Below are 54306 nucleotides of genomic sequence, written 5' to 3' on the forward strand. Positions count from 1 at the left end.
CCCTCGACGAGTCGCTGGGTCGGGTCGACGAGTGGCTCACCGTCTTCACTATCGACGAGTGCCGGGACAGCGCGTGGCGGACCGCCGTGGCGATGACCTCCCGGTTCCGCACCCGTCGGCGCCTCGCCCAATGGCTCAACGACGTGACCGCCACCGGGGCCGCACATCTCATCCTGAGTTCGCAGGCGAACGGCACCGTCCACGAGACGCTAGTCGACCTCGAACGGTCCCCCGGCGACGAGTGAGCGACGCGCTCGCCACGTACAGAGCGACCACGACCCGCTTAGCCGGCCGATAGGAATGGGTACGGAACCGCTGTGTTCGGACGACTCCGCATGCTCGGTCCCTCGAAACCCGCCTACGCGGCCCTCGCCGTCATCGGCGTAGTCCTCGTGGCCGTCGCTCTCGGCCTGCTACCGTTCGGCACGTCGCTCGCCAGCGGCCTCGCTCCCATGCCGTTCGACGACCCGGGGGCGCAGTCGACCGCGGAGACGCCGACGGCTGGGGCCGAGTCCGTCCACTCGCCGACGCCGACGACCACCCGAACTGACACGCCAACACCTACTCGCACGGTGACCACCCCGACACCCGGTGATGGTCCGCGCCGCTACCAGTACACGCTCCGAGAGGGCGCGAACGCGACGACCGTCCACGTCTACGACTCCGGACGGCCGGGACCGACCGTCGTCGTCGTCGGCGGCCAGCACGGGAACGAACTGGCGGGCGCGGAGGCCGCGAGGGACGTGGCGACGTGGGAAGTCGAACGCGGCACCCTCGTCGTCGTCCCCGAGGCGAACCCCCGCGCGCTCCGTAACCGGACCCGCAAGGTCGACGGCCGCGACCTGAACGCGCAGTTCCCCGTCGGCGACCGGCCGACGAGCAGACAGGCCCGCGTCGTCTGGAGCGTCCTCCGCCGGCACGAGGCCGACGTGGTCCTCGACCTGCACAGTTCCGACGGCATCTACGGCGTCGACGGCGGCGTCGGACAGGCGGTGTTCCCCACCGTGACCGGCGACGCCGTCCCGCACTCCGAGACGGCCATCGCCCGAGTGAACGACGAGTACGGTCTCGAAGGGAACCGGTCGTTCCGCCGGGGCAACGCCATGGGGCGCTCCGGGAAGAGCCTCACCCGGAAGGTCGCCGGCGACCTGAACGAGACGGCCTACATCGTCGAGACGACGAAACAGAACACGACTCGTCGCACCCGGGTCAGGTGGACGAAGTCCCTGACCTGGGAGCTGTTGCGACTCCACGGCGTCGCCTCCAGCGAGCGGCCACGCCCCGAGTGAGCGACGCGTCGACCGTCAGTCCGAACCAGGTCGCTCGCCCTCGAAGGCGTCGAGCCACCCCTCGACGGTCTGCTGGAGCGCCCCGGTCGTGGACCCGAGGTTCAGCATCTGGTAGCCGTCGGCCGCCTTCTCGTTGACGTCGTCCATCCCGAACCCGAGACCGCCGACGGGGACGCCCGCATCGACGGCCGCCGCGCGGACCGTCTCGACGGCGTCCTGCACGTCTGGGTGGTCGAGTTCGCCCGGGTGCCCGAGCGACACCGAGAGGTCGAGCGGTCCGACGAAGACGAACCCGAGTTCGGGGACGGCGAGAATCTCGTCGAGGTTCTCGACGGCGGCGGCCGTCTCGACTGTCGTCCCGACCAGCGTCTCGCTGTCCTCGGTGGCGACGTACTCCTCGGCGAGGCCCCAGCGACGGGCGCGCGGCGCTCCCAACCCCCGCCTTCCCGGGCCGCCGTCGTACCGGAATCGGGCCGAGCGCACCGCTTCGCGGACCTCTGTGGCCGTCTCGACGCGGGGGAGGAAGACGGTTCTGACCCCGAGGTCCAGCGCCTTGCGGACCAGCGTCGGGTCCGTGTTGGGGAGACGGACGAGGAGTTCGATACCCGCCCGCTCGGCCGCCCGGAGGAGGTGTTCGACGGCGTCCGCGTCCCACGGGTCCGGCCCGCCGTGTTCGAAGTCGAGCCAGACGAAGTCCAGCCCCAGACCGCCGCAGAACTCCACGACCGTCGGGCTGTAGGTGTTGTCGAGGATACCCAGCGCGACGCCACCCGCCGCGAGCGTGTCGGCCAGTCGGTTCGTCGGTTGTGACGCTGCCATAGAACGTATTGTCGCCAATGTAACAAGAACGTACCGTCGGAGCCGACTCTGGGGCTCGCCGGGACGCGACGAAGGGTCGTCGCCCGCTACGAGCGCGACGCGTGCGTTTATCGGGCCGCTAATAAGGTGTCGGCGACGCGAAAACCGGCCGGGGAAACGCAATGCCTCAGAACCGAAACGGGCCGAACGACGGCGGTCGTCGAACCACAGAACAGGGTCAGTCAGACGACGCGGACCCGCAGGGAGATGACTCCGTTGACGCAGCCACGCGGTGGTTCGCCACCACGGCTGTCAGGGCCGGTTTGACGGTCATCGGCGTCGTGTTGCTACTGTTCGCGCTCGGGCAGGCCGTCGGCCTCCCGCTCCTCGGGATGGTGACCGACGCCCTCACGTCCCAGACCGGACAGTGGCTCGTGGTCGCGTTCTTCGCTGTCCTCCTCATCGGTGCGGCGCAGAAGGGCATTCCCTCGAACTGAGGTCTCCCCGACTCTCGTCCCATTTTTCGCGCTGTGCGTGGCCGCTGTAGCCACCTGAATCCGTGACTCTGCCGGCCTCCGGTCACACAGACGCGAGTCATACCTAGCTGGCGTCCCTATCGGCGCCCACAGGCGTCTCGTGGGAGGCAGGCACCGCTGGGTGGCCACTCCTCAGCCGCCAGCCGACCCGGACGGTTCCTCGTGGTCGGAGCCCGCTTCCGTATCGGTGTCCGACAGGTCGTACTCCGAGCGGTCGGTCAACGCGACGTGCCCGTAGTTGAGCAACCCGACGAACACCGACCCGCCGACGATGTTGCCGACGGTCGTCCACGCGAGGAAGCGGAGGAAGCCCACCACCGTCACACCTTGGCCGAGGAGCGCCGCCGTCAGTACCTCCGTCGTCCCGAGCAGCGCGTGGTGGAACGGTGCGAACCCGATGCCGCCCGTGACGAACACGACGATGAAGAAGCGACTGACGGTGTCCTCCGTGGCGGCGACCAGCCACGTGACCAGCCCCATCAACCAGCCCGCGACGACGCCGCTGAACACGATGGTTGGCCCCGAAAAGGGGAGCAGATTCTCCGCGAGTGCCCCGTAGGCCGACGGTTCCACGATTTGCAGCGACGGGCCCAGGGTCGCGATGAGCAGCGCGAACCCGCCACAGCCCAGCAGGTTCGCGACGTAGACCGTCGTCCAGAGCTGTCCCATCTCCCCCAGCGACGCCCGCCCGTCCAGCACTGGCAGTATCGCCATCGTGGTGTGGGCGGTGAACAGTTCCGTCTGCCCGAGGATGACGAACAGGAACCCGATGGTCGACGCGCCGGCGAGCGCGACCTGCTGGACCAGTGCCGACTCGAACCCGCCGGAGAAGGACAGGACCATCCCGATGAACAGTGCGCCGAAGCTCACGTTCAGGCCAGCGGCCAGTCCCGAGACGAACACCGCCGACTGTGGACGGTCGATTTCTCGGAGCGCGTCGACCATCTCTCGCTCCAAGATGTCGTGATACGAGAGAAAGCCGGTGGCGTCGTCGCGCCGTGACGAGGACGTCGACATCACCGCGTCGTTTGCCAGCCAGCCTGTTCAATCCCGCGTCCTCACGTCGCCCGTACTCTCGTGGGTGCTCCGGTCCCGAGTGCCAGTGAACCGCCAGACTACGACGACGGGCGAGTGGGAGGATGGCGAACTGTCAGGGCGGATTTCGGTAGCTGAACGCCTGACTGCGACGCTGTCCGGCAAACGAGAACCGCGTAGAATCGGGATGCCGCCTCCCGGATTTGAACCGGGGACAGCTCGATCTTCAGTCGAGTGCTCTCCCAGTCTGAGCTAAGGCGGCGTGCACTCTGTCCGATGAGGAGGGTAGAAAAAAGGATTTCGATACCCCGCCGCCATCGGCCGAATCGCGAGGCGCGTCATCACACCACGCTACGGGAGGAACAGGTCGGCGCTGTCGTACTCAGCGCCGCAGTCGTCACAGGTGTACTCCGTCCCGTTGTCCGTCGAGACGCGCCCGCTACACTTCGGACACGTCGAGCCGTCTATCATGACCTGCGGTAACACAGGTCGTAATAAATGGCTTTCGGCAGGTGTCGCTCGGGCGACAGGCTGTGACGGCGACGTGAGACGCCGACGGCCGCATCGTACACGCGATGCTCGCCGACGAGCGCGGCGAGAAGCGTGGTGGGTCCGGGCGGACGCGAACCAGAGAAAGACCCGCGTCGCTCGTCTTGCAGGGCGCGAATCCGCTATCCCACACAGACGCCGCTGGCACCTCACTACGTTCGTCGCAGTCGCCGCCTGAAGAGACGGTCACCGCTCACGGTTCGTTCGCGGCAGAACGTATGGGTCCGGGCGGATTCGAACCACGCCGAGACGTGCTCGCTTCGCTGTGCGCGTCTCGTCTACTTCGAATCCACATAGTTCATCCGCTCCTCACCTCCGTTCGTCGCAGGATGGGTCCGGGCGGATTCGAACCACCGGCCTCGGCCTTGTAAAGGCCACGTCATAACCAACTAGACCACGGACCCGCACCCCCAAATTTTCCACCGGCAGGAATAACGCTTTCTCTCTCGGTCGGAACCCTTACCCCCGACCTGTGCGTCAGTATCGGGTATGCAACGCCGCCCGCTGGCCGCCGTCCTCGGCGTCGTCGGCCTTCTGGTCGTCGGCGTCCTCGTGCTCCAGAGCGGCGCGTGGGTCGGCGTCCTCGGCGTCGGTGAGTACGAGACGGGGACGGTGACGGTCCGGGACGGCACGAACGCGACGGCCACCGAGACGGCGACAGCCAGCGGGACGGCCACCCGGTCGGCGAACGCCACCACCGTCGCCGTCCGCGACGACGCCGCACGGTTGGCGACGGTCGAAGTCCGCATCGCCGATACTAGACCGAAGCGCTACCTCGGACTCAGCAATACCACCTCGCTCGACTCGGACGAGGGGATGCTGTTCGTCCACGATGAGGAAGGCGAGTACGCCTACGTGATGCGAGACATGGACTTCCCACTGGACATCATCTTTATCGACGCCAACGGCACCATCACCACCGTCCACCACGCCTCGCTCCCGCCCGAAGGGACCAGCGAATCGGACCTGAAGCGCTACGAGGGACGCGGAAAGTACGTCCTCGAAGTGAACCGCGGGTGGGCCAACCGGACCGGCGTCGGCGTCGGCGACCGGGTGGAACTGCCCGCTGGCGTCGCGTAGCCCGACGCTCTTTTGCGTTTCGACCCCTTGAACTCGGTCTATGGACATCGACGCGGCGTCCGACGAGGACGTCTTCGAGGACGCCCGCGACCGCGTCGAGCGGCCGATGTGGCGGCTGTTCACCGAGTACGGGCGCGGGCAACGCGGGGCCTTCCTCGTCGGTCTCGTCAGTTCGGTCTTCGCGCGGATGTTGGACCTCCTCCCGCCGCTCTTGCTGGCGCTGGCCATCGACGCGGTCATCGAGGGCGACTCTGCGTACAGTCTGTTGTTCGTCCCGCAGGCGTGGATTCCCGACGGGACGACCGGCCAACTGTGGGTGACGGCGGGGCTCATCGCCGCCTCCTTCGCCGGCGGCGCCGTCTTCCACTGGAGTCGAAACTGGGGGTGGAACAAGTTCGCGCAGTACGTCCAGCACGCCGTTCGCATCGACACCTACGAGACGATGCAACGGCTGAACATGGACTTCTTCGCCGACAAGCAGACCGGCGAGATGATGTCGGTGCTCTCCAACGACGTGAACCGGCTGGAGAAGTTCCTCAACGACGGCCTGAACTCCACCTCGCGGCTGGTCATCATGGTGGTCGGCATCGCCACCTACCTGTTCTACATGAACTGGCAACTGGCGCTGGTCGCGCTGTTGCCCGTCCCGATAATCGCCGTCTTCACGAAGCGGTTCATCGAGACCATCCAGCCCAAGTACGCCGACGTGCGCTCGTCGGTCGGGCGACTCAACTCGCGGCTGGAGAACAACCTGAGCGGCATCCAGATAATCAAGACGGCCAACACCGAACCGTACGAGGCCGACCGCGTCGAGGACAGTTCACAGGAGTACCTCGACGCCAACTGGGACGCCATCGAGACGCGCATCACCTTCTTCCCGGGCCTGCGACTCGTCTCGGGACTGGGGTTCGTCGTCACGTTCGTCGTCGGCGGTCTGATGGTCATCGGACAGGCCCCGGGACCGCTGTCGCTGGCGCTCTCGCCCGGCGAGTTCGTCGCCTTTATCATCTACACCCAGCGGTTCGTCTGGCCGATGGCCCAGTTCGGGCAGATAATCAACATGTACCAGCGGGCCTACGCCTCCGCAGAACGGGTCTTCGGGCTGATGGAGACGCCCGGCCGACTGGCCGAAGCCGACGACGCGCCGCCGCTGACCGTCACCGAGGGCGCCGTCAAGTACGACGACGTGACCTTCGGCTACGACGGCGACCCCGTCGTCGAAGATATCGACTTCGACGTCGAGGGCGGCGACACCGTCGCGCTCGTCGGCCCGACCGGTGCGGGCAAGTCGACCGTGCTAAAACTCCTCCTCCGGATGTACGACGTCGACGAGGGGGCGGTCCGCATCGACGGACAGGACCTCCGAGACGTACAGATTCCCTCCGTCCGGCAGGCCATCGGCTACGTCAGTCAGGAGACGTTCCTCTTCTACGGCACCGTCAGGGAGAACATCGCCTACGGCACCTTCGACGCCACCGACGAGGAGATTCGCGCCGCCGCGGAGGCCGCCGAGGCCCACAAGTTCGTCGAGAACCTCCCCGACGGCTACGACACGATGGTCGGCGAGCGCGGGGTAAAACTCTCGGGCGGCCAGCGCCAGCGCATCGCCATCGCCCGCGCGATGCTGAAAGACCCGGAGATTCTCGTTCTGGACGAGGCCACCAGCGACGTCGACACGGAGACGGAGATGCTCATCCAGCGCTCGCTGGACGAGTTGACGGCCGACCGGACCACCTTCGCCATCGCCCACCGCCTCTCGACGGTGAAGGACGCAGACACCATCCTCGTCCTCGAAGACGGGCGCATCGTCGAGCGCGGGACCCACGCGGAACTGCTCTCCGAGGAGGGCCTGTACGCCAACCTCTGGGCGGTGCAGGCCGGCGAGATAGACGAACTGCCCGAGGAGTTCGTCGAGCGAGCGATACAGCGGCGGGCGCGGACCGACGCCGACGACTGAGAACGCGGGGTCGGCATTAAGCCACTGGAGCGACATCTAGCGGTATGCGCGTCCTCGTCACCGGAGCCACCGGCTTCGTCGGCAGCCACCTCGTGCCCGCACTGCTGTCACGGGGCCACGAGGTGGTCGCCATGACCCGCGACGCCGACAGCTACGACGCGCCGGCCGGCGTCGAGGTCCTGGAGGGCGACGTGCTCGACCCGGACCTGACCCTGCCGTCCGTCGACGCGGCCTACTACCTCGTCCACTCGATGCAGGCCGGCGAGGACTTCGAGGAACGGGACCGACGGGCCGCCCGGAACTTCCGCGACGCCGTCGACGCGGCCGGCATCGAACGCATCGTCTACCTCGGCGGCCTCGGCAACGAGGACGAGGACCTCTCGGAACACCTCCGGTCCAGACGGGAGGTCGAACACGTCCTCGGGGACGGCGAGGCGCGACTGACGGCGCTCCGGGCGGCTATCGTCATCGGCGAGGGGTCCGCGAGCTTCCAGATAATCCGCCAGTTGGCCGCTCGCCTCCCGGTGATGGTGACCCCGTCGTGGGTCCGCACGGAGTGTCAGCCGATATACATCGACGACGTGGTGGCGTACCTCGTCGGCGTACTGGAGACGCCCGAGACGGCCGGCCAGACCTACGAAATCGGCGGGCCGGACGTGCTCACCTATCAGGAGATACTGACGACCACGGCGCGACTCATGCTGGGACGGCCACCGGTCATCGTCCCGATGCCGGTGCTCTCCCCGGGGCTGTCGGCCCGATGGCTCGGCCTCGTGACGGACGTACCGGTCAGCGTCGCCAAACCGCTGGTCGACGGCCTGCGCAACCGCGTGGTGGTCACCGACCACAGCATCGAGTCGCTGCTAGACGTGGACCTGACGCCCTTCGAGGAGAGCGTCCGCCGGGCGCTGGGCGAGTCGGTGACCGCCGAGGGACGCCCCGTCGAGGCCTAGCCCCGCATCAGGTTCATCACTTCGTCGGCCACCTCGGGTTCGACGGCGACGACGTAACGCTGGCCCGGCGTCAGCGTCGTGTCCGACCGGGCGACGTTGTCCCCGTCCTCGTCGGAGACCACCAGCCCCCCCTCGGGGAACCTGACCTGCGAGAGCGTCTTGCCCGCCGCCGGCGCGCCCTCGGCGACGCGAATCTGCAGGATGTCGAGGCGCCCGGTCGTGTCGGCGAGACTCTGGACGTCGCTCCCGAGAATCTCGTTGGCCGCGACGCGTGCACCCGCCCGTTCCGGGAACAGGACCGCGTCCACGAATCGGGTGTACGACTCCTTGGCGGTGCTGTCGACCCGGGCGACCGTTCGCGCGCCCGTCGACAGTTCGCGGGCCTCCATGCACACGGCGAGGTTGAGGCCGCTCTCACCGGTGAGGCCGGCGACCACGTCCGCCCCGTCGACGTCGGCCTGTTCGAGGACGTCCGGGTTCGAGGCGTCGCCCTCGATGACCGTGGCGACGTAGGCGTCCGCGATGGTCTCACAGCGGTCCGGGTCCCGTTCGACGATGCGGACGTCGTGACCCCTGTCGTCGAGAATCTCCGCTGTCTGGAAGCCGACGCGTCCGCCGCCAGCGACGATGATGTCGAGTTTACCGTTCATTAGTCGTCCTCCGCGGGCACTGTGGACTCCTCGACACCGGTCCCGCTGTCGGTGTCCGGTCCCACGCGGTCGAGTACCAGATAGAAGACGGCGCCGAGCAGAATCCACGCGACGCTGAGTCCGAGCGCCAGCGGGTCCGTCCGGACGAGGTACTCGACGAGAACGCCCGTCAGCACGAGGTTGAGCACGATGCCGACGACGGGCGGAGCAGGGTAGAACGGCATCTCGTAGGGCCGGGTCATGTTCGGGCGCTCCCGCCGCAACTTGATGACCGACCCGTTGACGACGACGAACGAGAGGAGGAAGAACAGACTGGACATGTTGCCGGCGCTCTGGGTCGGCAGGCCGACGGAGGCCAGCATCACGACGGCACTGGCGAGGATGGCGACGAACGGCGTCCCGTAGCGGTGGTGAATCTGGCCGAACCGCGGCAGGAGTTGCCCCTCCCGGCCCATCGAGAACGCCACGCGCGAGGAGGCGATGACGACGGCGTTCAGCGCCGTCAGCGTCGAGAAGACGGCCCCGAAGACGATTATTGCGCCGCCGTTCTGGATGACGGGGATGCCCGTCGGCATGAACTCGGTCGCGGCGGCGGCGATGCCGGCCTCGCCGGCCTCCGCGAGGCCCTGCGCCCCCAGCGTCCCGACGGCGACGGTCACCACCGATAGATACACCACGACGGTCGCCGCCAGCGAGACGAAGATGGCCTTCGGGATGTTCTCGCGGGGGTTCTTCACTTCCTCAGTGACGGTGGTGATGAGGTCGTACCCCTCGAAGGCGATGAACGTCAGTCCCATCGCCGGCAGGACCGCCGCAGCGCCGGCCGCCTCGGGGAAGAGCGGTTGGAACTGGGCCGTCTCGAACATCGGCGAGGTCAGCCCGAAGCCGACGAACACGAGCAATATCGTGACCTTGGTCGCGGTGAATATCGTCTCGACGCTCCCGCTGGCGGCCGTCGAGACGGCGTTCAGCGCCACGAGTCCGAGGACGGCGACGAACGCCAGCGCGAACGACGCCGGGAGCGCCACGTCCACGACCGGCAGTAGAAGCGCGCCCACCTCGTCGGGCGGGGCGACGACGCCGTAGACGTGCAGGAGTTCGAGGAAGTTGGGGGCGAAGCCCAGCGCGTACAGCGCCCCGGCAATCATGTACGCGAACCACAGCATCCACCCCATCAGGAACGAGGGGAGGTCCGCGAACACCTCGCGGACGAACGCGTACCCGCCGCCGCTCTTGGGGATGGAGGCGGCCAGTTCGGCGTACGAGAGGCCGGTGAAGGCCGTGACGACGCCGTTGAGTCCGAAGACGACGATGGCCGCCGGGCCGGCTATTTCGGCCGCCAACCCGGTCAGCACGAAGATACCGGCACCTATCATCGCCCCCATGCCTATCATCGTCGCGTCGAGCAACCCGAGGTTCGCCTCGGGTGCGCGGTCAGCCCGACTCATCGGTGGTGTGCGTGCCCCCGCTGTCGTCGAGTTCGAACCCCATGTGTGCGAACGGACGGACGCCTGCCACTTCTAACTGGGTGCCTATCGCCCACGGACCGCCCGAGGGCACGACCGGCACAAACAGTTATCAATGAGTGTCATGTACTGACATACCATGACGACCGCGTTTCTCGTGAGCACGGCGGTCATGGGGCTGTTCGTGGTCGCGGTACTCGGGTGGGTCGCACTGAATCGCGGCTGGTACCAGTACTCGCCGAGCGTCGACAGCGTGGCGTGGGCGCCTGCCGGCGAGGGCGCGACGCAGTGGGAGGCAATGGCCGACGACCCGCGGGTACTCACGGTGGCGTTCACGCTGCTCGTCGTCGGGTTCGTCGGCGGCGTCGCGCTCTTCGTCTCGGGCACCGGCGAGATGCAGGCGGCGGCGGGACTGGCAGTCGCCGCCGCCGGGGCACTCGTCCTCGTCGGCTACCTCCTGCTGGGCGTGTACCTCTCGGCGACTCGGCGCGGTCACCCGCGGTCGCTGGCCGTCGCGGAGTCCGCGACGGTGGCCGGCGTTCTCTTTCTGGTCGCCGTGACCGCGCAACTGCTGATGGGGTGAAGCCGCGCTAGCCGAGACGCCGCTGTCCCGACCCTAGACACCCCCAAAACGTTCAAATAGCCGTTGGCCGCACGAGTGGGCATGTCGCTGGTCACGGTGTCCGGCTGGCTCGCCGCCGTGCTGGAGGAGACGGCCCTCGGCGGCAGTGCCCTCTTGCTGGTCTGTGGCGGCCTCGCCTGCTACGTCGGTTGGAGCCGGCGTCGGACGGCCGCACTCGTCGAGACGGCCGAGGCCGTCGCCCCGGGAGACGCGGAACCGAACACTCTCGTCCGGGTACGCGGGACGGTCACGACGACGGGCGAGGGGACGCTCGCCTCGCCAGTCGCCGACGAAGACTGCGTGCTGGCCGGCTACGAAATCGACGAGCAGTACGATACGCCGACCGACACCACGTGGGAGCAGGCCGCGTGGGGCGTGACGAGCGTCCCGTTCGCCGTCGAAGCCGACGGCGGCCGCCTGCTGGTCGACGTCGAGGACCGCGTGGTCGGCAACGCGACGAACGACGTGTTCACCCCCGAGAGCGTGCTGGTGTCGGCGGGCGTCTCGATGTCCGAGGTCAGGTGTCGGTTCTCCCGCTTCGACACCCACCTCGAAACCGACTACGGAGAGGACCCGCCGCCGCGACTCGCACGGTTCCTTGACGCGACCGACGGCCTCTCCATCGACCCGATGGCGTCGACGCCGACCGTCGAGGAGAGCCGACGCCGCTACGAGGAGGGGTGGCTCCGACCGGGCGACGAGGTGAGCGTCCTCGGGCGGGTCGCCCGGCGGGCCGACACGGGCACCGTCGCCGGCCACCCCGACGAGATGGTCGTCACCGGCGACGACGAGACACCGCTCCACCTCTCGGCGGAGCCACTCGACGAGGGGGGTGGGGGTACCGGTGCCATCCTGACGGGCCTCGCTCTCGGGGCCGTCGGTCTCGCCCTGCTGGCGGCGGTGCTCGTCTGGTGACGCGGACGACCGGAGAGACGGACGCCCCCGGTCAGACGATGGAGTACGCGGCGGCGGCGGTCAGCGCGAGTGCGGCGACGGTGCCGCCCAACACGAGGTACGTCACCGATCGTGGCTCCCAGCGCAGGTGCTGGTAGTAGGCGGCGACGCCGACCGCTTTGATTATCGACAGCACCATGATGGCCCCGAAGGCGGCCCAGTAGGCGCTGTCGACGAGGCCGACGAACTCGACGACGGCCTGTGCGGTTGCGAAGGCGAACAACACGACGTATATGACGGTGTATCCTTTCCAGTCCATGATTTCACCTCAGAGGATGTAGAACAGCGGGAACAGGAACAGCCAGACGATGTCCACGAAGTGCCAGTAGATGCCGAAGTACTCGATGGCCCTGTCGTCGCCCTGATACGCCCCGTTCCACGCCCGGAACGTCATGTACGCACAGATGACGAGGCCGATGGTGACGTGTGCGCCGTGCAGGCCGGTGGTGAGGTAGAACGTCGACGAGGCGATGTTCGTCGAGAGGTTCCACCCGTTGGGGAACATCTCCGTGCTGATGTGGAACAGGTGGTCCCACTCCAGCCCCTTGTTTATCAGGAACCCGACGCCGAGCGCGAACGTGCCGGCCAGCGCCGCCGTCGTCCCCTTCTTGCTCTCGCGCTCGGCGGCGACCATCGCCAACACGACGAGGAAACTCGACGTGAGCAGGAGGTAGGTGTTGACCAGCCCCGGCATCGTGACGTGTTCGGCCGGGATGAGGTCGTGGTGCCACTCGGTCCAGCCGTAGGCGACCCGGACGAAGGCGTACGACCCGATGAACGCGCCGAAGAGGACGATGTCGCTGGCGAGGAACGTCCACATCCCGAGTTTCATCTTCTCCACCTGCGCGAAGGGCCACCGCTCTGCGATGGGCATCTCCGGCGCGTGGAACGGTTCGCGGGTCATCCCGAACAGCGACCCGAAGGTGACGAGGCCGCCGACGGCCGCCATCGAGACGTAGACGACGCTCCCCGTGCGCACGCCCGAGAGACCGAGGAACGCGACGAACCCGCCCAGACTGACGAGGAACGGCCAGAAACTGGCGTGGCTCGCGTGTTCCTCGCCGGCCGTCTCGTGGGCGGGCGTCGCCGGCGTCGCGGTGGCCGCCGTCGTCACCGAGGCGGTGCCGCCGTCGGTGGCGGTCCCACCGTCGGCGGCCACGCCGCTGCCGGCAGATTTGCTGGTTCGCCGGGCCACCTCCTCGTCGTCCATGAACGAGAGCGACCCGTCGGCGTACGTCGGGACACCGGGGAAGTTCTCCAGCGGCGGGGGCGAGGAGACGGCCCACTCCGCCGTCGTCGCGTAGGCCCACGGGTTGTCGCCCGCGTCCTCGCCGCGCCACAGCGAGACGAACAGGTTGTAGAACATGATGAGGAAACTCGCACCGAGGATGAACCCGCCGACGGTGGCCATCGAGTGCCAAATCTGGAGGTCCTGTGAGTACTCGAACACTCGGCGGGGCGTCTCCCAGGCGACGAACATCGGGAAGTACAGCAGGTTGAACCCGACGAAGTACACCGCGAAGTGTATCTTCCCGAGCGTCTCGTCGTACATCTTCCCGGTTATCTTCGGGTACCAGTAGTAGAGGCCGCCGAACAGGGCCGTCGCCCCGGAGACCATCACGTAGTGGAAGTGCGCGACCACCCAGTAGGTACCGCGGAACTGGTAGTCCAGTACGATGGCCCCGAGGAAGACGCCGGTGATGCCGCCGACGATGAACAGGATGAGCGCCCCCAGCGAGAAGAGGAACGGCGTCGTGAACCGGACCCGTCCCTTCGCCATCGTGTAGATGAGCGAGAAGACCATCAGGTCGAACGGCAGGGAGATGCCGATAGTCGTCGCCATGAAGACGGTCTTGATGGGGAGGTTGATGCCCGTGAGGAACATGTGGTGCATCCAGACGACGAAGCTCTGGATGGCCACCAGCACCATCGCGATGATGAACCACTTGCGGCCGACCAGCCGTCGACCGGTGAACGTCTGGAAGCACTCGGCCATCACGCCCAGCGCCGGGAAGAAGACGATGTACACCTCCGGATGGCCGAAGAACCAGAACAGGTGCGCCCACAGCAGCGACGCACCCGGATTGTCGGCGTCGGTGGCCAGCGTCGACCCGTCGTTGGCGAACTGGAAGTACGTCGTCCCGAGGATGTGGTCGGAGGCCAGAATCATCAGCGCGGCCAGCAGCGCCGCGAACGCGAACAGCATCATCCAGACGGTGAGGTTTATCGAGAGCGAGAAGACGGGGATGTCCCGCATCCGGAGACCCTCGGCGCGCATCCGGTACATCGTCGTCAGGAAGTTCACCGACCCCAGCGTGACGGCGGCGGTGAACATGATGAGCGCGAGGACGACGGAGGTAGCACCGAGACCCTCGCCGGGGATGTACGCCGGGGTGTTGAGCGGCGCGTACATCGTCCACCCGCCCGCGAAGGTGGACCCCTGGAAGAAGGAGACGCCCATCAGGATGCCCGAGAAGAGGTACAGCCAGTACGACAGCGCGTTCAAGCGGGGGAACGCGAGGTCGTCGGCCCCGATTTGTAGGGGGACCACGTAGTTGGCGAACCCGAACGCGAACGGCGAGATGAACCAGAACACCATCAGCAGGCCGTGGGTCGAGACGGCCTGATTGTACCCTAGGGACCCCAGCAAATCCGCGCCGGGCGTGACGAGTTCGAGGCGGAAGAGGAGCGCGAGCATACCGCCGAAGACGAGGAAGAACAGCGCCGTGATGAGGTAGAGGACGCCGATGTCCTTGTGGTTGGTCGTGAGGAACCACCTGCTGACCGAGGATTTGGGCGGCAAGCCGTGTTCGTGGCTCTCGCTCATGCCAGGACACCTCCGAGGCTCGCAGGACCGGCGACCTGGGCCGACGAGTTCGACGACCCGTTCGCGGTGCCGTTAGTCCCCGCGTACCACGACTGGTACTCGTCCTGTGGCATCACTTCGACGGGGGCGACCATCACGGAGTGACCGCTCCCGCAGAGTTCGTAGCACTTGGCCTGATACGTCCCCGTCTCGCTCGCGGTGAACCACGCGTCGGTGGTCTGGCCCGGGATGGCGTCGGTCTTGACCCGTAACTCGGGGATGCCGAAGTTGTGGAACACGTCCCGCGAGGTCACCTCTAATCTGACCACCCGGTTGCGCGGAACCCGGAGCGTCGACGACTCGTGGCCGTTGGGGTAGACGAAGGCCCACCCGAAGCGGAACCCCTCGACCTGAACGGTGATGTCCTCCTCGCCCTCTATCGTGGGGCCGTCCTCGACGTAGGCGAGCGAACTGTACGTCCACGCGATGAGCGAGACGACGATGATGGCGCTGATGCCGAAGGAGTAGAACACCTTCCGCCCGCCAGACCCCCCGGTGGGCATCTCCCCCATCGTCGGTCGTTCGACCTTGCCTGCGTAGGGGTCCTCGCCGGCCGTCTCGCGGTACTTGATGGCGTGGTACAGCGTGTACGTCACCACGAGGACGCCGACGGCCGTCCCCAAGAGCAGGAACACCTCGAAGATGCTGTTGAATACGTCCGCCGGTGCCCTGACGTCCCCGCCGTGAAGCGGCACGCCGGCCACGACGTGTGGTACCAAGTGTCCCATCGTTCCCTCATGATTTTTTGTACCATCTATTAGGTATTGTGGACAGTTATCTTACATATAGGGCCGTTTACCCGAACGTGTGCGCGAACTTTTTTATCCATTGGTATGGTAAAACACGACATGGCAGATACGTCACCGGGGGTCGAAGACCCGATGAACGGCGAGTCCGTGGCCGACAGCGAGGAGTTCGACAACCTGCGGGGCATCCTCGCCGACGGCGTCGTCGGGGCGGCCGGCGGATTGGTCGGGACGGCGATGATGAGCGTCGTCCTCCTCATCGCCCAGTCGCTCGGCGCGTTCAGTTTCTCGGATTTCGCTATCCTGACCGAACTCGTGGGCCTCACGGGGTACGTCCCGGAGGTGCTGTTCGGCTACTTCATCTTCCTCGGCGGCGGGATGTTCCCCTGGCCCCTCCTGTTCGCGTCGCTGAAGGAGTACCTCCCGGGACAGTCCGACCCCGTCTCGGGCGCTTTCTTCGGTGCCGCGATGTGGACCGGGTTCGTCCTCGCGTTCTACACCGACCAGACCGGCCTCACGCTCGCGCTGTACGCCGCGTTGACGCTGGTCGCACACGTCGTCTACGGCATCGGTCTCGGCGCGGTGTTCAACTACTTCGCCACCCGCCCGGACTCCATCGTCTGAGCCCAGTGGGGGGTTCCGGGCTTCCACCCGCCCGACCCGCGGCACCGTCGTCGGTTCGGTAGCGGTGGAAGAAGACGTGTGAACGGACTCGGTGGAACCCGCGCGATGCCCCCGTCGAACCCGGCGAGTGTCGCCGGAGGACGCGAGCGAGACGCTGCTCGGACTACGCGACCCGCCGTGTGGGAACCGCGACTTCAGGCCTCGGCTTCCTCTGCGTCGGCGTCTGCGTCGGCGTCGGCCCCCTCGTCGTCGCTCTCCTCGAACTCCTCGAGCGTGCTTCGGAGTTGCGGGATGGTCGCGGTGAGGTCGCCGACCTGTTCGCGAGCGTCCTCGACGTCGGCGACGAGTTCCTCGACCGTCTCGATGTCCTCGGCGAGGTCGTCGGCGTCCTCGAAGGCGTCGGCGCGTTCGCCCATGGTGTACCATTTCTTTGCGTCGCGCAGGTGGTCCTCGGCGTCGCCGACGTCGAGTGCGGTCTTGAGGGCGTTGAGCACGCCCAACGTGTTGTCGGCCTCGACGTCCCAGACGGAATCGGCGTCGGGCAGGGCCTCGCGGGCCTCGGCGAGCGACGCCTCGACGTCCGAGCGCATCTCGTTCGCGGCCTCGCCGAACAGTTCGTCGTCGTCCAGACTCGTCTGACTCATGGCTAGCAGTTGACGTGGTGTGGGGTTAAAAGCCCGCCTGAAAGTGAAAGTGAAACCGAGGGACGTGAGCGGGCGGTCGCTGGCGAAACCGAAAACGTTCCCACTCAGGTTCGAACGTCCTCGCGGACCGCGGGGATGGGGTCCATCGACTCGTCGATGTCGCCCAGCACCAGCATCGCGTAGTACCGCAAGAACGCCTGCAAGGGCGCTTTAATCAGGTTCGCGACGACCAGCATCGCCAGCGCGAACAGGGCGAGGACGAGGCCGGCCAACACCCCGGCGACGGCCCCCTGTCCGAGCGCGAACCAGATGGCGGCGGCGGCGATGCCGAACGGAATCAGCACGACGACGAACGCGATACCGCCCAGCACGGTGCCGACGATGCCGACGCCGATGCCGAGGACGACGGAGAACGCGAGGTAGGCGAGGTACTGCTTCGGGTGGTCGCCGATGGACGCGAGGAGGCGTCGCCACCCCTCGAGGACGCCGTGGTCGCCCTGCAACATCAGCGGGACGACGAAGACGTTCGTGAACCCGCTGATGGTCCCGACGACGACGGCGGCCACCGCGAACCCGGCGACGAGCACCGTAGACGACGCCGCCACGGCCTCCGGCCCGAGGTTCGCCATCTCGCCGCCGAGGACGAACAGGAAGAACACGAGGAAGACGGCACCGGCGAGCACCGTCGTCACGAGGCTGAAGACGAAGCGAAACGCCAGCAGACGGACGCCGTTGCCCACGTTTTCGCCGAGGTAGCGCCGGACGTGGACTTCCCGTTCGACGAGCGACTGGACGAAGACGAACTCCATGAAGTTGCTCAGCAGGCCGACGACGAGGACGACGACGAGGAGCGCGAGGAGCGCCACGACGAATACCACCCCGAGACTCGCGAGCAGCGCCTCCGCGCCGCCGGGCGGGAGTTCCGGTCCCGGCTGGCCGACCTGCGCCGTCGCGCCCCGGGTGAACGACGGGAGGACGTCCAGCGTCCCCGTGAGTGCGAACTCGCCACCCGGACCGGTGGGCGTCGGCCCCTGGTCGAAGTTGCTGAAACTGTTCAGTCCCCGGACGAAGTTCAGGCCGCCGCCGCCACCCCCGATGAAGAGGACGACGAACGCCAGTCGGAGCCACGTCCGCAGGTCGAACGGCAGGACGAACGACTTCGTGGCGTCGATGGCGTCGTCGATGTCGTCGATTGCGTGGAGGGTCATCACCAGACCTGCACGACCAGCGGGGGTAAAATTTTCGGAGGAGACGGCGAGTTACAAACCGAACGGCGAGGTCACTCGCCGACCGAATCGACCCGCATCAGCGGGTAGCCGTCCTCCATCGCCATGCTCGTCTCGACGACGTGTCCCTCGTAGTCGACGGTCATGGACACGTCGAGAAAGCGCCCCGTCAGTTCCGTGTAGTCGGCACCCGCCGCCTCGATGGCCTCGCGAAGTGCGTCCTCGCGGACGGCGACGGTGACGGACTCGCAGTGGGGCTGGTTCTCGATGGCCTCCTCCATCGCCGTCGCCAGCGAGTCGGCGCTGTCGGGGCTCACGGGCGTCCCGGCGAACTGGTGGTACAGCGAACCGAACTTGATGCCGGCCTCGAAGCAGGCGACCTGTGGGTCTGTCGGGTCCATGCCCGCCTCTTGGCCTAGCCGGCACATAACGGAACCGCAAGCTACCTATTGTGCGCTGTCTATCCCTCGTATACGAATGGACGACCCGGTTCTACTCACAGGCGCGGGCGGCGCGGTCGGGGAAGCCATCCTCGAAGGCATCGGGGACGCCTACGAGTGGCGGCTCATGTTCCACAGTCCGCCGGCCGAGGAGCCAGCCCACGAGTACCTCGTCGGCGACGTCATCGACGACGAGGACGTCGCGGCCGCCGTCGACGGCGTCGGCGCCGTCATCCACCTCGCCGGCGACCCACGCCCCGAAGCCCCGTGGGACTCGGTGCTGGAGAACAACATCGACGGCACCCAGAAGATGTACGAGGCCGCCGTCGAGGCGGGCGTCGAGAAGTTCGTCTACGCCTCCTCGAACCACGCCGTCGGCGCGTTCGAGACCGACCGCCGCACCCCCGAGATGTACCGCGCACACGACGAGTTCCTGCTCGACGGAACGGAGTTCCCCCGCCCCGGCAACCTCTACGGCGTCTCGAAGGCCACCGGCGAAGTGCTCGGGCGCTACTACCACGACGAGTACGGCATCAAGGTCTGTAACATCCGCATCGGTAACCTCACTCGCGGTCACCCGCCCATCGACTACGAGCGCGGACAGGCGATGTGGCTCTCCTACCCCGACTGCGCCCACATCCACGAGTGCGCGCTGGAGGCCGACTACGACTTCGAAATCGTCTACGGCATCTCCGACAACGACCGGAAGTACTACTCCATCGAGCGCGCCAAAGAGGTGCTGGGCTACGACCCACAGGACAACTCCGCGCACTTCGACGGCGAAGACCGGGTCGTCGAACCGGACGCCTGAGCGTCGACACACCAGATTCTGCTTCGTCAGGTCAGTCGAACAGTCCCCGCACGTCCTCGTCCTTCTGCCGTTCGCGCTCGACGTGGTCGCGCAGGTGGTGGTACACCACCGGTCGGTTCTCGCCGTCTCTGACGAACGAAAAGAGGAGGCCGACGAACCGCCCCTCGCCCCGCTGTTCGAGTTCGTCGCGGGCGTACGCGACGGCGTCGGCGACGACGGCCTCGTCGTAGCCGTCGGCCTCTGCCAGCACCTCGGCGGCCACCGCCGTCGCGTCGAAGTCCAGCGATTCGTAGTCCAGCGCCTCGCCGTGGTGGCAAAGCGCCGGCGGTGCGTCCCAGTCGACGGCCGCGGGGTCGTCGGCCACCCGAGCGAGGAACGGACGCACGTCGTCGAGGGTCACGCCGCGGTACTCCGCCGGCAGGCCGGCGAGGTACTCGCCGGCGCTCTCTGCGAGACCCTGTGCCCCCGACCAGTTCTCGGTACGGCCGTGGTAGACGACGGCGGTGAACTGGATGAGGCCGTGGAGGAACCGTTCGTCGGGCCCGTCCTCCAGTTCGAGCCAGCGGTCCTCCCACGCGTCGTGGGCGGCGTGATACCGGCCGGCGTTGTAGACGGCGATGCCGGCCCGGAGGTGAGCGTCCATGCGCGGCGGTAGGTCGTGGGTGGGCAAAAGCACCGGGACGCTGTCGCTCGCCGGTCGTGAACGGAATGAACGTCCGGGCGGAGATTTGAACTCGCCGAGAAATGCTGGCTTCGCTGCGCGTTCCTCGTCTGCTCAAATCTCCTCTGTCCGTCGTCTGTCTTCGCGGTGACGAGCACACGCTACGCGGTGCTCGCCGGTTTGCTTCGAGAGAATGACGTCCGGACGGAGATTTGAACTCCGGTCCCTGGCTCCGCAAGCCAAGAGGATAGTCCACTACCCTATCCGGACTCATATTGACGGAGGGGGGTCGGTATGAAAAGGGTGACGGTTCGCCCACCGCCACGCGACGGGAGGACACACCACGGTCAAAGCCGAGTTTGAACCACCACAAGGGCCTTTCTTTACGGAGTGGTTGGTAGGGTATGCACCGCAGAGCCCTCCTCCGGCGTCTCGGCGCAGTCGGCGCGGCCGCCCTCGCCGGGTGTACGTCTAGCGCCGACCCCGGAGACGGCGGGGACACCGAGACAGATACGGACACTCCGGACCGAGACCCGAGCGTGACCAGCACCGACTTCGCCGTCGTCGACCGCGTGTCGGGCACGCAGACGAGCGACGCCACCGTCACCTTCGCCGAGGGAGCCGTCAACGTCGAAGGGACCATCTGGGGCGCGAACGGCTGTAAGACCGCCGAACTGGCGGACGCGAGCTACGACGCCGCGACCGACGAACTGACCGTGGCCGTCGCGACGACCGACCGCGAGGACAGCGCCGACATGTGTACGCAGGCCATCGTCGAGATTCGCTACGAGGCGACGGTCGAGTTCGAAGGCGGACTCCCCGGCCGAGCGGTCGTCACCCACGACCACGGCGACGGACCGGAGCAGGTGACCGCCGCCGAGCGGTGAGCGGGACGCGGCACCGAGCGGAGATTTAAATCGGATGCCGGACAGAGCGTCGACCATGCGTCCACCGGAGACGAAACCGCCCGACGGCAACGGCCCGCTCGACCAACGACAACGCTTAAGCGCGGGCCATCCCTGCGTCCCATAGATGGGTGCGATAGAGGACATTTACGCGGACCTCGAGACAGACGTCTCCGAAGAGGAGTTCCGCGAGGCCGTCGAAGAGAAGGTCGAACAGATGGGGGGCCTCGCGGACGAGGAGACGGCCGCGATGTTGCTCGCCCACGAACTCAACGAGGGCGAAGTCGAGACCATCGCGGACGTCGAACCCGGGATGGACGAGGTGAAGTTCCTCGCGAAGGTGATGGCCATCGGCGACCTGAAGACGTTCGAGCGGGACGGCGAGGACGAGGACGGCCGCGTCATCAACGTCGAGGCCGCAGACGAGACGGCCACCATCCGACTCGCCTTCTGGGACCAGCAGGCCGCCGACATCGACGACGGCGCGCTGGACGTCGGGGACGTGCTTCGGGTGAAGGGCCGACCGAAGGAGGGGTACAACGGGCTGGAAGTGTCCGTCGACAAGGCCGAACCCGACGAGGACGCCACCATCGACGTCGAACCCGGCGACGGGTCGAGCGTCGAGTCGCTGACGATGGGCCAATCCGACGTGACCCTGCGCGGACTCGTCCTCGATACAGACAGCGTCCGCACCTTCGACCGGGACGACGGGAGCGAGGGCAGAGTGTCGAACCTCACGCTGGGCGACGAGACCGGCCGTGTACGGGTGACGATGTGGGACGACCGCGCCGACCGCGCCGAGGAACTGGCCCCGGGTACCGCCGTCGAGGTGGTCGACGGCTACGTCCGCGAGCGCGACGGGGCGCTGGAACTGCACGTCGGCGACGAGGGGGCCATCGACGAGATAGACGAGGCCGTCGACTTCGAACCCGACGCCGACCCCATCGAGCGCGTCGAAATCGGCGACACGGTGGACATCGCCGGCGTCGTCCGCTCGGCCGACCCCAAACGCACCTTCGACCGGGACGACGGGAGCGAGGGGCAGGTCCGCAACGTCCGGATTCAGGACGCTACCGGGGACATCCGGGTGGCGCTGTGGGGCGACAAGGCCGACAAGGAAATCGCGCCGGGCGACGAGGTGCTGGCCGCCGACGTGGAGATACAGGACGGCTGGCAGGACGACAAGGAGGCCTCGGCCAACTGGGCCTCGACGGTCGTCGTGCTGGACGACGGCGCGAACGTCGGGAGCGCCCCCGCCCCCTCGGGCGACGACGAACACGCCGGCCTCTCCTCGTTCGCCGGCGACGACGGGGGAGCGGACGCGTCGAGCGGGTCGGCCGGCAGTGCCAGCAGTGCCGGCGACAGCGGCGGCGCACAGGCCGCCGAACAGGTCGAGTTCACCGGCACCGTCGTCCAGACCGGCGACCCGGTCGTACTGGACGACGGCGAGGAGACGATGAGCGTCGAGACGAGCGAGCGCGTCCAACTGGGACAGGAGATTACGGTGCGGGGCGCGCTGACCGACGGTCGCCTCGACGCCGACGACGTGTTCTGAGCGGGGGAGCGCCGCTACGGAAACTCTTAAGGCCGCAACACTCCCGCTTGTGGGTATGAGCGTCGAGCTACCGTTCGCGCCGGTGGACGCCGTCATCCGGCGGAACGCGGACGGGTTGCGGGTCAGCGCCGACGCGGCAGAGGAACTGGCACGTCGGATTCAACGGCGAGGAGCGTCGCTGGCGGTCACCGCCGCCGAGGAGGCCACCGCGGACGGCCGGAAGACGCTGATGCCGTCGGACTTCGGCGTCGAACACGTCCCGGACAAGGACGCACTGGAACTGCCGGTGGCACCCGTCGACCGCATCGCGCGGTTGGACATCGCCGACGACTACCGCGTCGCGATGGACGCTCGGGTCGCCCTCGCCAGCCTCCTCGAAGCGTTCGCCGACGACGTGGCTGCCGCCGCCGCGACGCTGGCCCGTCACGCCGACCGACGAACAGTCAAGGCGGCAGACGTAGAGACCTACTTCGAACTCGCCCAGTACTACTGAATGAACTTCGGCTACCGCGAGGTCTGTCTGGACCACGACACCGGCCCGCGCCACCCAGAGAGTCCCGACCGACTCCGGGCGGTCAGACGCGCGCTGAAGGAACGCCACGGCGTGGAGTACGTCGCCGCCAGCGACGTCGACATGGAGTTGGTCCACGGCGTCCACGACGCCGACTACGTCGAGGAGTTCCGCGAGTTCTGCGCTGACGGCGGCGGGAACTGGGACGCGGACACCGTCGCCGTCGAGGCGACGTGGGACGCCGCGGTAGCCTCCGCTGGACTGGCCGTCTGGGCCGCCGAAGCCGCGATGGACGGCGTCTCTGCGCGCGACACGCCCTTCGCACTCGGGCGGCCGCCGGGCCACCACGCCGTCTACGACGACGCGATGGGGTTCTGTTTCATCAACAACGCCGCCGTCGCCGCACAGGCCGCCCTCGACGGGGCCGCCGAGCGAGTCGCCATCTTCGACTGGGACGTCCACCACGGCAACGGCACGCAGGACATCTTCTACGACCGCGAGGAGGTGTTCTACGCCTCTATCCACGAGGACGGCCTCTACCCCGGCACCGGCGCCATCGACGAGACAGGTGAGGGCGACGCCGAGGGGACGAACCTCAACGTCAAGTACCAACCCGGCGCGGACACCGCCGACTACCTCGCCGCCGTCGACGAGGCCATCGCGCCCGCCGTCGCCGACTACGACCCCGACCTGGTGCTCGTCAGCGCCGGCTTCGACGCCCACGAGCACGACCCCATCTCGCGGATGCGCGTGACGACGGAGGGGTACGGCGCGATGACCCAGCGGGTGCGGGAACTCACCGACGACTGCGACGCCGGACTGGGCTTCGTCCTCGAAGGCGGCTACGGCCTCGACACCCTCTCGGACTCGGTGACGACGGTCCACGAGGTGTTCGACGGCTACGACCCGATAGAACCGGACGACGACGTGAGCGAGGAGGCCAGAGACGTCTTAGACCGCGTCGCCGCTCAGGGCTTCGGGTCGAAGTAGCCGGCCAGTTCGACGCCGAACGCGTCGGCCAGTTCCGCGACGTCCTCGCCGACCAGCACCTCGTGACCCGCTTCGAGCGCCGACTCGACGTGGGGCCCGAGTCGAACGTCGAACAGTGCGTCGCTCCGGAGGAACGCCTCGGCCGTCCGCACGTCTCGCGGTCGCTCCACCACGTACCGTTCGCCGTCGACGAAGGGGCCCGCCACCTCGGAGTTCTCGGCGTACGCCTCGTAGAACCCCGCCGCGTGTTCGCGGACGTGGACCGGCGGCCCGTCGTGGCGTTCGATTGCCGGGCGCTCGGCGACGGCGAGTTCCGCCAGTAGGACGGCCTCCGCGTCGGTCTCCGAGTCACCGGTCTCCGAACCGCCCACCTCCGTCCCGCCCGTGGCGAACGCCGCCGACCGGAGGACATCGAACCCCCGTCGGTCGAGTTCGTCCGTCACCCCCCCGAGCGACTTCCGGAGTTGCGGCCAGAGTTGGTCCTCGACCACGTCCGGCGCGTCGAACCGCAGCGCCACCGGCGTCGTTCCCCGACGCTCGACGGCCGCCCCGACGGCGTCGGCGTCGTACGGGTCCGGTGTGTCGGCCTCGAAGAGCCCCGTTCTGGGGTCGGCCAGTAGCTCCCGCGCGTAGTGCTGGAACCGAGCCACGTTCGTCGCCGAGCAGACGGCTGCGACGTTGCGCTCGGGGTCCGTGGGGTCGACCACGACGAGCGGGTCGTCGAACGAGACGGTCCCGTGGTCCTCGGGGTCGAAGGTGACCGGCGGGTGCCAGTCGGCGGCCGCCTCCACCAACGCGCGGAACCCCCCGTACTCCAGCACCAGTAGCTCGGTCAGGTAGCCCGAGAACCCCCGCGTCCGGAGGTCGCTCCCGTAGGCACCGATACCCTTCAGGAACTGCTTGGTGACTCTAATCTCCCCCGCGAGGGCGTCGGTCAGCCGCGAGTCGAGGTAGCGGGTGTGGAACGGCGTCCTGTCGACGGCCGACTGGATGGCCGTCGCGTCCTCGACGGCGTAACACGGCACGAGGTCCACGTCGTACCCGTCGCACTCCCCGACCACGTAGGGGTGTTCGGCGTACTCCTCGCGGCCGTCCGGGAGGACGACGTGGCCGACTTCCAACCCGTACGCCTCCAACGTCTCACGGTCGAGGTCCGGCGGGAACGCCACGAACACGTCCACGTCGCGGTCCCCCGCGGTCCACGTCCCTCTGGCCGTCGAGCCGACCTGTATCACCTCCGCCGAGACGGGGAGGTCGGCGACGGCGCTCCGCGCCCGCTCCATCACCGTCTCGGCGGCCCGCTGTAACCGCTCGCGTTCCTCGCCGTCGGGCGAGACCCGGTCGCGGACCCGCTCGACGACGGCGTCGAACTCGTCGCTCATGCCCGGCGGTACTCACAGAGTGCGTGAAAGCGTGTCGATGGCGGTCGGAAACGAAAGCCCTATTTAACAACTCCGTCAATCGATGCATGCGAGCAAGCCGCCGTAGCTCAGTTGGTAGAGCACCTGGTTGTTACCCAGGTTGTCCCAGGTTCGAGCCCTGGCGGTGGCGTCATTCTTCCGACGACGACCCACGAGGAGCGTCGACTGCGTCGGACGAGCGGTCCGCGGACGCCGCCGACGGCGAACCGACCGACGTAGACCCGACAGGCTAAAGACGGGCAACCGAGAAACGACCCACGAGGGCCCTTAGCTTAGTCTGGTTAAAGCGATCGGCTCATAACCGATTGAGCGCTGGTTCAAATCCGGCAGGGCCCATCCAACTTCTGCTCGGTTTCTGACCGGAACGGACCCGAGCGCGGTCGGAGAACGACCAGCGGCGCGTCCCGCCCGGTGCACGTGCACTGGTGACACAGTCCGTGTCGAGTGGCAACGTTTCTCGGTATCGGTAGGCCTAAATACTGGTGTGCTATACCATAACATGTATGGCGACCGCACCGAGTGGAGACGACATGTTCGACGAATTCCTCTCCCAGCGAGGCCACGACGTCGAGGAGACGGGCTGGGAGGAGAACTACAACAAGAAGCAGTGTCCGGACTGCGGCGGCCTTCACGAGTCGGCCGCGAACGAGTGCTCGGTGTGTGGCTGGACACCGGTAAACTGAACGGCGGTCGACGCTCCGTTTTTTCGGCGTTCTCGGTCGGCGAGCGGGAGCTATCGCGAGACGCTCGTCTGGTGGTTCGGGGTCGGAGACGAGAATCGTCCGACGGACGACGGGGGTCAGTCGTCGCCCGCCGGAGTCCGTCGTCGCGGCGCGGAGCCGACGGGGGTCAGTCGTCGGCCCCGCGGCCGCGATGGAGAGGACGGCGGCGATTACAGCGCGTCCAGTGACGCGTGCAGGAACATCCCCACGAGGAGATGTCTGTACGCCGCCTGCTCGATACGCGACTCCGCTGCGGCGGTGTCGGTAATCGAGTACTGTTTGGTCTGCACCAACTCGTGCACCGTGAGCGTGTCGTCGGCTTCGAGGTCGTGCAGACGCGGGTACACCGTCCCCGGACTCAACTGGGCGTCGAACAGACGCGACAGTCCCTCCATGAGCCCGGTCCCGTGTGTCTCGTCGTCAGACAACGCGATCAGCGCGAGCAGAATCTCGTCCAGGCTCTGAGTAACGAGACCGTCGTCGACGGCGAGGTCGCCCTCGGCGACGTCGTCGATGACCGAAGTCAACAGCGACTCCGGAATGTCGTCGCGACTGGCGGTGTCGTTCGCTCGTGGGTCGTCGAGCCCTCCGAGGGGGGTCAGTCGCTCGTCGGGTCGTTCACCCATCGCCTTGCCCGTCGCCACGCGACGGAGGTTGTCTCCGGACATCATCTCACCTGGACGCGATCCGCAGTAGGGCGTAGTGACGGAACGGCCATATAAACCCACCAGCGTTTTCCGAGCGTGAAACAACCCTCGGGTCTCGAAAACGCTTATATGACCTGATGAGAACTCATTCACAGTGGCAGAGGACCAGAGCATCGAGGAGATTCTCGACACAATCGGTGACCAGCACGCGCGGCGGGTGCTGGCGGCGATCAGCCGCGAGCCACACTCGGCCAAGGAGTTGGCGGAGGAGTGTGACCTCTCGCTACCGACGGTGTATCGACGCATCGAACTGCTTGACGAGTACGACCTCGTCACGGACCACACGCTCGTCGCCGAGGACGGGAACCACTACAAGGTGTACGAGTCCAACTTCGAGTCGACGGTCATCTCCCTGGAGGACGAGGAGTACAAGGTGCGCATCTATCGCGAGGAGAACCTCCCCGACCGATTCAGCCAGTTGTGGGACGAACTGAACCCCGAGTGACCGCATGACGGGAGAGACCTGAGACGATGGCCGACGGCGTCGCAATCGCGCGCGGAGCCCTCGTGTTGATGCGGATGGTCGTGTTCGGCCTGACCCTCGGTATCACCCTCATCAGTTTTCAGGCGTACCGGAAACGACCCTCCGAGCGTCTGCAGTACGCGTTCGTCGGGTTCGCGTTCATCAGCATGGGCGTCGCCGTCTCCAGCGTCATCACGCAGTTGAGCGCCGGCGAGGTGGGTGCCCTCGTACGGGTGTTCTTCCAGATGGCCGAGACCATCCCGTTCATCATCGGGTTCGCCATGTTGTACGTCTCGCTGTACCGATAGTCGGCGGTCGCGACCCGCAGCACCGGGTCGCGGCCCTACCTCTCCAAAGCACGTCGTTTATTGGTCCGGGGGGCTAGTATGTGTGCAATGACTGATTCGACCACCGAGGTAGTCCGCCTGTTCGGTGGGCCGGGAAGCGGGAAGACGACGGCGCTGCTCGACCGCGTCGAGGAACTGCTGGAAGACGACGACGTCGACTTCCGGGACGTACTGGTGGTCTCGTACACGCGGGCCGCGGCCGCGGAGATACGGGAACGGCTCGCCGAACGATTGGACCTGACGCCACGGGCCCTTCGCGGCAACGTCTGTACGATGCACGCGAAGGCGTACGAACTGCTCAACCTCTCGCGGGGGGACGTCGTCGGCGAGGACGACAAGGAGGAGTTCTGCGAGCAGTTCGGCATCGAGTACGAGGACGAGTACGAAGGGTCGCGGCGTCGCTCGGCCCGGTCGACGACGCTCGGCAACAAGATTATCGCCACCAGCCAGTGGCTCCAGCGGACCCGCCGCGACGTGGCCGACTGGTACGACGTCCCGTTCAAGTGGGACGACGAGGAGGTCCGCCTCCCGCCCGAAATCGACGACAACGCCCAGACCGGCAACAAGTACACGCCGACGTGGCCCACCGACGACGACCGGGTGGACGTGCCCAGCGCCATCCGCGGGTGGCGCACCTACAAGGGCGACAACGACCTGACCGGGTTCGCCGACATGCTCGAACGCGTCGCCCAGCGCTCCCTGCTCCCGAACGTCGACTACCTCATCATCGACGAGTTTCAGGACATCACGACCCTGCAGTACGACGTCTACGAGGAGTGGAAGCCCCACATGAAGCGGGTCCTCATCGCCGGCGACGACGACCAGGTCGTCTACGCGTGGCAGGGGGCCGACCCGGACCTCCTGCTCGAAGAGGACGTCACGCAGGACGAGATTCTCCCCAACTCCTACCGTCTCCCCTCGCGCATCCTCAACGTCGTCAACCGCGAGGTGCGCCACATCGAGAAACGACAGGAGAAAGACCTCAACCCGCGCAAGGAGGGCGGCCGCGTCGAGGCGGTCCAGAACCCCTCGATGTACGACCTGGCGCGCAACGTCACCGGCACCGTCGACCAGTCCGACGAGACGGTGATGGTGCTGTTCCGGGCGCGCTACCAGATGTTCCAGTTCATCGACGAGTTCATCGGCGACGGCATCCCCTTCTCCTGTCTGACCGACCAGCGGATGTGGACCGACCGCCTCAGCCAGTACGTCAGGGCCGTCGAGGCCGTCGAGAACGAGGAGACGCTCTCTGTGCTCGAGGCCCGTAGACTGGCCGACATGCTCGTCGACTCCGCCTTCGGGACCGGCGAGCGCGACGACTTCTTCGACGCCCTCGAAGACATCGAGGAGGCGAACGAGGCCGACGACATCGCCGAGATAGAGATAGAACCGGACGTCGTCACCGACCACGTCCCGTTCGTCCCCGACCCGGCCTCGGCCGCGGACATGCTCCGGAAGGTGACCAACTTTCAGGAACGCACCGTCGGCGCCTACTTCAAGGGCGACTACCGGGGGATGGACCCCGACCGCGTCCGTCTGGGTACCATCCACTCCGCGAAGGGTCGTGAGGCCGACCACGTGTTCGTCGCGACGGACCTCACGGAGAAGGTGGTCGAGCAGATGGCCGCGACGGTCGACCAGAAGGGCATCGAGGTGCCGTCCGTCGAGGAGTTCACCAAGCACACGAGTCCGGTGCCGACCCTGACCGACAACGAGCGCCGCGTCTTCTACGTCGGGATGTCCCGTGCCCGCGAGCGACTCGTCCTGATGGAGAACCTCGTCGACGGCGCGCCCACCCTCCCCATCGACGTGTTGCTGGAGAACGAACCGAGCGAGCGCTCCATCGACGAACTGCTAGACGAGGCCGGCGAGGCCATCGTCGCCGACTGAGTCACTCGTCTATCGTCCCGCCCGAGAGGAAGTACGCCGTCTTGTCGCGGGTCGACCGTGCGACCTTCGTGAAGGTGACCACCCGCTCGCCGTCCTCGATTTCGTCGCGTTCGACCGCCAGTTCCAGTCCCTTGTCCCGGAAGTACGACAGCAACGCCTCGACAACCTCGGGGTCGGCCCTGACCGTGTGCGTGTCTCCGACGGGGTCGTCGGCCTCGACGGCCCGCACCGTCTCGACGGCCGGGAGCAGGACCGACTCGCCCAGTTTCCGGGCGCGCTCTCGGACACGTTCGGGCGACTCCTCGAACTCGACGGCTTGGAACGCCTCGCGCATGACGCGGGTGAAGATGAAGTCCCTGCCGTAGTCGAACGGGAGCGCGAAGGCGTGTTCGAGGTCGGCGCGGTGGATGGCGCTGGTGGTGTACTTCAGCGCGCGCCGGCCGTCGACGGACTTGAGGACGACCCCCTCCCGGCCGCGGGCGTCGAGGTCGCGGATGGCCTCTCTCGCCGTCGAGACGGCCGCCGCGGGCGAGAACGTCCCGTAGTGGTGGACCGGGTCGAGGTCGTAGGCGACGCAACACTCGCGGCGACGGTCGACCGGCATCGGGTCGCCCGTCTCGCGGTGGCGGATACCGAAGACGTAGAACGCCGCCCCGTCGACTTCGGGGTAGTCGTGTTCGGTGTAGGGGTTCTCCGGGCCGACGAGTTCGCCACAGAGCACGTACTCCGGATAGTCCTCGAAGAAGCCGTCGGCGTCGAGCGTCGCCTCCACCTTCCCGGTGGTGTACGGACAGACGAACCCGCTCCGGGTGAACGCCAGCAAGTCCCCGTCGACGCGGGCGACCCGGACGTTGTAGCCGTTGAGTTTCTCCTCGACGGCGACCGGGCCGTCGAACGTGGCGTGGACGGCCGGTTCGAGGACGAGTGCCCGGGGCATCGAGGGATACCCGCGGACGACGACGTCGTCGACGACGGCGGTCCCGCGTTCGACGCCGTGGCGCGCGTCCGAGAGGTAGCGGTACGCTCGGCCGCGGAACCACGCCCGGTCGAAGTGTTCCAGCAAGTCGTCGGGGTCGGTGTCGCCGAGGTCGAACACCGACGACCAGTCCCGAACCATGCATGGTACTTTTTCACACAGCGACTAAACCTATCGGGGCCACCGAACCGTCAGCAGACATTAGTGCACAGGCGTCCAACCGCCGGTATGGCCGACCGCCCGCTCAAACAACGGTTCGTGCTGGACACCTCGCTGTTTCTCACGACGGAGATACGCGGCCCGGACCAAGACGTCGAGGCGGCGTGTCGGGACCTGCTGGAACTCATCGCGGCGGCGAAGCAGATACACAACATCTCCTGTTACATGCCGCCCTCCATCAAGACGGAGTTGACGGGGATGCTGGAGAACCGCGACGTCGGCGACGACGTGTTGACGAAACTGGACACGTGGGTCATCACGAAGGCGCCGGCCCACCACGAGGTGATGATTCCGGCGGACCTCGTCTACAAGTTCATCGACGAGATGTCAGACCGGGTCGACCGCGGCCTGCGCGTCTCCGAGAAGGCCGTCCGGAAGGCCGAGGAGTCCCGCGCCGAGACCGTCGAGGAACACGACCACATGACCGAGGTGGACAAGGTCATCTCGGACCTGCGCGACGAGTACCGCGATACGCTCCGACAGGGAGTGCTCGACTCCCGCGAGGACTTCGACCTCCTGATGCTGGCGAAGGAACTGGAGGCGGGCGTCGTCACGGAGGACCAGGGCATCATCAACTGGGCGGAGGACTTCGGCCTCCGCTATCTGAAGGGGCGGAGTTTCCCCTCGCTCCTGACGGAGTATCTGGCGGCCGACGACCCCGACCGCTGGCGCTCGGAGCGCTAGTCTTCCTCGGTCGGGTCCTCGGTCTTGACGACGGCCCCGACCGTCTTCTCCGCGACCATCCCCGGAACGTCCGTCGGCGTCGTGAGGTACTGCTCTATCGCGACCATCCCGACGGCGACACCGAGGTAGACGGCGCCGGCGACCACCTCGCCGCGAACCAGATGCTCGACGCCGAACAGGCCGACGGGAATCGCCAAGACGACGACGGCCATCAGCCCCAGCGTATCGAGGATGCCCTGTGCCATCGACCGGTGTTCGGTCCTGCGGGACAAAAGCCTCGCGGGACGGGGCCGAGGGGTACGCTCTTGTGACCGCCGGTCGAACGCCGGCACATGCAGGTGGGCATCGTCTCCGATACGCACGACAACGCGGGACTGGTCGAGGAGAGCGTCGAGACGTTCGCCGAGGCGGGCGTCGAGACGGTGGTTCACTGCGGTGACTTCGTCGCCCCGTTCTCGGCGACCCCGTTCGACGGCGACTGGGAGTTCTACGCCGTTCGCGGGAACAACGACGGCGAGTGGGCGCTCGAATCGACCGTCGCCGAGTTCGGCACCTACCTCGGGGAGATGGGCGAACTCACACTCGACGGCGCCGAGTTCGCGGTGTACCACGGCACCAGCGGGGCCGTCGTCGACGCCCTCGTCGAGTGCGGTACCTACGACTACGTCTGTCACGGGCACACGCATCAGGCCGGAAGCGAGGAGTACGGGGGGACAGTCCGCATCAACCCCGGCGGTATCGCCATCCCGCCGGCACCGGACCCGTTCTCGGTGGCGACGCTCGATACTGAGAGCGGCGACCTGACGTTCCACGAACTGGGCTGACCGGCGACCGGTCAGTCAGTCGTCGGCGGTGCTTCGGGCGACGCTCCCCTCGTGTTCGACGAGGCCGCGACCAACGCCGAGGGCGGCGTCGGTGCGTTCGATGCTCTGCCGGGCGCTGGCGGTCCGCTCCGAGAGCGCACGGACCGCGTCGATGTTCTCGGGGACCACGTCGGCCTCCTGGTGGATGGCTTGGAACAGGTAGAGGTCGTTGTCCTCGACGGTGACCGACTCCGCCCAGATGCAGTTCTCCCAGACGTCGCCGCGCGGACGGCCGGCGTCGCGGGTGTACTCTTTGAGTTTCCCGGCGCCGTCGATGCCGAGCGTCTCCGGGATGAGGAACAGGCGCGACTCCCGGCCCAGCAGGTCGCGGACCTCCTCGGCCGAGGGCGTGGATTCCAGCGAGACGTTGACGCTGTGGGTGTGCATCTGGGTCGTCGGTACCTTCATGCCCATCGTGTCGATGTCGAGGTCCGGGAACACCGTCTGCACGTCGGGGCCGTGGTGAGAGGGAATCTCGACGGGGTCCGGCAGTGTGTCGTTGATGGGACCGCGCGATGTCTGTCCGGGGTCACCGCCCCGGCGGACGAGTGTGACCCGGGCCTTCTCGATACCGTAGCTCTCCTCTAGGGGCGCGAACAGGCGTGAGAGGCCGGTGGTGTTGCAGGAGACCACGCGGGCGGTGTCGGCACCCACGGCGGCGTCGTAGTTGGCACGAGCGTTGAAACTCACGTCAGCCACGTCGGCGTCCTCGCCACCTTGGAAGATGGCCGGCGTGTCGTGGTCCTCGTAGAGAGAGGCGTTACTCGCGCCCACGCCACCGGGCGTCGTGTCGACGACGACGTCGCTGGCTTCGACCAAGTCGTGGACCGTCCCGGCGGTGGTGAGGCCCGCGGCGTCGAACGGGACCCTACCGTCTTCGCCGGCGGCGTAGAGGTCGTATCCGCGGTCGTGTGCGATAGTTGCCTCAAAGTTCGGGGAGCGTTTGGAGACGCCCGCCACCGTCATATCCGGCTGGACACGGACCGCGTCAGCGACCCGTTTGCCGATGGTGCCAAAGCCGTTGATGCCCACGTGGAGCATGGACGACCGTTCTCTTGGAGCGGGCATATTCTTTGCGGTTAATAGTGATAGAAATTAACTCGGATAGTTGTACTATCGAGGGCTGTTACCGCCCCACACGGGCCGGATTCGACCGGCGTTCGGCCGGGGTTTCCACCAAGAGTTAATCCGTGTGGGGCCGACGCGACGGTATGGACAACTCCTCGCTTCGCGCGCCAGCGGAGACGGCCGTCAGGCAGTGCATGAACCTCCAGCCCGACGAATCGTGTGCCGTCGTCACCGACGACGAACGCAAGGCCATCGGGGAGGCGCTGTACCGCGTCGCCGCGGAGATTACCGACGACACGGTCTTCGTCCGGTACCCGCCGGGGGCCCAACACGGCGAGGAACCGCCCGCACCGGTCGCGGCGGCGATGCGGAGCGCCGACGTGGTGCTGGCGCCGACGACCAAGAGCCTGAGCCACACCGAGGCCCGGAGCGAGGCCAACGCCGCCGGCGCCCGCGTCGCCACGCTCCCCGGCATCAGCGAGGGCGTGTTCCTGATGGGGTTAGACGCCGACTACGAGGCCATCCGACGGCACTGCGAGGACGTCCTCGCACAGGTCGAGGACGCCGACGAGATTCGCGTCACGTCGCCGCAGGGAACCGACATCACGTTCGGCGTCGGGTCCCGGGAGTGGAACCTCGACACCGGCATCGTCCACGAACCCGGCGAGATGTCGAACCTCCCCGCCGGCGAGGTGTTCCTCGCGCCCGAGACGGCCGACGGCACCTTCGTCGTCGATGGGACCATGCGTCCCTACGGCAAACTCGACGGGCGGGAACTCCGCTTCGAGGTCGAAGACGGCTACGTCACCGACATCGAGGACGCGGCGATTCGCGAACAGGTCGAGGCGGCTGCCGAGGAGGCCGGTCGAGACGCCTACAACCTCGCGGAACTGGGCATCGGCACCAACGTCGCCGTGACGGAACTGGTCGGGTCGGTCCTGCTGGACGAGAAGGCCGGTGGGACGGTCCACATCGCCGTCGGCGACGACCACGCCATCGGCGGGGACACCCACGCCCCCATCCATCTGGACGGCATCCTGACGGAACCCACAGTGCTCGCGGATGGGGAGGTCGTAGACCTCCCACAGTCCGAGCGGTGAAGGCGAAGCGGCGAGCGTAGTGAGTCGCCTCGAATGTGAACGGGGAGCGTAGCGACCCGTGGACGGAGTGAGCCGCGAGGACGGCACGGAAGTGGAACTGCCCCGGAGCGAGTGAGCACTCGGCCGGCCGACCGTCCGTGCGACGGAGAACCACGACGAGAGCCGTGGCGACGACCATTTAGGCCCGGGCCGTCAAGACGGGCGTATGACCGAAGCGACACCCGGAGAGCGCGTCGCGCTCCCCTGTCCGGCCTGTTCGCCGGACTTAGAGACCGTCCACGAGGTGCTCAAACCCGGTGGCCACGTCACCGTCCGCTGTACCGACTGCGACCACGTCCACAAGGAACAGTTGCCAGAGGAGACGACCCTCCAGCGAGACGTCATCGTCTCGCAGGACGGCGAGTCGTTCACCGCACAGGTAGACGTGCCCGAGGACGCCGACCTCGCCGTCGGCGAGGAGTTCCTGCTGGAGACCGCGGAGGCGGTTCTCACGGTCCGCATCACGAGTCTGGAGACCGACGAGGGCCGCGAAGAGGAAGCCTCGGTCGAAGCCGTCGAGACCATCTGGTCCCGCGCGGTCGGGAACGTCGCGGTCAACGTCACGATGCACCCGAAGGACGGGCGACACGACGAGACCGAGAGCTTCAAACTACAGGTTCCGGGCGACTACGAGTTCGTCGTCGGCGAGACCGAGGAGTTCGGCGACGAGGAGTTCACGGTCGAGGGCATCCACGTCCGCGACGACGCCCACGGCTACGACCACGAGAAGATGGACTTCGACGGCGACAGCGCCGTGGCGAAAGACATCAACCGGTTGTACGTTCGCGACGAGTCCACGACGGCGTGGTCGGCCTGGTAGGATGCCCGACTGGGACCGCGCCCGGGCCGCGCTGGTCGACCGCCTCCGCGAGGAGCGAGTCGACGACGAGCGCGTTCTCGAGGCCCTGCACGCGGTTCCGCGACACCGGTTCGTCCCCGAAGACTACCGGTCCGACGCCTACCGCGACCGGCCGCTCCCAATCGGACAGGACCAGACCATCTCCGCGCCGCACATGGTCGCCATCATGTCCGAACTACTCGCTCTCCGGCGGGACGACCGCGTCCTCGAAGTCGGGACCGGATGCGGCTATCACGCCGCGGTCACCGCCGAACTCGTCGGCGCGGACAACGTCTACAGCGTCGAGTACCACGAGGAACTGGCAGAGCAGGCGCGCGAGACACTCGCCGAGACGGGGTACGGCGACGTGTCCGTCCGGGCGGGGGACGGGAAACGAGGGTGGACCGGTAACGCCCCCTACGACGCGGCGTACCTGACCTGCGCGGCCTCGGAGTTCCCGAGCGGCCTCGTCGAACAGGTCCGGCCCGGCGGTCTGTTGCTGGCCCCCATCGGCACCCACAGACAGACGCTGGTCCGCGCACGCCGACGGCCCGACGGGTCCCTGGCCCGCGAAGACCACGGTGCGGTGCGGTTCGTGCCGTTGCAGTAGTCACAGACCCCGAGAGCGGAGTCGTCGGCCGCCGAGTTCGAGTCCCCCGACGACAGCCAACCCCACGACGAGGAGCGGTCCGAACAACAGCGTGTAGAGACCGAGCGGGTCCGTCTCGCGGCGGACGAGCAGGAAGGAGAAGACGACGAGGTTCGTCAGGAGTGCCAGTCCGACTAGCGGCACGACGAGGCCGTACCGCCGGTAGGCGTACAGCGGGACCGCGGCCTGCTCTCCGAGGACGACGAGAGCACCGAGGACCAGCAGGGCCGTCGACAGCGGTGCTGTCGCCATGCCGCTCGGCAGGGCATCGGTCAGCAGACGGGCACCGAGCCAACAGGCGACACAGACGACGGCGTACGCGAGGCCGCCGCCGACCGCGAGACGGGCGGGACGGATGCGTGTGGCCACGAGAGGGAGGGCGAGGACGGCGACGCTGGCGAGGAGGGCGACCACCCGCGTCAGCAGGTCGCTGCCGAGCGCGGGGTCTGCGAGTCCCGGCATGCGGACCGCTACGACGCCGCAGGCAGTCAGTCTTGTGTCACCGCCGGGCGCGTCATTCATATAGCTCCGGCCGGAACCTCGGGTATGGACCCCGCGGTACTGCGCGGCGACATGGTCGACAGCCTGCAACACGACAGCAAGGGCGTCGTCCAGAGCGCGTGGCTGTCGGCAGCGATGCGTGTGGTCCCGCGCGAGGCGTTCGTCGGCGAGCAACAGGCCTACGCCGACCGGCCGTTCGAGCGACTGGGAACGCGCGTACTCTCGCCCAGTACCGCCGCGCGTCTACTCGAAGCGCTGGCCCCCAGCGAGGACGACGACGTACTCGTCGTCGGGGCCGGCGTCGGCTACACCGCCGCCGTCCTCGCCGAACGTGTCGGTGCGGCCCGCGTGCAGGCCATCGACATCACCCGCCGCCTCGTCATCGAGGCCCGACAGAACCTCGCGAACGCGGGCTACGAGGGCGTCCTCGTGGACCGGCGGGACGGGGCCGACGGCCTCCCCGAGTACGCCCCCTACGACCGGATTCTCCTCGAAGCCGCCGCCGTCGAACCGCCGCGGGCCCTCGTCTCGCAACTGGCCGAGGACGGCCGACTGGTGATGCCGCTGGGGGCGAACCAGCAGACGCTCGCCACCGTCGACGCCCACGGCGAGGCCCAGCGACTCGGGAGCGTCGCCTTCCGGCCGATGCTCGTCGAGGGCGAACAGGCCGACACCGTCGAGCGCAACCGGACCCACCGCGAGGACCGAGAGCACGCCCGACGGAACGCCCAGTCCCGCACCGGATGGGAACAGGACTGGATAGACTGGGACTAGCCGGAGACCACCAGTAAGTCCGTGTTCGACCGGCTATCCTGATAGCTGCTGCTCGCGGGCGGTTTCACGTCGAACACCACCGTCCCCTCCTGCTGGTTCGCTCCCAGCGACGGCGACAGCGAGAGGGTGGCGTTGCCCGCCGCCCCCGTCTCGGCCGTCGCCACGCTGTCGAGCGTCGCCGTCCCGCTCTTGGCGACGACGGTGGCACCGGACACCGGGGCACCCTCGGGGTCGACGACGGTGACGGTCACCTCGCGCTCCCCGGGCGTCGTCACTTCCGGGTGGGGTTGCACGTCGACTTCCGTGACCTGCAACGTCTCGATGCCGGAGATGGTGCTCATCATCACGCTCAGGCAGGCGACGCCGACGACCAGCGCGATGACCAGTCGTATCGGCAGTCCCTCGATGGCGCGTTCGTCGCGCCACAGTGAGTCGGTCATACGACGGCGTGGCCACGGTATCGCACTTGAACCCTCGGACGGAGGTTCAAGTACGAACCGGCGGCCAGCGTCGGTATGGTCGTCATCGGACGAGCGGACGGGCGAGGGCCCACGGCGCGACTCGGCCACTACCGGGCACGGGACGGGAGCCACGGCGCGCCGGTGGACGTGGACCTCGACCGGCCACACGCGGGACTGGTCGTCGGCAAGCGCGGGTCGGGCAAGACGTACACGCTGGGCGTCCTGCTGGAGGGACTGGGCGACACCGAGGGTATAGCGCCCGTCGTCGCCGACCCCATGGGGGCGTTCGCCCCGCTGGCTGACGCCGACGTCGACGCGGCGGTACTCGAACCCCGGGTCCGGGCCGACGCCCTGGCCCCGCCGCTGTGGTGTTCCCTTCTCGGCCTCTCTTCGGAGAGCGGGGCGGGCGCGCTCGTCTGGCAGGCGGCGGCGTGTCGCGACACGCTCTCCGGGATGACCGCGTGGGTCGCGGAGAGCGACGCCGACCCGGTCGCGCGTCGGGCCGCGAGCAACCACCTCGCGCTGGCGGCGTCGTGGGGCGTGTTCGACCCGACAGGGCTGTCGGCCGAGCGCCTCTGTGACGGGCGCGTGACGGTCCTCGACCTCTCGGGCCTCGACCGCACACCCGCGAACGCCGTCCTCGCGGCCGTCGCCGGGTCGCTGTACGACGCGCGTGTGGCCGAGGAGACGTCACGACTCCCGTGGCTCCTCGTCGACGAGGCCCACGCGTTCACCGACGGCGTCGCGGCCCGGGCGCTCCGTCGGTTGCTGACGCGAGGCCGTCACCCCGGCGTCAGTTGCTGGCTGGCGACACAGCGGCCCAGCGCCCTGCCGTCGGTCGCCGCCTCGCAGGCCGACCTGCTGGTCGCCCATCGACTGACCAGCGAGGCGGACGTAGCGGCACTGGGAGAGGCACGGCCCACCTACCTCGACGGCGGCATCGAGCGGCGACTGCCCACGGAGACGGGGGCGGCGCTGGTCGTCGACGACGTCACGGAATCGGTCCACTACGTGCAGGTCAGAGAGCGGTGGACCCTGCACGGTGGCGAGAGTCCACGAGTCTCGGCCCGGTCGAGAGCAGACCGGGGACCCGCGCCCCACATCACAACTGACGAGTAGCGCCACCGCGAGGGACCGGTAATGACCGAGTCGCACGCCCTCTCGCGGGCCGAACCGCTCCTGCTCGTCGCGTTGGGTGGGTTCGTGGGGGCGATTATGCGCCACTCCGTCTCGATTGCGACGCCGGGGATGGGTACCGTCGACGGTGCGGTCGTCGGCACCCTCCTCGTCAACGTCGCCGGCAGTTTCGCGCTCGGGGTGTTGCTGTACGAAGCCCACCTCGCAGACGTCCTCTCCGCGGAGACGCGGCTGGTCCTCGGCACGGGCTTTCTCTCCTCGTTCACCACGTACAGCACGTTCGCCGTCCAGACCAGCGACCTCTCGCCGATGCTCGCGGTGGGGAACGTCGCGGCCAACTACGCGCTGGCGTTCCTCGGCGTCGTCCTCGGCCGCCTCGTCGCGAGGTGGGTGTCGTGAACCCCCTCCTGCTCGTCGGCCTCGGCGGGACGGCCGGTGCGCTGGGCCGCCACCTCGTCGGGGTCCGCCTCGAACGCGACCGGGCAGACACGCTGGCGGTGAACGTACTGGGGAGCGTCCTGCTGGGCGCGCTCGTCGCCGCACCGGTCGGCGAGTCGGTCGCGCTGATGGTCGGTACCGGGTTCTGCGGGGCGTTCACGACGTTCTCCTCGTTCGCCTTCGAGACGGTCCGGTTGGCGGAACTGGGACACCCCCGCGAGGCGGCGCTGTACGCGGGCGGGACGCTGGCGGTGTCGCTCGCCGGCGTCGCGCTGGGCGGGGCCGTCGCGACGGCGGTGTGAGCCCGCGCGAACCCGTCTCCGGCAGACCCAGTCCTCAAGGCGCCGGCGCGCGACCACCGGGTATGGACCCTTCGGAGCTTCGCGCGTCGATACCCGCGCTGGACCGCTGTACGTACTTCAACACGGGAGCGAGCGGCCCGAGTCCGCGCCCGGTCGTCGAGGCGGCGACCGGCTTTCTGGAGCGACACGCCTACGAAGCGCCCGCCGGAGCGGGACCGTACGCCGTCGCGTGGGACGCCATCGCCGCCGCACGGGAGGTGGCGGCCGACCACATCAGCGCCCGCCCGGAAGACGTGGCGTTCACCCGGAGCACCGCCGACGCCGTCAACCTCGTCGCGGGCGCAATCGACTGGCGACCCGGGGACGTGGTCGTGCGCACGGACCTCGAACACCCCGCCGGGACCCTGCCGTGGGACCGACTGGCAGACACCCACGGCGTCGAGGTGCGAGTGCTGGAGACCGAGGAGGGACGCCTCGACGTGGACGCGGTGAAAGACGCCGTCGCGGACGCCCGCCTCCTGACGATGAGTTCGCTGACGTGGACCCACGGCACTCGGTTGCCGGTCGGAGAGGTGGTAGATATCGCTCACGACGCCGGGGCTCAGGTGCTCGTAGACGCCGTCCAGTCGGTCGGCCAACACCCGGTCGACGTGACCGAGTGGGGCGCGGACTTCGTGGCGACGGCGGGCCACAAGTGGCTGTTGGGCGTCTGGGGTGCCGGGATGCTGTACGTCGACCCGGCGGCCCACGACCGTCTCCAGCAGACCCGCATCGGCTACCGGAGCGTCGAGGACCCGGCCGCGGAGCAGTACGCGTACCACGAGGGGGCCAGACGGTTCGAAGTGGGGACCACCTCGCCAGCGCCGTACGTGGCCCTCGCCGAGGCCATCGAGACGATGGAGGCGGTGGGGCTGGACACCGTCCAGTCGCGGGTCGCGCAGTTGACCGACCGCCTGAAGGCCGGCCTCGGCGACCGACTGCTGAGTCCCGAGGGCTACGAGTCCGGTCTCGTCACGTTCACCGCCGAAGACCCCGAGGCGACCGTCGAACGCCTCGCCGCGGAGGGTATCGTCGTCCGTTCGCTCCCGCACCCCGAGGCCGTCCGGGCCTCCGTCCACGCGTTCAACACCGTCGGCGACGTGGACCGCCTGCTGGACGCGCTGTAGTCCGCGGTCGGACGGCGAGCGGGTCGGTCAGCGCGGACCGTGGGCGACGGTCAGCTCTCCGAGGTTCCGTACCCGGACCACCGGCGCCACGACGGCACGCAGTGCGCCGACGGCCGTCTCGACGGCGGGCGGAACGGCCGCGAGCGATTCGGGGTCGCCCGAGCCGTCAGCGTGCGTCCCGTCTCCGCTCCGCTCGCGGTTAGTCCGCGTCTCGACAGTCGCCGTGTGGGCCGGCAGTTCGAGCGTCAGCGTCTCGCCGGGCGGGACGCGGTGGCAGTCGTCCCCGACGGCGACGCGGGCCGCCACGCCGACCGGTGAGACAGACGGGACGTGCACGTTGAGCGGCGCGGCCAATCGGACCGCACGGGTGGCTCGATAGTCGGGCGTCAGTCCCCTCGGGAGCCATCGAACCGTCTCGTCCCGGGCGGGGAGCGCCGTCGAGAGTCGGTCGCCGGACCCGTCCACGCCGGCGGCGTCCCGGACGACGACGGCCGCGTCGTCGAGCAGTGCCCGGTCGGCCGCCGTCAGCGGTCCGTACGGGTCGGTGACCAGCCGGGCGCTTTCGGCCGCGACCCGGTAGGGCGGCGCCCCGTCGACGTGTAGCGTGCGGAGAGTCGCGTCGGCGGGCGCGTCGACGTCGAACTCGGTGGCGACCTCGACCACACGCGTCGTGGTATCCGAGGAGTCTGTCCCCTCGACGCCGAGCAGCGAACGTCCGCCGAGGACACCCCCGGCCCGGACGACGTCGCGCCGAGTCGCGACCGGGTCGTCGCTCATCGCTCGCCTCCGAAGACGGCCTCGGCCGTTCGCCGGACCGCCATCTTCGTGCAGATGGTGTAGTTCGGGTCGTATCCCCGGAAGTGCGGGCGACCGTTGGCACAGGCCCCGTGGGCGGCGTGACTGTCGTGGTACGTGACGGCCATCGGTGACACTTCGCCCGAAGGGTAGACCACGCCGGTGTCGTGTTCGTGCATGTGACTGCCGCGCTCAACTAGCACGCTGGTCGTCGCCACGTGGCGGTAGCCGATGAAGGCGTGCCCCATCTCCTGTTTGGTGAACGCCTCGACGCGGGCCGCGTCCTCGGACGCCGTTCCCACGACCATCCGGGCGTTCGAGGTGAACGCGAGTTCCCCGAGTTCGTCGGCGCTGAACCCGCCTCCGCCGTCGAACCCGTCGGCGACGCCGTAGTGCAGTCCCCGAGCGCCGTACAGTTCCGGGTGGCGCTCCGTGTACGCCTCGAAGGCGTCCACGAACGCCGCCTTCGTCGCGTCGCCGTACTCGCTCCCGCCGTCGTCGGCCACGAACGGCTCTCCCTCGGCCAGCGTGAACGCCGCGTAACCGCCCAGCGCGCCGAACTCCACGAACTGTTCGAGACCGTCCACCACCGCCTCGGCCACCGGCCCGCCGTCCAGCCACTCGTCGTACACGGCGTCGTCGTAGGGGTAGAGGAACACGACGGCGCGGGGACGATGCCCGAACTCGCCGGCCAACAGGTCGAAGTGCGGGGTCGTGTCTGCCACGCCGGTACAGACGGCCCGAGCAATCATATAGACTCGCCGTCACGTTCGGGTGGATGACTCGGGACCGACCTGCGGTTTGATTGCCGACGACACCGACGATACGAGCATGGACGAACGGGCAGTCGTCACCGCGTTCCTCCGCGACGACGGCGCGGTGTTGCTCCTCCGCCGAAGCGACGCCGTCGGGTCGTATCAGGGTCGGTGGGGCGGCGTCGCCGGACACGTCGCAGACGACGAGCGGGGGCGCGAGCGAAGCGAGAGGCCCCGGGACAGCGAACGGCGAACGGAAGCGAGCCGTGAGCGACGCGACAGAGAACCGGAGGCGGCGGCGCGCGCCGAGATAGCCGAGGAGACGGGACTGGCCGACGGCGTGGCCCTCGTCACCGTCGGCGACCCGTTCCCCGTCGAGGACGCAGAGCGGGACACCCGGTGGCTCGTCCACCCGTTCCTGTTCGAGTGCGACTCGCGGGCGGTCGAGACGAACGAGGAGACGACAGAGACGGCGTGGGTCCACCCACCCGAGATACTGCGCCGCGAGACGGTGCCGCGTCTCTGGACCTCCTACGACCGGGTGCGGCCCCGCGTGGCGACCATTCGGGACGACCGGACCCACGGGTCGGCGTGGCTCTCGGTGCGCGCACTGGAAGTCATGCGGGACGAGGCCGCACTCGCCGCGACGGGGCGACACGACGAACTGGAGGTCGCCGAACGCGACGGCGACGACTGGGCGGCGCTCGCGGCACTCGCGCGGCGACTCCGGGACGCCCGACCCTCGATGGCCGTCCTCGAAAACCGGGTCAACAGGGCGATGCAGGCCGCGAACGACGACCGGACGCCAGAGTCGGTAGAGCGGTCCACTCGCGGCACCATCGAGCGGTCTGTGGCCGCCGACCGCGACGCGGCCGAACTGGCCGCCGAGACGCTTCCGGGCAGGGTGGCGACGCTCTCTCGGTCCGGCACCGTCGAGCGCGCGGTTCGCACGGCGGCCCCGGAGGCGGTGCTGGTCGCGGAGTCACGACCCGGCGGCGAGGGCGTCGGCGTCGCCGAGTCGCTGGCCGACGCGACGGCGGTGACGCTGACCACCGACGCGGCGTTCGCCTTCGAACTGGCCGAGTGGGGGGCCGAGGCGGTCCTCGTCGGGGCCGACCGCATCCTCCCAGACGGGCGCGTCGTCAACAAGGCCGGGACCCGCGCGGCGGCGCTGGCGGCGGCGGAAGCGGGCGCGGACTGTCTGGTGGTCGCGGCGAGCGAGAAGATTGCGGCGACGGCCGACTACGACCTCGAACCCCGCGACGCCGCGGAAGTGTACGACGGCGACGCCGACCTCTCGGTGGCGAACCCGACCTTCGACGTGACGCCCGCCGACGCGGTGACGGCCGTCGTGACCGAGACGGGGCGACTGGACGCCGACGAGGTCCGCGCCGTCGCCGCCGCCCACCGCGAGTGGGCCGCGTGGGACGAGAAAAGTGAGAGCGAGTGATGCCGCGCGTCAGTCGTAGCGGGCCACCGCCCGGACCGGCGCGCCGTCACCGCCGGCGAGTTTCAGCGGCATCGCCAGCAGTTCGAACCGGTCGGGGAGACCCGCGAGGTTCGTGAGGTTCTCGACGACGAGACGGTCGTTCCCCAGCAGTGCGTGGTGAGCCTGAAACCCCTCGGGTTCGTCACCGGTCGCCGCGTCGGTGGGCGTGGGGTCGACGTTCAGCGCGTCTATCGCCACGTCGTAGCCGTGCTCGACGCAGTGGCGGGCGGCGGCGGGCGTGAGGAACGGATGCTCGAAGTACGCCGGGTCGCCCCAGTGGGCGTCCCACCCGGTGTGGAGCACCACGGCGTCGGCGTCGGCCGTCGGGAGGTCCGCCGGGCGGATTCGAGCGCGGGGGTCACGCCCCGTCAGGTCCACGAGGCGGGCGTCCCACGCGAACCGGGAGACGGCGAAATCGTCGAGGGCACGGCCGTCGGCCTCCGTGTGACTCGGCGCGTCGACGTGCGTGCCGGTGTGACTGCCGCAGTCCACGCTGGAGACGCGGTAGCCGTCGGCGTCGATGGTCGCGTGGGGCGAGACGGACACCGGCGGGTCGCCGGGGAAGACGGGCATCCCCGACCGAATCTGGTGTGAGAGGTCTGCGTAGGGCACGGTGAGAGTGGGCGGGCCGGGGGCAAACGTCTGGCGGCGTCAGTTCTCGTCCAGAACGACGGGGACGCTGGCCTCGGCAACGTCGGCGGCGAACTCGCGGGAGTCGGTTTCGAGGGTCGAGAAGGTGTTGTAGTGGACGGGGAGGACGAGACGCGGGTCCATCGTGGCGGCGAGTGCGGCGGCCTCGTGGCGGTCCATCGTCGCCCGCGGGCCGATGGGAGGGCAGAACACGGAGGTAGAGAGCGTTCGGTGGCCCGGCAGGACGTCGCTGTCGCCGGGGTAGTAGACGCGGGTGCCGTTCACCTCGACCATGAACCCGCACCCGAAGCCCTCGGGGTGGTAGGGCGTGCCGTCGGGGCGCGTGTGCGGGCCGTCGGGTTCGTTGTGGGCCGGCGACGACCAGACGTCCACCTCGCCGACGGTCAGGTGGGTCTTCGCGTCCACCTGTCGCACCTCGTAGGGTAGGTCCACGATGGGCGAGAGGTCCCGTTCGACGTCACGACCGTCGATACCCTCGAAGGCAACTATCGTCGTCCCCTCGTTGGCGACTCGCTCGATGCCGTCGGGGTCGTAGTGGTGGACGTGGGTGACACAGACGACGTCGGCGTCTTCGGGGCGGTAGTCGGTACTCGGCGGGTGACCGACGCCGTCCGCGTACGGTTCCCACTCACCGGTCAGGACGCCGTACCGTCCCGGGTCGGTGTAGACGACGGTGTCCTCGCCGGCGACGCGGATGGTCGCGTACCCCAACCAGTCGAGGGTCACCCCCTCGTGGTGTACGGTCATCACCTGGCGTACGTACCGCGACGGGGATAAGTCGGCGGTTTCGGCGCGTCGACCTGCCTCACTCCGCGAGTTGGCCGTCGACGGCCGTCTCGACCGACCGCTCGCCCAGTTCGCCCTCGCGGATAGCCGTCCGGAGGGCGAGTTCGGCGACGTTCCCGCCGTGTTCGGCGGTGCGAGCGACGCTGTCGAGGACCGTCGTCAGGCGATACGCGGCGGTCGTGGACTCGAACAGGCGGCGGTCGAGCGCTTCGACGTCGTCTCGTAGGGCGTCCCGAGCGTGCAGCGCCTGCCGGGCCGACTCGACGCCCGCGTCCCCGACTATCGCCCGGACCGCGTCCTCGACGATGGAACGTGCCGTCGAGGCGAGGTCGGTTATCGCCTCGGTCGCCGCGTCGTCCGTGTCGCCAAGTTTCTCGGCCGTCGCGGCGATGCGCTCGGCGTGGTCGGCCACGCGCTCGAGTTCCCGGGCGGTGACCCAGCAGACGAACAGTTCGGAGCGGGTCAGGCCGAGCGCGTCCATCTCGTCGAGACGGGCCAGTCCGCGCTCGAAGTAGCGGTCGACCATGGCGTACAGGCGGTCGGCTTGGTCGTCCCTGTCGGCGGGGTTGTCCACCGTCGTCGGCCCGGTCAGGGCGGCCGTCGCGTCGCGGTGCATCGACAGCGCGACGAACTGGAGCTGTCGAACCGACTGACGGATGGACACCTCGCTCGCGTCCAGTAGCGTCCGGACCGTCATCGTCGTGTCCGTCGACTCGGTGACGCTGACGCCCGTCAGCGTCCGGGCGACCCGCTCGACGGCGCGCCGTTGCTCGTCGCTGAACCCGGCCGGCGCGTCGAACGCCAGTACTTCGACGCCCGCGGCGTATGCCGCGCGGAGGGCGCGTTCGATACACGTCGGGTCGGCGTGCGGGACCGTCAGGGTGAGACGACCCGTCGCCTCCCGCTCTCGTTCCTGTGCCTGAACGACGAGGGCGCCGTCGATGTGCGTGTGGAGGCCGACGACCGACCCCGTCTCGATGTCCGCCGCCTCTGCCCACTCCTTCGGGAGCGAGACGGTGTACGTGCCGCCGCCGACCTGCTGTATCTTGCGTGTTTCCATCGGTCGCGTGTGTCGTGGTAGTCACACCCACACTGTGGGCGGAAGCCTCGCGTGGGGAGCGATGCCGTCGCGGCCGACGCGCCGCCGCCCGGCGGACCGGCCCGATGGATTACCCGAACTTCCCGGTGATGTAGTCCTCGACGCGCTGGCTCTCGGGATTCTCGAATATCTTGTCGGTGTCGTCGTACTCGACGAGTTCGCCGCCGGTGAGGAAGACGGCCGTCTGGTCGGAGATGCGGGCCGCCTGCTGCATGTTGTGGGTGACGATGACGACGGTGTACTCCTTCGAGAGTTCCTCCACGAGGTCCTCTATCTTCGAGGTGGCGATGGGGTCCAGCGCCGACGCCGGTTCGTCCATCAGGATGACCTCGGGGTCGACGGCCAGACAGCGCGCGATACAGAGGCGCTGTTGCTGACCGCCCGAGAGACCGAGCGCGTTGTCGCCCAGTCGGTCCTTGACCTCGTCCCACAGCGCCGCCTGCTTCAGCGAACGCTCGACGAGTTCGGTCTCCCGTTCGGTGTCGTCCCGGCCGAACAGGCGGGCGAGCAGGCCCTTCTCGATGTCGCCGTGTTTGCGCGGGCCGTAGGAGATGTTCTCCCGGACGGACTTCGGGAAGGGGTTCGGCGACTGGAACACCATCCCGACGCGCTTGCGCAGTTCCACGAGGTTCGCGTTCGAGTCGTAGATTTCCGTCCCTTCGAGTTCGACCGACCCGTCGACGCGGGCGGCCTTGATGCGGTCGTTCATCCGGTTGAGACACCGCAGGTACGTCGACTTCCCACAGCCCGAGGGGCCGACGAGCGCCGTCACGGAGTTCTCGGGGATGTCCATCGAGACGTCCTTCAGCGCGTGGTCGTCGCCGTACCAGACGTTCAGGTCTTCGACCGAGAGTTTCGGTTCGCCGGCGAAGTCGAAGTCGGTCCACGCCTCGCGGACGCGCTCGTCACTCTCGCCGGCCGTCGTGACGCTGTCGCCGGTCGTCACGGCATCGCCGGACAACTGGCTGTCTATTCCGCTCTCGGTCTCGTCGTCGTTGATCGCGTTACTCATAGTTCAGTTTCCTCCGGAAGTAGGTTCGTGCGGTGATACCCACCGCGTAGAAGGTCAGTACGACTAGCAACAGCAGGAACGCCGTCGCCCACCCCATCGACGGGGACCCGCTGACGCCGGCAGCGATGACCGCCCACACCTGCGTCGGTAGCGACGCCGACACCGACAGCAGCGCCTCGTTGGCGACGAACGGCGGTTGAGCGGTGAACCGGAACCCGCCGAGCACGTCGACGGCGGTCGAGGAGTTCAGCGTCGACCCCAGCACGAGGATGAGCGGGGCCGTCTCGCCGGCGATGCGGCCGACGCCGAGGATGACGCCGGTGATGACGCCGGGCATCGCCGCCGGCAGGACGACGCTCCGGATGGTCTGCCACCGGGAGACGCCCAGCGCGGCGCTCGCGTCGCGGTACTCGTCGGGGACGGCCTTGATTGCCTCCCGGGAGGTGATGAGCACCAGCGGGAGGAGCATGAACCCGAGGACGAGCATCCCGGCCATGAGCGACGTGTCGCCGCCCAGACGGGGGATGAGGAACGCCGCACCGAACAGGCCGAAGACGATGCTCGGGGTGGACCACAACGCGTTGGTCGCTATCTCGACCAGCGCGGTGAACCGCCCCTGCGCTGCGTACTCGGTGAGGAACACGGCCGCGCCGACGCCGAGCGGCACCGCGAAGAGCGACGCGCCGACGACCAGCCACACCGTGCCGACGATGGCCGGCATGACGCCGCCGGGTTCGGCCCCCAGCGGGATGTACGCCTGCATCACCATCGGGAACGAGAGCGTGCCCTCGTTGGCGACGGAGATACCGAGCACGGTGAACGACACCTTCGTCACCGCGACGTGGAGGCCGAGCAGCGCGAGGTAGCCCGCCGTGGCGGCCAAGCCCAGCGAGAGTTCCTCGCCGAGCAGTCGCCGCTGGAGGGTCTCGTCGCTGGTCCGCTTCGCGGCCGCGACGAGGGTCGTGACGGCTACGGAGACCACCGCACCGGCCAGCGCGACGGCCGGGACGAGGTCGACCGGGCCGACGCTCGGTCGGGCCGCCGCGGGCGCTTGGAGGAATAGCGAGGCGGTCAGGAGCGCGAGGCCGCCGAACACGCCGACGGTGAACAGCGTGGCCCGGTCCTGCGCGCGGTCCGCGAGGCTCCCGTCGCCGACGAGGACGCCGGCCAGCGGGAGGACCGCGAGTCCCGCGGCGCCGACGGCGCCGAGGCCCACGGCCGCCAGTCCGACGGTCCCGCCCAGCGGAAGGCTCAGTGGGGACGGGCCGGCCAAGGCGAAGCCCCCGGTCAGCGCGACGAGCGTCGCGACGGCCAGCGGGACGGTCCGGCGGACCGCTTCGAGTCGCTCGAACCGCGTCCCGACGTTCCTGAGCGTGCCGTAGCGACGGACGAAGTACGCGAACAGGAGGAGGGCCGGTGCGGTCAGCAAGAGCGCGCCGACCGTGGGTTCTGGCGTCACCGCGACGCTCGTGTCGAGGACCTTGGGCTGGCGGTTGACCTGCACGGTGTAGGTGAACGGGTAGGCGAGTCGGTCGCCGGTCAGCGGCACCGACAGCAGGACGGCGGCGAGCGACCCGACGGCCGCAAGCGGCAGGACGCGGAACAGCTGTCTGGCCCCGCCGTGCCAGTCGTCCGTCCCCGCGGGCGTGCGGGCCGCCTCGACGACGAGGAAGAGGAGCGGGGCCAGAAGCGCCAGCGCCGACAGCGCGCCGATAGAGAAGCCGTGGAACGCGTAGCCGACGCCCTTGACCGTCACGAACACGACGATGGTCAGCATGACGGCGACCATCAGGAACGCGGTGAGGTTGACGACGAGGAAGGCACCGTACTCCCGGCCGCGCGCGCCGAACCCGGCGCGACACTTCGCGGCCGACCACGCCGAGAGGACGCTCCCGAACAGGACGAACAGCGGGATGACCGCGCCGCCGGTGAACCCGCCCGAGATGGTCTGTGGGTTCCACTGCCAGCCGACGCCGACGGCCGCCGTGGCGATGGTGACGCCGAGCGCACCGACGACGAGGGCCGCGGGGAGCGTCGACCCGAGGTCCTCGCGCGGGACGACCGTCAGCGCCGCCAGCGTCGCACCGACGGTCAGCGAGACGACGACCCACAGCAGGGAGTCGAAGCCCACGAGCGTCCCGCCGACGGTGGCCCCGACGAAGAGGCCGACGACGGCGAAGACGGCCCCCGCGAGGAGGCCGGCGCTCGTGTTCGGGTCGGTGTCCACGACGTGTATCGCCGAGACGACGCCGGCGGTGGCGATGGCGACGGCTTCGACGACCAGGACGAGGCCGAGCAACGTCGCCAGCGACACGGGGAGCGCGTAGGCGGCGACGGTCAGTGCGAGCGTGCCGACGACGAGTCCGAGCGCGATGCCGCGGACCCGCCGTGAACTGACCGGTGTGACGTTGGCCCACGAGGAGACGCCGGCGACGCCGACGCCGCCGACGACGACGGCCAAGAGCGTCAGCATCGACGACCCCAGCGCCGTACCGCGTGCCGCCAGCGGGACGGCGTCGACGAGGGTGACCATCCCGAGCGTGAACCCGACGACGCTGAGCGCGATTGCGCCGTCGAGGCCGCGGTCGTAGACGTTCGAGTCGGCGTTCACCAGCGCGCTCTCGCCGGCGTAGGCGTCGCTCATCGTTGCCCCCGTAGCTGTTGGCGCATGCGTTGCTCGATGTACTGCGAGACGACGCTCATCCCGGCGACGATGACGAACAGCAGCACGCCGGCCACGAACAGCACGTCGATGGTGCTCTCCGAGGCGCTCCCGTACTGCGTGGCGATGAGGCTGGTCAGGGTCGCGTTGGCGTCGAAGACGTCGAACAGCGGGTTGGCGAACTGCGTCCCCGAGGCCATGATGGCGGCCACGGCCATCGTCTCGCCGATGGCCCGACCGAGGCCGAGGATGACCGCCGCGGAGATGCCCGAGAACGCGGCCGGGATGGAGATGCTCTTCATCGTCTGCCAGCGGGTCGCGCCGACGGCGATAGAGCCGTCACCCATCGCGTCGGGGACGCTCGAGAGGGCGTCCTCGCCGACGGAGACGACCGTCGGCAGGGCCATCAGCCCCACGACGACGCCCGCGATGAGGAAACTCGCGCCGTCGTCGAGGAACGAGTTCTGGACGAACCCGTTCAGGACTTGGAAGCCGATGAACCCGTAGACGATGGAGGGGATACCGGCCAGCACCTCCACGCCGGGCTTGATGACCTCGCGCAGGCCGTCGCTCGCGATTTCGGCGATGAACAGCGCGCCGAACAACCCGAGGGGACCGGCGACGGCGCCGGCGATGACGGTGACGACCACCGTGGCCCAAATCATCGGAATCAGCGAGTACGCCCCGCCTGACGGGTTCCAGTACGTCGAATCGCTCGGAAGCACGCCCTCCAACCAGAAGAACCAGCGGGCCTCCCCGCCCCGTTCGGGGATGAGGAGCAACCCGAGGCCGTGTTCGAGGACCGCGGGGAGCGCGCTCGCGAACAGGAATATCGTGATGAACGTGACCGTCAACACCGTCAGCACGGTGGCGACCAACGTCAACAGTCGTGCTATCTCGGCCTGGTACGTGACCCAACCGACGGCGGTCACGAAGATGAACGCGCCGACCATCGGCACCGCCAGCACCGGTCGGTACAGGAACACCAGAATCGTCGCGGCGAGCGTCGTCGCCGACGCGCCGACGGCCAGCAGTGACCCCTCTGTCGCGTCTCCGCCGAGTATCGTCTCTCGTGTGTTCGTCCGTACGTCGTCTATCATATCGTTGTATCAAAAATCGGTGATTTCGTCCGGGTGCCGTCCACCAACCGCACCCGCCGAACGCCGAGTTACGCCTGTTCGGGAAGCTTGTTCAGCTGCTCTTCCTGCCGGCGGCCGCCGAGCATGAAGTAGTTGTTCGGGGCGACGAACGTCTCCTGTCCGAAGTCCGAGAGGACCATGTTGATGACGGCGGCTTCCTTCTTCGAGGTGCCCTCCCACGTGTAGCAGTGCAGGTCCCGCGAGAGCGGGTACTCCTTCGAGTCGAGACCGTTCTGGTCGTCCTGGTACTTGTAGGTCGTCCCCTCCCACTCCAGCGCGACGGGGGCGAGGCCGTCCGTGTCGATGAACGCCAGCGCGAGGTAACTGATGGCGTTGTTGGCCTGCGCGATGGCCTGTGCGAGGCGCTGGTTCTGGCCGTAGCGGTTGGCGACGGAGGTGTCCTCCTCGGGGTTGCCGAAGACGTTCGAGACGAAGGACGTCCGGGTCCCGGAGCCTTTCACGCGGCCGAGGACCTGAATCTCGCGGTCCGGCCCGCCGAGTTCGCTCCAGTTTGTGATTTCGCCCTTGTAGAGGCCCTTGAGTTCGTCGCCGGTGATGCTCGTGACGCCGGCGTCGGCTATCTCCTGGGAGACGACCAGCGGTTGGCCGTCGACGCCGACCACGTGGTCGACGAACTGCTCGTAGGAGTCGCGGTCCGGGAGTTCGTCCTCGACGTTCCCCGAGGAGTTGCCGATGTCGTGCTGGCCGTTCATGACCTTCTCGACGCCGGTCCCGGAGTGCGAGAGGCCGACGGTGAACTGGAACGGCGGCCCGTCTTCGCCGCCCGCTTCGAAGCCGTAGAGGCCCGCCCAGTAGTCGGCGAGGTTCTCGTCCGTCTCGATGCCGTACTCGCCGTGGGGCCAGTACTCGGAGTCGCTGGCCGGCCGGTTGGCGTTCCAGTACGACGCCGCGGTGTTCATGATGGGGTACACCGTCGAGGAGCCACCCGCCTCGAGCGGGGAGATGGAACCGGACTCGCTCCCGCTGTCGGTGTTCTCCGTGGAACTGCCGCCGTCGGAGCTCTCCGTGGAACTGCCGCCGTCGGAACCGCCTCCGTCCGAGCTACCGCCGTCGCCGCTCGAACAACCCGCGATGGCTGCTGCACCCGTTACCCCTGTGGCCGCGATGAATTTGCGCCGCGAAACGCGGTCGGACAGCCGTTCTGAGTCCTGCGTCATCACCAGAAACAGGCGGAAGGAGTATTAAACTCGTTTATAATAGGGGTATTTTCGAGAAAGAGGAGTTCGGTTCCCTCTCGAGGGAGCGTACCGCTATGGTCGAATATAGAGCCGAACATAGCGTACATACACCGCGAAGACCGACACCGAGGGAGCCGTCACCGTGACGCTGCCGGAGAACTCCGGCGAACGCGAGCAGTCCGACTACCGTACCGGATGGACGGCAAGGAGCGCCCGGAGGCGTGGGTGTCCGACAACTATCGGGTACGCGCTGGGGGCCGGTGCGGTTTTTGCGGGCCGGCCACACGGCGTCGACTGAGATTCGGTCCCGACGGACGTGGCGACGGTCCAGCGAGCGTGACGGACGCCGGAACCGGGTGCTTTTCAACGCTGGATTGCTACACCCACGCGGTGGCGATGACGAAATGTTACCCCCGCAGAGCCCCTTGTGAAGATAGCTAACCCTGAGCCACCACTTCGATAGCGATACCGAGATTCGACCGCCGAGCAGTCCTCGTCGAGTGCCAGTTCCACGTAGCAGGTTCGCCGACCCAGTGGGCAGTAGTCGAATTAGCAGGACTGTGTCCGCCGGTCCGTTTGCAGTCACCACACGTCGCGTTCGGTCGGCGTCTGCGTCGATATCCGAGCCGAACCCTCTTTCAGCCACAGATAGATATCTTACTGCGTAAGTAATGGCCTGAAACGCGTATTTGAGCCTACATATTCAGATTTTGATAGTGGTTTTTAATATAGTGGGTCCGTAATATCGAAATTCACTCGGAGATGGCCACATATAGAGACAGAAATGGGATAGTATACCGGAGTCTGCGGTATCGAGGAGGCGTAAGCGTAATCGAGTCGTCAGACCATGCCGGTCGTTGAATAGGCGCGCCCACCCAGAGACATGCGAACCGCTCCAAGTCGGACCGCGACAGGCCCGGTTCCAGCGGTGTGACATAATCTTTTATACGGTGCCCAGATGTAACGCTATACATGCGTCCGTCAGCAGAGCTTCGGGTACCGGTAGTACTCGAGCCAAACGAATTCGACAACCGTCAAAGTACGTCGTGGTGCTCTGTCGAGACCGAGACACCGAGCAATCCGACAGCGCATCGGGCCGATAGCGTAGTGAGCCCCGCCAGCACTGCGAGAGGGGTCACCCGAGCACGAACGAACGCAGTCGATGGATGTGAAACGAATGTCGCCGACTAGCTACCCAGACTCCCAGACGCGTGACGCGGTGGTATCGTGCCGAGAGCATCTTCCTGCCGAACCGAGCGGTGGGGACGTGGTGTTCGGCTTCGACGGGTACGTCGACAACGTCCGACAGGCGGGGACGAACGCCGGCGCGTCAGACAGCGACCGCATCACCACGCTGAGCGAGTTCGGCGAGGAAATCGTGACGTCGGCGGCCGCCGATAGCTCGCTCGCCATCTCCTGGGAGCGCCTCGGGCAGCGAACCGGCGGACACGTCAGCCACCTGTCCCGCGCTTACCAGACCCTCGGGTTCGACCCGACGCTCCTAGGGATGTGTGGAGACCCGGTTCTGGACATCTTCGAACGGGAGTTCGAGGCGTCGACCATGTATTCGCTGGGCGACCCGGGAATCACCGACGCCATCGAGTTCGACGACGGGAAACTCATGCTGATGGAGAGTGGCGGCGCTGCGACGCTGGACTGGGAGACCATCGAGTCACGTGTCGGTATCGAGACGCTGGTCGAGGAACTCGACGGGGCGAAGCTACTCGGTATCGGCTACTGGGCGGTGATTCCCGAGATGGCGGGCATCCTCGACGGACTCCGCGAGACGGTCTTCCCGAAGCTAACAGACCCACCGGAACACGTCCTGCTCGACCCAGCCAACATCCGGGAAACCGACCCCGAGATAGTGGAATCCATCGTCACGGCGACGCGTCGCCTCGCCGACGAGGTCGAGGTGACAGTCTCGGCGAACCGCTACGAGACGAAAGAACTCGCGGCCGTACTCGGCGCTCACACGAGCGACGACATCGTCGACGACGCTCGCGTCGTGTTCGACTCGCTGGCCGTCGACCGATTCGTCGGCCACAGCGTGACGGCGTCCGTGGTCGTAAGCGACGAGGGGGCG

The 54306-nt window shown here is 68.0% G+C and carries 57 protein-coding genes and 5 tRNA genes (2 of these 62 only partly in view); 32 read left to right on the forward strand and 30 right to left on the reverse strand.

Features of this window, described 5'->3' with window-relative positions; all coding sequences use genetic code 11:
- Window positions 1–245: the 3' end of a DUF5995 family protein gene (locus Hhyl6_RS06600; RefSeq protein WP_483738420.1), read on the forward strand. Its footprint begins 625 nt before the window's first position; the window shows 245 of its 870 coding nt (coding positions 626–870); the start codon falls outside the window, past its left edge; the stop codon is at window positions 243–245.
- 90 nt (window positions 246–335) lie between these two features.
- Window positions 336–1289, forward strand: coding sequence for a succinylglutamate desuccinylase/aspartoacylase family protein (locus Hhyl6_RS06605; RefSeq protein WP_483738421.1), 954 nt, complete (start codon window positions 336–338; stop codon window positions 1287–1289).
- 15 nt (window positions 1290–1304) lie between these two features.
- On the opposite strand, the gene Hhyl6_RS06610 is transcribed toward Hhyl6_RS06605, so the two are convergent.
- A complete protein-coding gene (locus Hhyl6_RS06610; RefSeq protein WP_483738422.1) occupies window positions 1305–2108 on the reverse strand; it encodes an HpcH/HpaI aldolase family protein in 804 nt (267 codons plus the stop codon).
- Between the two features lie 161 nt (window positions 2109–2269).
- Between Hhyl6_RS06610 and Hhyl6_RS06615 the strand changes: the two genes are divergently transcribed.
- Window positions 2270–2584: a hypothetical protein gene (locus tag Hhyl6_RS06615; RefSeq protein WP_483738423.1), complete on the forward strand. Its 315-nt coding sequence runs from the start codon at window positions 2270–2272 to the stop codon at window positions 2582–2584.
- Between the two features lie 171 nt (window positions 2585–2755).
- On the opposite strand, the gene Hhyl6_RS06620 is transcribed toward Hhyl6_RS06615, so the two are convergent.
- From Hhyl6_RS06620 to Hhyl6_RS06630, 3 genes are all read right to left on the reverse strand, one after another.
- On the reverse strand, window positions 2756–3640 hold the full coding sequence (locus tag Hhyl6_RS06620) for a formate/nitrite transporter family protein (protein WP_483738424.1): 885 nt from the start codon (window positions 3638–3640) through the stop codon (window positions 2756–2758).
- A gap of 206 nt (window positions 3641–3846) precedes the next feature.
- Window positions 3847–3920: transfer RNA gene (locus tag Hhyl6_RS06625), tRNA-Phe, on the reverse strand.
- 617 nt (window positions 3921–4537) lie between these two features.
- Window positions 4538–4611 (reverse strand) — tRNA-Val (locus Hhyl6_RS06630).
- Window positions 4612–4696: 85 nt separating this feature from the next.
- Here Hhyl6_RS06630 and Hhyl6_RS06635 point away from each other — a divergent pair.
- From Hhyl6_RS06635 to Hhyl6_RS06645, 3 genes are read left to right on the forward strand one after another with little or no spacing between them, the layout of a single operon-like run.
- A complete protein-coding gene (locus Hhyl6_RS06635; protein ID WP_483738425.1) occupies window positions 4697–5287 on the forward strand; it encodes a DUF192 domain-containing protein in 591 nt (196 codons plus the stop codon).
- Window positions 5288–5327: 40 nt separating this feature from the next.
- The gene (locus Hhyl6_RS06640) at window positions 5328–7244 is read left to right on the forward strand and encodes an ABC transporter ATP-binding protein (RefSeq protein WP_483738426.1); all 1917 of its coding nucleotides are present in this window, start codon (window positions 5328–5330) and stop codon (window positions 7242–7244) included.
- Window positions 7245–7288: 44 nt separating this feature from the next.
- Window positions 7289–8197 carry an NAD(P)H-binding protein gene (locus tag Hhyl6_RS06645; protein WP_483738427.1) on the forward strand — a complete coding sequence of 303 codons (909 nt, stop codon included), beginning with the start codon at window positions 7289–7291 and terminating at the stop codon, window positions 8195–8197.
- Here Hhyl6_RS06645 and Hhyl6_RS06650 read toward each other — a convergent pair.
- Window positions 8194–8847 (reverse strand): potassium channel family protein, encoded by a 654-nt coding sequence (locus Hhyl6_RS06650; protein ID WP_483738428.1) that lies wholly within the window; start codon window positions 8845–8847, stop codon window positions 8194–8196. The genes Hhyl6_RS06645 and Hhyl6_RS06650 overlap by 4 nt on opposite strands.
- A complete protein-coding gene (locus Hhyl6_RS06655; RefSeq protein WP_483738429.1) occupies window positions 8847–10295 on the reverse strand; it encodes an APC family permease in 1449 nt (482 codons plus the stop codon). Before Hhyl6_RS06655 ends, Hhyl6_RS06650 begins: the two co-directional genes overlap by 1 nt.
- Before the next feature lie 157 nt (window positions 10296–10452).
- Here Hhyl6_RS06655 and Hhyl6_RS06660 point away from each other — a divergent pair, with 157 nt between their 5' ends.
- On the forward strand, window positions 10453–10896 hold the full coding sequence (locus tag Hhyl6_RS06660; RefSeq protein WP_483738430.1) for a hypothetical protein: 444 nt from the start codon (window positions 10453–10455) through the stop codon (window positions 10894–10896).
- A gap of 81 nt (window positions 10897–10977) precedes the next feature.
- A complete protein-coding gene (locus Hhyl6_RS06665; RefSeq protein ID WP_483738431.1) occupies window positions 10978–11850 on the forward strand; it encodes a hypothetical protein in 873 nt (290 codons plus the stop codon).
- 31 nt (window positions 11851–11881) lie between these two features.
- On the opposite strand, the gene Hhyl6_RS06670 is transcribed toward Hhyl6_RS06665, so the two are convergent.
- From Hhyl6_RS06670 to coxB, 3 genes are read right to left on the reverse strand one after another with little or no spacing between them, the layout of a single operon-like run.
- A complete protein-coding gene (locus tag Hhyl6_RS06670) occupies window positions 11882–12148 on the reverse strand; it encodes a cytochrome C oxidase subunit IV family protein (RefSeq protein ID WP_483738432.1) in 267 nt (88 codons plus the stop codon).
- Between the two features lie 9 nt (window positions 12149–12157).
- Window positions 12158–14716: a cbb3-type cytochrome c oxidase subunit I gene (locus Hhyl6_RS06675; protein WP_483738433.1), complete on the reverse strand. Its 2559-nt coding sequence runs from the start codon at window positions 14714–14716 to the stop codon at window positions 12158–12160.
- The gene (gene coxB / locus Hhyl6_RS06680) at window positions 14713–15483 is read right to left on the reverse strand and encodes a cytochrome c oxidase subunit II (RefSeq protein WP_483738434.1); all 771 of its coding nucleotides are present in this window, start codon (window positions 15481–15483) and stop codon (window positions 14713–14715) included. The genes Hhyl6_RS06675 and coxB overlap by 4 nt, the downstream gene beginning before the upstream one ends.
- A 120-nt stretch (window positions 15484–15603) precedes the next feature.
- Between coxB and Hhyl6_RS06685 the strand changes: the two genes are divergently transcribed.
- Window positions 15604–16125, forward strand: a complete 522-nt coding sequence (locus tag Hhyl6_RS06685; protein ID WP_483738435.1) for a DUF6789 family protein — start codon at window positions 15604–15606, stop codon at window positions 16123–16125.
- Window positions 16126–16319: 194 nt separating this feature from the next.
- Here Hhyl6_RS06685 and Hhyl6_RS06690 read toward each other — a convergent pair whose 3' ends face one another.
- The 3 genes from Hhyl6_RS06690 to Hhyl6_RS06700 form a co-directional block, all read right to left on the reverse strand.
- Complete coding sequence (locus tag Hhyl6_RS06690) at window positions 16320–16769, reverse strand: DUF5790 family protein (RefSeq protein WP_483738436.1); 450 nt, start codon at window positions 16767–16769, stop codon at window positions 16320–16322.
- Between the two features lie 104 nt (window positions 16770–16873).
- Entirely contained in the window at window positions 16874–17977 is a 1104-nt protein-coding gene (locus Hhyl6_RS06695; RefSeq protein WP_483738437.1) for a DUF7544 domain-containing protein, read from the reverse strand.
- A 71-nt stretch (window positions 17978–18048) separates the two neighbouring features.
- Complete coding sequence (locus Hhyl6_RS06700; protein WP_483738438.1) at window positions 18049–18396, reverse strand: dihydroneopterin aldolase family protein; 348 nt, start codon at window positions 18394–18396, stop codon at window positions 18049–18051.
- A gap of 76 nt (window positions 18397–18472) precedes the next feature.
- On the opposite strand from Hhyl6_RS06700, the gene azf reads away from it, so the two are divergent.
- A complete protein-coding gene (gene azf, locus Hhyl6_RS06705) occupies window positions 18473–19246 on the forward strand; it encodes an NAD-dependent glucose-6-phosphate dehydrogenase Azf (protein WP_483738439.1) in 774 nt (257 codons plus the stop codon).
- Window positions 19247–19277: 31 nt separating this feature from the next.
- Here the strand turns inward: azf and Hhyl6_RS06710 are convergent, their stop codons facing one another.
- Window positions 19278–19889, reverse strand: a complete 612-nt coding sequence (locus Hhyl6_RS06710; RefSeq protein ID WP_483738440.1) for a DUF309 domain-containing protein — start codon at window positions 19887–19889, stop codon at window positions 19278–19280.
- Window positions 19890–20104: 215 nt separating this feature from the next.
- Window positions 20105–20177 (reverse strand) — tRNA-Arg (locus Hhyl6_RS06715).
- A 134-nt stretch (window positions 20178–20311) separates the two neighbouring features.
- Between Hhyl6_RS06715 and Hhyl6_RS06720 the strand changes: the two genes are divergently transcribed.
- From Hhyl6_RS06720 to Hhyl6_RS06735, 4 genes are all read left to right on the forward strand, one after another.
- Window positions 20312–20794, forward strand: coding sequence for a hypothetical protein (locus Hhyl6_RS06720; RefSeq protein ID WP_483738441.1), 483 nt, complete (start codon window positions 20312–20314; stop codon window positions 20792–20794).
- A gap of 145 nt (window positions 20795–20939) precedes the next feature.
- Window positions 20940–22367: a single-stranded DNA binding protein gene (locus Hhyl6_RS06725; protein ID WP_483738442.1), complete on the forward strand. Its 1428-nt coding sequence runs from the start codon at window positions 20940–20942 to the stop codon at window positions 22365–22367.
- 55 nt (window positions 22368–22422) lie between these two features.
- Entirely contained in the window at window positions 22423–22860 is a 438-nt protein-coding gene (locus Hhyl6_RS06730) for a histone (RefSeq protein ID WP_483738443.1), read from the forward strand.
- The gene (locus Hhyl6_RS06735) at window positions 22861–23868 is read left to right on the forward strand and encodes a histone deacetylase family protein (protein ID WP_483738444.1); all 1008 of its coding nucleotides are present in this window, start codon (window positions 22861–22863) and stop codon (window positions 23866–23868) included.
- Here Hhyl6_RS06735 and cca read toward each other — a convergent pair.
- Window positions 23847–25250 carry a CCA tRNA nucleotidyltransferase gene (cca, locus tag Hhyl6_RS06740; RefSeq protein ID WP_483738445.1) on the reverse strand — a complete coding sequence of 468 codons (1404 nt, stop codon included), beginning with the start codon at window positions 25248–25250 and terminating at the stop codon, window positions 23847–23849. The two genes, Hhyl6_RS06735 and cca, sit on opposite strands and share 22 nt — an antisense overlap.
- 96 nt (window positions 25251–25346) lie before the next feature.
- On the opposite strand from cca, the gene Hhyl6_RS06745 reads away from it, so the two are divergent.
- From Hhyl6_RS06745 to Hhyl6_RS06755, 3 genes are all read left to right on the forward strand, one after another.
- Window positions 25347–25419: transfer RNA gene (locus Hhyl6_RS06745), tRNA-Asn, on the forward strand.
- A gap of 131 nt (window positions 25420–25550) precedes the next feature.
- Window positions 25551–25625 (forward strand) — tRNA-Ile (locus tag Hhyl6_RS06750).
- Between the two features lie 167 nt (window positions 25626–25792).
- The gene (locus Hhyl6_RS06755) at window positions 25793–25972 is read left to right on the forward strand and encodes an HVO_0416 family zinc finger protein (protein ID WP_483738446.1); all 180 of its coding nucleotides are present in this window, start codon (window positions 25793–25795) and stop codon (window positions 25970–25972) included.
- A gap of 209 nt (window positions 25973–26181) precedes the next feature.
- On the opposite strand, the gene Hhyl6_RS06760 is transcribed toward Hhyl6_RS06755, so the two are convergent.
- Window positions 26182–26679 carry a PadR family transcriptional regulator gene (locus Hhyl6_RS06760; protein WP_483738447.1) on the reverse strand — a complete coding sequence of 166 codons (498 nt, stop codon included), beginning with the start codon at window positions 26677–26679 and terminating at the stop codon, window positions 26182–26184.
- A gap of 133 nt (window positions 26680–26812) precedes the next feature.
- On the opposite strand from Hhyl6_RS06760, the gene Hhyl6_RS06765 reads away from it, so the two are divergent.
- The 3 genes from Hhyl6_RS06765 to Hhyl6_RS06775 all read left to right on the forward strand — a co-directional run bounded on the left by Hhyl6_RS06765 (window position 26813) and on the right by Hhyl6_RS06775 (window position 29418).
- Entirely contained in the window at window positions 26813–27163 is a 351-nt protein-coding gene (locus tag Hhyl6_RS06765) for an ArsR/SmtB family transcription factor (protein ID WP_483738448.1), read from the forward strand.
- Between the two features lie 26 nt (window positions 27164–27189).
- Window positions 27190–27489, forward strand: a complete 300-nt coding sequence (locus Hhyl6_RS06770; protein WP_483738449.1) for a DUF7521 family protein — start codon at window positions 27190–27192, stop codon at window positions 27487–27489.
- A gap of 87 nt (window positions 27490–27576) precedes the next feature.
- Complete coding sequence (locus tag Hhyl6_RS06775; RefSeq protein ID WP_483738450.1) at window positions 27577–29418, forward strand: UvrD-helicase domain-containing protein; 1842 nt, start codon at window positions 27577–27579, stop codon at window positions 29416–29418.
- A 1-nt stretch (window position 29419) separates the two neighbouring features.
- Here the strand turns inward: Hhyl6_RS06775 and Hhyl6_RS06780 are convergent, their stop codons facing one another.
- Window positions 29420–30535 (reverse strand): RNA ligase, encoded by a 1116-nt coding sequence (locus Hhyl6_RS06780; RefSeq protein WP_483738451.1) that lies wholly within the window; start codon window positions 30533–30535, stop codon window positions 29420–29422.
- 87 nt (window positions 30536–30622) lie between these two features.
- On the opposite strand from Hhyl6_RS06780, the gene Hhyl6_RS06785 reads away from it, so the two are divergent.
- Window positions 30623–31297: an RNA ligase partner protein gene (locus Hhyl6_RS06785; protein WP_483738452.1), complete on the forward strand. Its 675-nt coding sequence runs from the start codon at window positions 30623–30625 to the stop codon at window positions 31295–31297.
- On the opposite strand, the gene Hhyl6_RS06790 is transcribed toward Hhyl6_RS06785, so the two are convergent.
- The gene (locus Hhyl6_RS06790) at window positions 31294–31542 is read right to left on the reverse strand and encodes a DUF7533 family protein (RefSeq protein ID WP_483738453.1); all 249 of its coding nucleotides are present in this window, start codon (window positions 31540–31542) and stop codon (window positions 31294–31296) included. The two genes, Hhyl6_RS06785 and Hhyl6_RS06790, sit on opposite strands and share 4 nt — an antisense overlap.
- A gap of 87 nt (window positions 31543–31629) precedes the next feature.
- Here Hhyl6_RS06790 and Hhyl6_RS06795 point away from each other — a divergent pair, with 87 nt between their 5' ends.
- Window positions 31630–32121, forward strand: coding sequence for a metallophosphoesterase (locus Hhyl6_RS06795; protein WP_483738454.1), 492 nt, complete (start codon window positions 31630–31632; stop codon window positions 32119–32121).
- Between the two features lie 15 nt (window positions 32122–32136).
- Here Hhyl6_RS06795 and Hhyl6_RS06800 read toward each other — a convergent pair whose 3' ends face one another.
- The gene (locus Hhyl6_RS06800; protein WP_483738455.1) at window positions 32137–33201 is read right to left on the reverse strand and encodes a type II glyceraldehyde-3-phosphate dehydrogenase; all 1065 of its coding nucleotides are present in this window, start codon (window positions 33199–33201) and stop codon (window positions 32137–32139) included.
- Between the two features lie 170 nt (window positions 33202–33371).
- On the opposite strand from Hhyl6_RS06800, the gene Hhyl6_RS06805 reads away from it, so the two are divergent.
- From Hhyl6_RS06805 to Hhyl6_RS06815, 3 genes are all read left to right on the forward strand, one after another.
- The gene (locus tag Hhyl6_RS06805; RefSeq protein WP_483738456.1) at window positions 33372–34328 is read left to right on the forward strand and encodes an aminopeptidase; all 957 of its coding nucleotides are present in this window, start codon (window positions 33372–33374) and stop codon (window positions 34326–34328) included.
- Window positions 34329–34533: 205 nt separating this feature from the next.
- Window positions 34534–35187 carry an HVO_0476 family zinc finger protein gene (locus Hhyl6_RS06810; RefSeq protein ID WP_483738457.1) on the forward strand — a complete coding sequence of 218 codons (654 nt, stop codon included), beginning with the start codon at window positions 34534–34536 and terminating at the stop codon, window positions 35185–35187.
- A gap of 1 nt (window position 35188) precedes the next feature.
- Window positions 35189–35815, forward strand: coding sequence for a protein-L-isoaspartate(D-aspartate) O-methyltransferase (locus tag Hhyl6_RS06815; protein ID WP_483738458.1), 627 nt, complete (start codon window positions 35189–35191; stop codon window positions 35813–35815).
- On the opposite strand, the gene Hhyl6_RS06820 is transcribed toward Hhyl6_RS06815, so the two are convergent.
- Entirely contained in the window at window positions 35816–36316 is a 501-nt protein-coding gene (locus Hhyl6_RS06820) for a hypothetical protein (protein ID WP_483738459.1), read from the reverse strand.
- Window positions 36317–36400: 84 nt separating this feature from the next.
- On the opposite strand from Hhyl6_RS06820, the gene Hhyl6_RS06825 reads away from it, so the two are divergent.
- A complete protein-coding gene (locus Hhyl6_RS06825; protein WP_483738460.1) occupies window positions 36401–37129 on the forward strand; it encodes a protein-L-isoaspartate O-methyltransferase family protein in 729 nt (242 codons plus the stop codon).
- On the opposite strand, the gene Hhyl6_RS06830 is transcribed toward Hhyl6_RS06825, so the two are convergent.
- The gene (locus Hhyl6_RS06830; RefSeq protein ID WP_483738461.1) at window positions 37126–37569 is read right to left on the reverse strand and encodes a carboxypeptidase-like regulatory domain-containing protein; all 444 of its coding nucleotides are present in this window, start codon (window positions 37567–37569) and stop codon (window positions 37126–37128) included. The two genes, Hhyl6_RS06825 and Hhyl6_RS06830, sit on opposite strands and share 4 nt — an antisense overlap.
- 75 nt (window positions 37570–37644) lie before the next feature.
- Here Hhyl6_RS06830 and Hhyl6_RS06835 point away from each other — a divergent pair, with 75 nt between their 5' ends.
- The 4 genes from Hhyl6_RS06835 to Hhyl6_RS06850 all read left to right on the forward strand — a co-directional run bounded on the left by Hhyl6_RS06835 (window position 37645) and on the right by Hhyl6_RS06850 (window position 40633).
- Window positions 37645–38709 carry an ATP-binding protein gene (locus Hhyl6_RS06835; protein WP_483738462.1) on the forward strand — a complete coding sequence of 355 codons (1065 nt, stop codon included), beginning with the start codon at window positions 37645–37647 and terminating at the stop codon, window positions 38707–38709.
- Window positions 38710–38730: 21 nt separating this feature from the next.
- The gene (locus Hhyl6_RS06840) at window positions 38731–39126 is read left to right on the forward strand and encodes a CrcB family protein (RefSeq protein WP_483738463.1); all 396 of its coding nucleotides are present in this window, start codon (window positions 38731–38733) and stop codon (window positions 39124–39126) included.
- Window positions 39123–39467 carry a fluoride efflux transporter FluC gene (locus tag Hhyl6_RS06845; protein ID WP_483738464.1) on the forward strand — a complete coding sequence of 115 codons (345 nt, stop codon included), beginning with the start codon at window positions 39123–39125 and terminating at the stop codon, window positions 39465–39467. Before Hhyl6_RS06840 ends, Hhyl6_RS06845 begins: the two co-directional genes overlap by 4 nt.
- A 62-nt stretch (window positions 39468–39529) precedes the next feature.
- A complete protein-coding gene (locus tag Hhyl6_RS06850; RefSeq protein ID WP_483738465.1) occupies window positions 39530–40633 on the forward strand; it encodes an aminotransferase class V-fold PLP-dependent enzyme in 1104 nt (367 codons plus the stop codon).
- 27 nt (window positions 40634–40660) lie between these two features.
- On the opposite strand, the gene Hhyl6_RS06855 is transcribed toward Hhyl6_RS06850, so the two are convergent.
- Together Hhyl6_RS06855 and Hhyl6_RS06860 are read right to left on the reverse strand one after the other, a co-directional pair.
- Window positions 40661–41410 carry a hypothetical protein gene (locus Hhyl6_RS06855; RefSeq protein WP_483738466.1) on the reverse strand — a complete coding sequence of 250 codons (750 nt, stop codon included), beginning with the start codon at window positions 41408–41410 and terminating at the stop codon, window positions 40661–40663.
- Window positions 41407–42153, reverse strand: coding sequence for a hypothetical protein (locus Hhyl6_RS06860; protein ID WP_483738467.1), 747 nt, complete (start codon window positions 42151–42153; stop codon window positions 41407–41409). The genes Hhyl6_RS06855 and Hhyl6_RS06860 overlap by 4 nt, the downstream gene beginning before the upstream one ends.
- Before the next feature lie 106 nt (window positions 42154–42259).
- Between Hhyl6_RS06860 and Hhyl6_RS06865 the strand changes: the two genes are divergently transcribed.
- Window positions 42260–43633 carry an eIF2B alpha/beta/delta subunit family protein gene (locus Hhyl6_RS06865; protein WP_483739681.1) on the forward strand — a complete coding sequence of 458 codons (1374 nt, stop codon included), beginning with the start codon at window positions 42260–42262 and terminating at the stop codon, window positions 43631–43633.
- A 9-nt stretch (window positions 43634–43642) separates the two neighbouring features.
- Here Hhyl6_RS06865 and Hhyl6_RS06870 read toward each other — a convergent pair whose 3' ends face one another.
- The 7 genes from Hhyl6_RS06870 to Hhyl6_RS06900 all read right to left on the reverse strand — a co-directional run bounded on the left by Hhyl6_RS06870 (window position 43643) and on the right by Hhyl6_RS06900 (window position 52199).
- Window positions 43643–44284: a cyclase family protein gene (locus Hhyl6_RS06870; protein WP_483738468.1), complete on the reverse strand. Its 642-nt coding sequence runs from the start codon at window positions 44282–44284 to the stop codon at window positions 43643–43645.
- 39 nt (window positions 44285–44323) lie between these two features.
- The gene (locus Hhyl6_RS06875; protein ID WP_483738469.1) at window positions 44324–45070 is read right to left on the reverse strand and encodes an MBL fold metallo-hydrolase; all 747 of its coding nucleotides are present in this window, start codon (window positions 45068–45070) and stop codon (window positions 44324–44326) included.
- Between the two features lie 58 nt (window positions 45071–45128).
- A complete protein-coding gene (locus Hhyl6_RS06880; RefSeq protein WP_483738470.1) occupies window positions 45129–46169 on the reverse strand; it encodes an AbrB/MazE/SpoVT family DNA-binding domain-containing protein in 1041 nt (346 codons plus the stop codon).
- 109 nt (window positions 46170–46278) lie between these two features.
- The gene (gene pstB, locus Hhyl6_RS06885) at window positions 46279–47220 is read right to left on the reverse strand and encodes a phosphate ABC transporter ATP-binding protein PstB (protein WP_483738471.1); all 942 of its coding nucleotides are present in this window, start codon (window positions 47218–47220) and stop codon (window positions 46279–46281) included.
- A complete protein-coding gene (gene pstA / locus Hhyl6_RS06890; protein WP_483738472.1) occupies window positions 47213–49864 on the reverse strand; it encodes a phosphate ABC transporter permease PstA in 2652 nt (883 codons plus the stop codon). Before pstA ends, pstB begins: the two co-directional genes overlap by 8 nt.
- Window positions 49861–50982: a phosphate ABC transporter permease subunit PstC gene (gene pstC, locus Hhyl6_RS06895; RefSeq protein WP_483738473.1), complete on the reverse strand. Its 1122-nt coding sequence runs from the start codon at window positions 50980–50982 to the stop codon at window positions 49861–49863. The genes pstA and pstC overlap by 4 nt, the downstream gene beginning before the upstream one ends.
- 68 nt (window positions 50983–51050) lie before the next feature.
- Window positions 51051–52199 carry a substrate-binding domain-containing protein gene (locus Hhyl6_RS06900; RefSeq protein ID WP_483738474.1) on the reverse strand — a complete coding sequence of 383 codons (1149 nt, stop codon included), beginning with the start codon at window positions 52197–52199 and terminating at the stop codon, window positions 51051–51053.
- Window positions 52200–53397: 1198 nt separating this feature from the next.
- On the opposite strand from Hhyl6_RS06900, the gene Hhyl6_RS06905 reads away from it, so the two are divergent.
- Window positions 53398–54306, forward strand: partial view of a PfkB family carbohydrate kinase gene (locus tag Hhyl6_RS06905; RefSeq protein ID WP_483738475.1) — the 5' portion only. The gene runs 222 nt beyond the window's last position; 909 of the gene's 1131 nt are visible here — the first part of the coding sequence; it begins with the start codon at window positions 53398–53400; the stop codon falls past the right edge of the window.

This window comes from Haloarcula sp. H-hyl6 (genome assembly GCF_056934455.1).

Bases quoted from the DNA above. Each gene is read 5' to 3' on its own strand.
- Hhyl6_RS06605 (WP_483738421.1), top strand. From the start codon at position 336: ATGCTCGGTCCCTCGAAACCCGCCTACGCGGCCCTCGCCGTCATCGGC.
- Hhyl6_RS06610 (WP_483738422.1), bottom strand. From the start codon at position 2,108: ATGGCAGCGTCACAACCGACGAACCGACTGGCCGACACGCTCGCGGCG.
- Hhyl6_RS06615 (WP_483738423.1), top strand. From the start codon at position 2,270: ATGCCTCAGAACCGAAACGGGCCGAACGACGGCGGTCGTCGAACCACA.
- Hhyl6_RS06620 (WP_483738424.1), bottom strand. From the start codon at position 3,640: ATGTCGACGTCCTCGTCACGGCGCGACGACGCCACCGGCTTTCTCTCG.
- Hhyl6_RS06635 (WP_483738425.1), top strand. From the start codon at position 4,697: ATGCAACGCCGCCCGCTGGCCGCCGTCCTCGGCGTCGTCGGCCTTCTG.
- Hhyl6_RS06640 (WP_483738426.1), top strand. From the start codon at position 5,328: ATGGACATCGACGCGGCGTCCGACGAGGACGTCTTCGAGGACGCCCGC.
- Hhyl6_RS06645 (WP_483738427.1), top strand. From the start codon at position 7,289: ATGCGCGTCCTCGTCACCGGAGCCACCGGCTTCGTCGGCAGCCACCTC.
- Hhyl6_RS06650 (WP_483738428.1), bottom strand. From the start codon at position 8,847: ATGAACGGTAAACTCGACATCATCGTCGCTGGCGGCGGACGCGTCGGC.
- Hhyl6_RS06655 (WP_483738429.1), bottom strand. From the start codon at position 10,295: ATGAGTCGGGCTGACCGCGCACCCGAGGCGAACCTCGGGTTGCTCGAC.
- Hhyl6_RS06660 (WP_483738430.1), top strand. From the start codon at position 10,453: ATGACGACCGCGTTTCTCGTGAGCACGGCGGTCATGGGGCTGTTCGTG.
- Hhyl6_RS06665 (WP_483738431.1), top strand. From the start codon at position 10,978: ATGTCGCTGGTCACGGTGTCCGGCTGGCTCGCCGCCGTGCTGGAGGAG.
- Hhyl6_RS06670 (WP_483738432.1), bottom strand. From the start codon at position 12,148: ATGGACTGGAAAGGATACACCGTCATATACGTCGTGTTGTTCGCCTTC.
- Hhyl6_RS06675 (WP_483738433.1), bottom strand. From the start codon at position 14,716: ATGAGCGAGAGCCACGAACACGGCTTGCCGCCCAAATCCTCGGTCAGC.
- coxB (WP_483738434.1), bottom strand. From the start codon at position 15,483: ATGGGACACTTGGTACCACACGTCGTGGCCGGCGTGCCGCTTCACGGC.
- Hhyl6_RS06685 (WP_483738435.1), top strand. From the start codon at position 15,604: ATGGCAGATACGTCACCGGGGGTCGAAGACCCGATGAACGGCGAGTCC.
- Hhyl6_RS06690 (WP_483738436.1), bottom strand. From the start codon at position 16,769: ATGAGTCAGACGAGTCTGGACGACGACGAACTGTTCGGCGAGGCCGCG.
- Hhyl6_RS06695 (WP_483738437.1), bottom strand. From the start codon at position 17,977: ATGACCCTCCACGCAATCGACGACATCGACGACGCCATCGACGCCACG.
- Hhyl6_RS06700 (WP_483738438.1), bottom strand. From the start codon at position 18,396: ATGGACCCGACAGACCCACAGGTCGCCTGCTTCGAGGCCGGCATCAAG.
- azf (WP_483738439.1), top strand. From the start codon at position 18,473: ATGGACGACCCGGTTCTACTCACAGGCGCGGGCGGCGCGGTCGGGGAA.
- Hhyl6_RS06710 (WP_483738440.1), bottom strand. From the start codon at position 19,889: ATGGACGCTCACCTCCGGGCCGGCATCGCCGTCTACAACGCCGGCCGG.
- Hhyl6_RS06720 (WP_483738441.1), top strand. From the start codon at position 20,312: ATGCACCGCAGAGCCCTCCTCCGGCGTCTCGGCGCAGTCGGCGCGGCC.
- Hhyl6_RS06725 (WP_483738442.1), top strand. From the start codon at position 20,940: ATGGGTGCGATAGAGGACATTTACGCGGACCTCGAGACAGACGTCTCC.
- Hhyl6_RS06730 (WP_483738443.1), top strand. From the start codon at position 22,423: ATGAGCGTCGAGCTACCGTTCGCGCCGGTGGACGCCGTCATCCGGCGG.
- Hhyl6_RS06735 (WP_483738444.1), top strand. From the start codon at position 22,861: ATGAACTTCGGCTACCGCGAGGTCTGTCTGGACCACGACACCGGCCCG.
- cca (WP_483738445.1), bottom strand. From the start codon at position 25,250: ATGAGCGACGAGTTCGACGCCGTCGTCGAGCGGGTCCGCGACCGGGTC.
- Hhyl6_RS06755 (WP_483738446.1), top strand. From the start codon at position 25,793: ATGGCGACCGCACCGAGTGGAGACGACATGTTCGACGAATTCCTCTCC.
- Hhyl6_RS06760 (WP_483738447.1), bottom strand. From the start codon at position 26,679: ATGTCCGGAGACAACCTCCGTCGCGTGGCGACGGGCAAGGCGATGGGT.
- Hhyl6_RS06770 (WP_483738449.1), top strand. From the start codon at position 27,190: ATGGCCGACGGCGTCGCAATCGCGCGCGGAGCCCTCGTGTTGATGCGG.
- Hhyl6_RS06775 (WP_483738450.1), top strand. From the start codon at position 27,577: ATGACTGATTCGACCACCGAGGTAGTCCGCCTGTTCGGTGGGCCGGGA.
- Hhyl6_RS06780 (WP_483738451.1), bottom strand. From the start codon at position 30,535: ATGGTTCGGGACTGGTCGTCGGTGTTCGACCTCGGCGACACCGACCCC.
- Hhyl6_RS06785 (WP_483738452.1), top strand. From the start codon at position 30,623: ATGGCCGACCGCCCGCTCAAACAACGGTTCGTGCTGGACACCTCGCTG.
- Hhyl6_RS06790 (WP_483738453.1), bottom strand. From the start codon at position 31,542: ATGGCACAGGGCATCCTCGATACGCTGGGGCTGATGGCCGTCGTCGTC.
- Hhyl6_RS06795 (WP_483738454.1), top strand. From the start codon at position 31,630: ATGCAGGTGGGCATCGTCTCCGATACGCACGACAACGCGGGACTGGTC.
- Hhyl6_RS06800 (WP_483738455.1), bottom strand. From the start codon at position 33,201: ATGCTCCACGTGGGCATCAACGGCTTTGGCACCATCGGCAAACGGGTC.
- Hhyl6_RS06805 (WP_483738456.1), top strand. From the start codon at position 33,372: ATGGACAACTCCTCGCTTCGCGCGCCAGCGGAGACGGCCGTCAGGCAG.
- Hhyl6_RS06810 (WP_483738457.1), top strand. From the start codon at position 34,534: ATGACCGAAGCGACACCCGGAGAGCGCGTCGCGCTCCCCTGTCCGGCC.
- Hhyl6_RS06815 (WP_483738458.1), top strand. From the start codon at position 35,189: ATGCCCGACTGGGACCGCGCCCGGGCCGCGCTGGTCGACCGCCTCCGC.
- Hhyl6_RS06820 (WP_483738459.1), bottom strand. From the start codon at position 36,316: ATGCCGGGACTCGCAGACCCCGCGCTCGGCAGCGACCTGCTGACGCGG.
- Hhyl6_RS06825 (WP_483738460.1), top strand. From the start codon at position 36,401: ATGGACCCCGCGGTACTGCGCGGCGACATGGTCGACAGCCTGCAACAC.
- Hhyl6_RS06830 (WP_483738461.1), bottom strand. From the start codon at position 37,569: ATGACCGACTCACTGTGGCGCGACGAACGCGCCATCGAGGGACTGCCG.
- Hhyl6_RS06835 (WP_483738462.1), top strand. From the start codon at position 37,645: ATGGTCGTCATCGGACGAGCGGACGGGCGAGGGCCCACGGCGCGACTC.
- Hhyl6_RS06840 (WP_483738463.1), top strand. From the start codon at position 38,731: ATGACCGAGTCGCACGCCCTCTCGCGGGCCGAACCGCTCCTGCTCGTC.
- Hhyl6_RS06850 (WP_483738465.1), top strand. From the start codon at position 39,530: ATGGACCCTTCGGAGCTTCGCGCGTCGATACCCGCGCTGGACCGCTGT.
- Hhyl6_RS06855 (WP_483738466.1), bottom strand. From the start codon at position 41,410: ATGAGCGACGACCCGGTCGCGACTCGGCGCGACGTCGTCCGGGCCGGG.
- Hhyl6_RS06865 (WP_483739681.1), top strand. From the start codon at position 42,260: ATGGACGAACGGGCAGTCGTCACCGCGTTCCTCCGCGACGACGGCGCG.
- Hhyl6_RS06875 (WP_483738469.1), bottom strand. From the start codon at position 45,070: ATGACCGTACACCACGAGGGGGTGACCCTCGACTGGTTGGGGTACGCG.
- Hhyl6_RS06880 (WP_483738470.1), bottom strand. From the start codon at position 46,169: ATGGAAACACGCAAGATACAGCAGGTCGGCGGCGGCACGTACACCGTC.
- pstB (WP_483738471.1), bottom strand. From the start codon at position 47,220: ATGAGTAACGCGATCAACGACGACGAGACCGAGAGCGGAATAGACAGC.
- pstA (WP_483738472.1), bottom strand. From the start codon at position 49,864: ATGAGCGACGCCTACGCCGGCGAGAGCGCGCTGGTGAACGCCGACTCG.
- pstC (WP_483738473.1), bottom strand. From the start codon at position 50,982: ATGATAGACGACGTACGGACGAACACACGAGAGACGATACTCGGCGGA.
- Hhyl6_RS06900 (WP_483738474.1), bottom strand. From the start codon at position 52,199: ATGACGCAGGACTCAGAACGGCTGTCCGACCGCGTTTCGCGGCGCAAA.